Raw genomic sequence first — 55,280 nt, 5'->3', positions numbered from 1 at the left:
CGTCAGGCGAATCTGCCCGCCCGCCTGCGGCGCTGCTTCATGGACAACGACCTCATGGCCGCGTTCCGCTGCAACGCGCGCTGCCTCAAGGCCAGCGGGCCCCGCGCCGACAATCACAATTTTCTTACGCTGCGCCGCCTTGGGCACGACATGCGGCATCGTCAGTTCGCGACCCGTGGCAGCGTTGTGGATGCAATAGGCCGCGCCGCCCTGATAGATGCGGTCGAGGCAGTAATTCGCGCCGACGCATGGACGAATATCCTCCTCGCGCTTCTCGATGATCTTGCGCACGATATGCGGGTCGGTCATGTGCGCGCGGGTCATGCCTACCATGTCGATCTTGCCGGATGCGATCGCGTGCCGCGCGGTCGCGACGTCCGGGATCTTGGCGGCATGAAAGGTCGGAAAATTCGTCGCCACCCTGATCTCGCCGGCAAAATCCAGATGCGGCGAGTTCGCCATGCCCTGAATCGGGATGACGTCCGTCAAACCCGGGTCTGTATCGATGTGCCCGCGAATGACGTTGAGGTAGTCGACCAGCCCGCTGTCGCGCAGCCGCCGCGAAATATCGAGCCCCTCCTCCTTGCTGGTCCCGCCCGCCAGCCGCTCGTCGGCCGTGTAGCGCACACCGAGGATGAAATCGTCGCCGACACGCGCGCGGATCGCCTTCAGCACGTCGAAGCAGAACCGCATCCGGTTATCGAGCGAACCGCCATAGGGCTCGTCCAGTTCATTCGTCAGCGGCGAAGAGAACTGGTCAATCAGATGGCCATAGGCTTCCAGCTCGACGCCATCCATGCCGCCCGCCTTCATCCGCTCCGCCGCGTCGGCGAAGTCGCTGATGATGCGCTCGATGTCCCAGTCTTCCAGCTTCTTCGGAAACGCGCGATGCGCAGCTTCGCGGTGATGCGAAGGCGCAACGACGGGCAGCCAGTCGCCCTTGTCCCAGCGGGTCCGCCGCCCAAGATGCGTCAGCTGGATCATGATCGCCGCGCCCTCTTCGTGCACGGCATCGGTCATCTGCCGGACCCACGGAACGATCTCGTCCTTGTAGGCGAGCAGATTGTTGAACACCGGCGGGCTGTCGCGCGACACCGCCGCCGAGCCGGCCGTCATGGTCATCGCCACGCCACCCCTGGCCCGCTCCACCGTATAGGCGCGATAAAGATCCTTCGGCATCCCATCCTCGGGATAGGCCGGCTCATGCGAAGTGACGATGATGCGGTTTCTCAGCGTCAGATGCTTGAGCTGGAACGGCTGAAGAAGCGGATCGCTGGACATTGTCGACCTCCCGGCGTGCAGACCATGACGCAACGGTAAGTCAAAATGTTCATACGTGTCAATTTTGAAAACACATATGTCCATTAGATCGACATTGATGCGCAGACACATTGTGTGGGGCTCTCGCCCTTGCTAGAAATCAGCATGGCACAGGAAACGACCGACACCGGCTGGCGCGGCTCGCCTGATTTATGGCTGCAGGCCGCCTATGAGGCGCTCGTCGAAAGCGGCGTCGACGCGGTCCGCATCCTGCCGCTCGCTAAGCAGCTGAAACTGTCACGGACGAGCTTCTACTGGTTCTTCAAGGATCGCGACGCGCTGCTCGACGCGCTGGTGGCTCGTTGGCAGCGCGACAACACCGGCAGCATCATTAGCCGCTCGGAGGCCTACGCCGAGACGCTGGCCGAGGCGATGCTCAACGTGTTCGACTGCTGGCTCGACAGCAACCTGTTCGACTCGCGCTTTGAATTTGCCGTGCGCAGCTGGGCCCTCCAGTCGGATGCCCTTCTGCAGAAGGTTCAGGAGGCCGACGAGTTGCGCATCGCGGCGCTCGCCCGCATGTTCGCCCGGTTCGGAAATTCCGGTCCGATCTCAGACGCGCGCGCGCGCACCACCTATCTCGTCCAGATCGGCTACATTTCGATGCAATCGCGCGAAGACATCGCGCTTCGCATGCAGCGCATCCCGCATTATGTCGAAATTTTCACCGGCGCCGCCCCCCTCCAACGCGAGCTCGACCGCTTCCACGCCAGACATGACTACACGAGCCAGGGTTCATAACGCCAAAGCACATATCAGCTTCCAACCGCATCACCCGCGGTCAAAAAGCGCCATGAAAAACACCCAGCCAGGAACCATTGCATTGTTTTCGTTCTGCGTATGCGACGCAGTCGGGCTGCACACGGATTTGACGTAGGCGGCCTGAGGCAGAGACACGCCAATATAGCGTTCGGTAAATTCGCTGTTGATGCAAAACTGCTTTTTCTTGTCGCCTGCGTGTGCAAATTTCCGGGCACGATCTTCGTCCGGATCGAAAACCCATACCGGCACATTGCTGATGTCAGCACCCGTCTGCTCAAAGAAAGGTGTCATCGGCGGGACATGATCCGCATAGACGACGATCACGGCTTCGGGATTGTCCTTACGAACCCAATCCACAAACGAAACCGTGTCCGAGACGGTACGTTCCGCTCTCAGCTGATAGCCATGCGCCCCCAGGTCACCGTCGACCTCCTCATATGGCCCATGCATATGAACGGTAATCAAGTGCACAAAATAGGGGTCGGAGCCGAGCTGCTTCAATAACCCCTTTGCGGCATCGAACAGATGGCGGTCCCTCGGAAAATAATTCTCCTCGTCCGAAATATTCAGATCGCGGACATCATAAAACTCGTCGAACCCAAGAAGCGGCGCGACCGTGCGGCGAAACCACATGCTCGAGTGAAAATTGTGAGCGGCAAGGGTCGTGTGACCCAGCGACTTGTAGAGGCTGGCGAGTGTGTATGTGTTTTCGGAAAAGAAATCCCGATACTCCTGATAAAGTATTCCACTGACGCTTGGGTGCCGAACCGGAAGGCCAACCATCCACTCCATTGTCGAGTTCGGCGTCCCGCCACCGGAAACGGGAGATACACTTCTAAAAGTGGCCGTAGCTGCGCGAGTCAGAGGCTCGAAAGTCGACTTGAAATTCTTGTCGTCGTACCAGCATGACTCGCACAGAATGAAGATCACCTGCTTGGGACGATCCTCATCCAGTCCGGTCATATCCTGAACGAACTCCGCACGCTGCGCGGCGGTCGGTTCCGGCGGGAAATTTCGCAGCGACGTCTGCAAGAGATGCACAAAAATCCCATTGTGCATGAAGTTCTGCGCCATCGCCCAGCTGCGATATTCAAAGCCGGCCCACTTCAGCCCGTCCCCCAGCTTTGCGCGATAATGATCGTGGAAGGCAGAAAAAACAACGCAAACGGTGACAAGCAAGGCAAGCCGAAGTGCAAGCTCCTGTTTTCGCCGGCGTCGAAACAAGAACACAAAAGAAATCGCCACAAGCGCAATCAGAGCCGCAATGAGAGCGACATCAAGAACGCCCAAATACTTAACAACAACAGAAGAATTTTCTGTATTCGTAAGATCATTAAATATTAATGGCTCACCCAGATAGCCACGCTTGATCTCTGAAATATAATATACAACGAGCGACGTGACCGCGAGCGCGACCAGCGACTGAATTCTTGAAAAGATAGATCTAAAGAAAGAATAGCCAAAAAACCCAAAAATCATATGCACAGCGACATATCCAAAAATATAATCTGGATACGTCTTTGATATTTTAAAATCTATACCAAGTCTTGATACCAGCGCAACTATAGCAAAAGCCACCAATATAGATGGAAGCTCTCGCATTATTGCAACATGAAATCTATCTATACGCATGATAACAGGCCGATTCACTAAACAATACGTTAGCCTGCTACGCATCACTCTCGGATCAGTCAAGTTACTATTACGGCTATCGACGCCAACCCGGCGCCCTGACGCCTAGGCCCGGGATGCAAAGAAGTACTTCCTATACTTAAGTATGTTTTCAGGTGAGTTTGACAGCGAGCGAGACGCGAGATGACCGGGAGCTTTCGGAAATCGGCGCAAGTCTCCTCAAAGATCATCCGCCAATAAAATTGCCGCGATTACCGGATCGCCACCTGTGATCGAAAGCCTGCGTCTCCTGCGCGGGCGCGACGAAGCTCAAGCGCGCTGCTGCCACCAAGTGTTCACAGAAAGATTGTGGTTGAATAAAACCATAAATTGACTTCGCGGCCCCTGTCGGCGCAATATGTAGTGGTTACGGTCTTTCGTGCCTTCGGGTTCGAAAGCTAAGAGGGAAGTCGGTGCCCGTCAGGAAATCCGACGCTGCCCCCGCAACTGTAAGCAGTGAGTTCCTGTCGATGTTCGCCACTGGTGCCGAGGCACTGGGAAGGCTGACCGGAGCGGTGCACTGTGAGCCAGGAGACCTGCCGTGACTTAATGTTTCGAACCTCGGGCGGGGTGTCCCGGTGGTGCGCATTGGCTCAAGCGGCATTGCATGCCGTGACTCATGCGTTCTGCCCTCCCCGTCCGTCAACGACACGGGGATATGATGTCGGCGACCGCTACTTTCCAGCCTGTGACAACGGGCCTTTTCACGCTTCCCAGCCAACCGGGCGATCCGAACATTGCGGAGCCTGCGTATCAGATTGTCCGGCGAAACGGGACCGTGACCCCTTTCGATGGCGGCAAGATCAGCGTGGCTCTGACGAAGGCATTTCTCGCTGTTGAAGGGTCGGCCGCAGCGGGATCGCGCCGGGTTCATGATGCTGTCGCCGAATTGACGTCGCAGGTGGTGTCGGCGCTGATGCGGCGCTCGGGCGAAAGCCGTCTGTTTCATATCGAAGATGTGCAGGATCAGGTCGAACTTGCGCTGATGCGCGGTGAACATCACAAGGTCGCGCGCGCCTACGTGCTTTATCGCGAGGAGCGCAACCGCGAGCGTGCGGCAGAACAGAAGCGCGAGACCGCCGCTCCTTCATCGCTTCACATGCTTGCGGAAGACGGCACCCGTCGCCCGCTTGATGAAGCGCGCCTGGCGCAGATCATCGAGGAAGCCTGCAGCGGGCTTGAAGCGGTGGCGGCCGATGCCATTCTGTCCGAAACGATGCGTAATCTCTACGATGGCATCACGCAGGACGAACTTGCCCTTGCACCGATCATGGCAGCGCGCACGCTGATCGAGCAGGAGCCGAACTACGCCTATGTCGCTGCACGCCTGCTGCTGGATCGTCTGCGCCGCGAAGCGCTGACCCATGTCGAAGGCTATCCCGAGCAGGCGACACAGAGCGACATGCTCACCCGCTACGCAACCTACTTCCCGGCATTCATCCGCACGGGTGTCGATGCCGGCCTGATTGACGCCGAACTCGCCCGCTTCGATCTTGAGCGCATTGGCGCGGCCCTGAAGCCCGAGCGCGACCTCAACTTCCAGTATCTCGGGCTGCAGACGCTCTATGATCGCTATTTCCTGCACACGAAGGGCAAGCGTTTCGAACTGCCGCAGGCCTTCTTCATGCGCGTTGCGATGGGGCTGGCGATCCGTGAGGTCGACCGCGAGGCGCGCGCCATCGAGTTCTACGATCTCCTGTCGTCTTTCGACTTCATGGCGTCGACCCCGACATTGTTCAACGCTGGCACGACACGGCCACAGCTGTCATCTTGCTTCCTGACCACGATCGGCGACGACCTCGACGCAATTTTCAAGGGCATCAAGGACAATGCGCTGCTGGCCAAATATTCTGGTGGGCTTGGCAATGACTGGACGCCGGTGCGCGGGTTGGGTGCGCACATCAAGGGCACCAACGGCGAAAGCCAGGGCGTCGTGCCATTCCTGAAAGTCGCCAACGACACCGCCATCGCGGTCAATCAGGGCGGCAAGCGCAAGGGCGCCGTCTGCGCCTATCTGGAAACCTGGCATGTCGACATCGAGGAATTCCTCGACCTGCGCAAGAACACGGGCGACGACCGCCGCCGTACCCATGACATGAACACGGCGAACTGGGTTCCGGACTTGTTCATGGAGCGTGTCGCGCTCGATAGCGACTGGACGCTGTTCTCGCCGGATGAGACACCCGACCTGCACGATCTTTACGGGCAGGAATTCTGTGCAGCCTATGAAGCGTACGAAGAAAAGGCCGCGCGCGGCGAATTGAGAGTGCACCGCACAGTCCGCGCACTCGATCTGTGGCGCAAGATGCTGACGATGCTGTTCGAGACCGGGCATCCGTGGATCACTTTCAAGGATCCCTGCAACATCCGCTCGCCACAGGGCCATGTCGGCGTGGTGCACTCGTCAAACCTTTGCACGGAAATCACCCTCAACACCTCAAAGGATGAGGTCGCGGTCTGCAATCTCGGCTCCGTCAACCTTCTCAACCATCTCGATGAGAATGGACTCGACCTGTCACGGCTGGAGCGCACGGTACGCATTGCCATGCGCATGCTCGACAATGTCGTCGACATCAATTTCTATACGATCCCTGAAGCGCGCACATCCAATCTGCGCCATCGCCCGGTCGGACTGGGGCTCATGGGCTTCCAGGATGCCTTGCAGAAATTGCGCATCCCCTACGCCTCTGAAGCGGCGGTGGAATTTGCCGACCGCTCGATGGAAGCGATCAGCTACAACGCGATCTCGGCCTCAGTGGATCTCGCCGCCGAGCGTGGGTGCTATGAAAGCTTCGACGGCTCGCTGTGGTCGAGAGGCATCCTGCCCGTCGACTCCATCCGTCTCCTCAAAGAAGCGCGTCCCAGCGTCAGCATGGACGAAAGCAGTACGCTCGACTGGGAGAGTTTGCGCAAGCGGGTGCGCAAGGTCGGCATGCGCAACTCGAACACCATGGCCATCGCTCCAACCGCGACCATCTCGAACATCTGCGGCGTCTCGCAGTCGATCGAACCGGCCTACCAGAACCTGTTCGTCAAATCGAACATGTCGGGCGACTTCACCGTCGTGAATGCGCAACTCGTTCACGACCTCAAGGCGCGCGGGCTGTGGGATGAGGTGATGGTCTCGGACCTAAAATATTTCGACGGCTCCATCGGTCAGATCGACCGTATCCCCGACGATCTCAAGGCGCTTTACGCCACCGCGTTCGAACTTGATTCCGCATGGCTGATCGAGGCGGCTTCGCGTCGTCAGAAATGGATCGATCAGGCGCAGTCGCTGAACCTTTACATCGCCAACCCCAGCGGAAAGAAGCTCGACGAACTCTACCGCCTCGCATGGCGCAAGGGGCTCAAGACGACCTATTACCTGCGCTCGCGGTCGGCAACGCATGTCGAGAAGTCGACGCTCAAAGGCACGGACGGAAAGCTCAATGCGGTTTCAGCCGTGCAGGCATCCGCTCCCATCAACATTGACGTCAATGCCGCGTGGGGCAAGGCCTGCGCCATTGACGATCCAGAATGCGAAGCCTGCCAGTAAGGGGGGCTGAAGGAGAAACGAACATGCTCAACTGGTCTGAACCACAAAATTCCAGCGCAGCTCCACAGGGTGGCGAAGCTGACGCCACAGGTCTGGGAGAGATCGAGCGCGGCGGCGCGCGCGTCTCCGTCGACGACAAGCGCATGATCAATGCCCGCGCCGACGTGAACCAGCTTCTGCCGCTCAAATACCGCTGGGCGTGGGAAAAATACCTCGCAGGCTGCAACAATCACTGGATGCCGACGGAAGTGTCGATGCAGGCCGACATTGCGTTGTGGAAATCGAAGGACGGCCTCACCGAAGACGAACGCCGGATGCTCAAGCGCAATCTGGGCTTCTTCGCCGCGTCGGAATCGCTGGTGGCCAACAACATCGTTCTGGCGATCTACCGCCACCTCACCAACCCCGAATGCCGCCAATATCTGCTGCGGCAGGCATTCGAGGAGGCGATCCACACGCACACCTTCCAATACATCGTTGAAAGCCTTGGCCTCGATGAAGGCGAGTTGTTCAACATGTACCGCGAGGTGCCGTCGATCACCGACAAGGCCGCCTGGGCACTGAAGCACACGCAGAACCTGGACGATCCGGACTTCAGGACCGGCACGCTCGAAGCCGATCAGGCGTTCCTGCGCGACCTCGTCGCCTTCTATGTCATCTTCGAGGGCATGTGGTTCTACACCGGTTTCGCACAGATCCTGTCTCTGGGCCGACGCAACAAGATGGTCGGCATCGCCGAGCAGTATCAGTACATCCTGCGCGATGAATCGATCCATCTCAACTTCGGCATCGACGTGATCAACCAGATCAAGATCGAGAACCCGCATCTGTGGACCGACGATTTCCAGAACGAGATTCGCGCCATGATTACCGAGGCGGCCGAGCTGGAGGCAGCCTATGGTCGTGACACAATGCCCCGTGGCTTCCTTGGGCTCAATGCGGCGCTGTGCGAGCAGTACATGCACTTCATCGCCAACCGCCGCTGCGCCCAGCTTGGATTGCAGCCGGTCTTTGCCGAGGTCGAAAATCCGTTCCCCTGGATGTCGGAGGCAATGGATCTGAAGAAGGAAAAGAACTTCTTCGAGACCCGCGTCATCGAATATCAGAATGGCGGGGCGCTGAACTGGGAATGACAAGACGCGAGGGGCGACCTTGGTCGCCCCTCGCGCTACCTATGCACCACATGTCTTGATCCCGAAACCGGTGCCCACTTTCGGGAGACATGCTTGTTCTTGCGCATGTCTTGGTCCGAAACCGCTTCCCACTTTCGCGAGACATGCGCTAGCCTTCCGAGCGAGCCAGCGCGATCGACTGCTTCACTGCTTCCTTGTCCATGGCGCCGGCATAAATGCGTTTGCCAATGACGAAGGCCGGAGTGCCATTGAAGCCGAACATGTTGGCCTGATCCGTGTTGCGCTCGATGATCCCGTCGACCCGCGCAATATCTTTTTCAAACGCCGCCAGCATTGCCTTGGGATCAAGACCTGCTGCCGCGAGCGCGGCGTCGACATCCTTGTTCGAAAGCCGGGCTGGCGTTGCCATGACAGCGTTGAGTGCCCGCTCATAATCTTCGCCGGCAGCCAGAACGAGGCTTGAGGCATGGAGCGAACCACCGCCGAAGATCGGCCAGTCTTTCATGACCAGCCGAACATTTCCGTCTTCACGGATGACATCCAGCAAATCCTTGTGGCCACGCTTGCAGTAGGGACATTGGTAATCGAAATATTCGGCAATCGTAACGTCGCCGGACGGGTTTCCCAAAGCCGGAATTTCAGGGTCGAAAAAAACTTCTTCCATCGTCAGCTGGCGCTGCGCATGGGCCATCGGCGCAAAACCGCCCAGCGCCGCTGCTGCGAGCGTACCGGTCAGCAAGTCTCGTCTGTTCAACATTTCAGGTCTCCATTCTCAATCTGTATCGGAAGTCAGCGCTTCGATCCGCGCCTGCAGTGTTTCGCGGGAAATCTCACCCAGATGCGCATGCCGCAGCACGCCGCCGGCATCGATGAACAAGGTGGCGGGCAGACCCGGCGCACCGTAGTGCTGGCGAAGCTGGCCGAACGAATCCAGCAACACGTGGTCGAGCATGATCCCATTGCGCTCGAGATAGTCGCCGACCGCGCCGCGCCCCTCGCCCTGATTGGCGAAAATGAAAACCGTACCGGGCGTGGATCGCGCGACATCGGCCATCATCGGCATCTCACGCCGGCATGGCGGGCACCATGTCGCCCACAGGTTGACGACCATCGGCTTGCCGCGAACCTCCTCCAGCGCGAGGGGTTCGCCGGCAAGCGTCTCGAATGCCAGTTGCGGCAGCGGCACGGAACGGGTGCCGCCCGTAAGCTGCGCGGTCATGTTCCAGACCACCAGTCCCAGCACCACCGGCAGCAAAGCCCAGCCGCGCAGACGCGCGCCCTTGAGCATCAGGAAGCTGAGCATGACGGCCAGGATGCCGGCAGGCGCATAGAAACCGCCATCCCAGATGGCGATGATCCGCAGCGGCTCGGCAAGGAAATTGTCCAGGTGCTGCAAGACATGACCAGCGCGTGCAGCCCCTATCCCTGCCACAAGCGCTATCCAGGACCATGAGTTGAAACGCGGATCGATTTTCCTGGCCAACCCGCCGGTCACCACGAGAAAGATGAACATGCCGAGGATGACAGCAAAGCGGTCTGCCGCCAGCACCAGCGGCCCAAGCGAAACTGCGTTCACGCTACAGGCCCCTCGCACGATTGGTGGACTGCATCATGTCCGCACTTTTCACATTGCCCGTCAGGCGCGTACCGGTCAATTCACGCGCGCCAGCATCGAAGAAGAGCATCGTCGGCGGCCCCGCGACACGCAGGGTTTTCATGAGCTGCGCACGTTCACCGTCAAAATCGGTCACATCCACCTTCAGGAGTTGCATTTTGCCGAGGGCCAACTGGACGCCGTTGTCGGAAAACACCGAGCGCTCGATTGACCGGCAGGTGACGCACCAGTCAGCGGTGAAATAGACAAGCGAAGGCCGCTCCGTGGCTGCAAGCTGCGACTGTAGTTCTTCTGCCGAATTGATCGTTGCAAACCGCAGCTCGGACGCAGCCGACGGAGCGCCACCGGAGTTTGCCAGGGCCGCCAGCGGCTTGAACGGATCGGTCGATCCGGCTGCCGCACCTACGGCAAGCGCTGCCCCCCAGATGAAAGCCATTGACGCAAGCGTGCGGGCAAGGACGTGCAGCCGGCTTGTGCGAAACTCGGACCAGAACAGAAAACTCGCCACGCCAAACAGCAGCCCGGCATAGAGCACCAGATCGAGGCTGGATGGCATCAGCGGCGTCGCCAGCCAGATCGCGGTTCCAAGAAAGACAACCGCAAAGCCTGATTTGACCTTCTCCATCCACGCGCCCGCACGTGGCAACAGCCTGCCGCCAATCGTCCCCATCACCAGCAGCGGCACGCCTTTTCCCAGCCCCAGCGCAAACAGCGCCGCTGCGCCGAGCACGGTGTCGCCGGTGCGTGCGATGTAGAGCAGCGCGCCTGCCAAGGGTGCGGTCACGCAAGGCCCGACGATCAACGCAGATGAGAAGCCCAGAGCCGACGCCGCGCCGAGCGAACCGCCGCTCTTTGCCGTTCTGGAGGCAATCCAGCTTGTCATGGACGATGGCAGCTGCAATTCGAACAGACCGAACATGGACAGCGCCAGCGCGACGAACACGGCCGCGATGAAGCCGGTCATCCATGTCGATTGCAGGTACATCTGGAGGTTCTGCCCCGACCAGCCCGCTGCCGCCCCAACCAGAGCGAAAGCCGTGGCCAGACCAAGAACATACGCTGCCGTCAGCATGAAGCCGCGTCCGGGCGTCAGCGCCTCGCCTTCCCTTGCAAGCGCGCTGGCGACAATCGGATACATCGGGAAAACACAGGGCGTGAAGGCAAGCAGGATACCGAAAAGCAGGAACATTCCCAGCGTTGCGGTCACCCCGCTGCGGCCAAGAAGCGTTTCGACAAGATTTTCCTCGGGCGCAAGTTCAAAGCCGCCCGCGGCTGGCGAGGCTGGAGTGGACCAGTTTACCCCCGTCGCGGGCTGCGCCGACGGGTTGCTCATCGCAAGCGTTACCGGATCAATCAGCCGTCGTTCCGGCGCATAGCAGATGCCGTTTACCTGACATCCTTGATAGGTGATCTCGATCTGTCCGCCGCTCGCGCCGGCAATCGTCGCCGAGGTGCGATTATAGTAGACCTCAGACGGTCCGAAATTCGGATCATCCTCCATCGTGCCTGCCAGCGTTTCCATTTGCACAGGCGTCCCATCGGCGAAGCGGGCGCGCAGGCTGTCGCGGTAAAGATAATAGCCCTCGGCGATGGTCCAGTCGGCGACCAGCGAGGTTCCCGCCCCGTGACCCAGCGAAAGACTAAAGGCTTCATCTGGCTGCAACGGCTCGCTGAAGGGTGCGGAAGCATATGCGCCTGCCGGCAGGCAAAGCGTCAGCAGAAACCCGAAGATCGCGTTCTTCAATGCGCACTCCTTGATGTTCGCCCGAACTGAAATCTGGCTGGGACGACGGATGAGTGAGGCAGCTTAAGGCAGCCTTAAGGTAGGCAATGTCGATACCGGGCAGACATAACCGGAAGGAACTCGTATGGCCCGCCTTCAAGACCCTGTTTCTGATCTCATCCCATCGACCGGAACCGCGCGCATTGCACGGCGCAGCGTGCTCCTCGGCATCGGTGCTCTTGCCCTTTCGGGCTGCGTTTCGACTGCCAAACAGGCAGCGCCGGTCGCGCAACCCGTCACTCCGCCCAAGCGCGTCACACCGCTGATGTACCAGGCAATGCCCGACGAGCGCTTTCCGATCCCGGCTGTCGAAATCGCCCGGCTGGACGAGCGCTACTGGCGCACGGAGGTTGATTATCCCACCAGCGAGCGGCCCGGCACGCTTATTGTCGATACGCCGAACAAATATCTCTACCACGTCAAGCCGAACGGTCGTGCGGTGCGCTATGGTATCGGGGTTGGACGTGACGGCTTTTCGTGGGCGGGGCGTGCCATTGTTGCCTATCGCCGCGAGTGGCCACGCTGGACACCGCCGGATGCCATGGTCGCGCGGCAGCCGGAGCTTGAACCCTACAGCATCGCCAATGGCGGCATGGGTCCGGGGCTGAAGAATCCACTTGGCGCGCGTGCGCTCTACATTCACCAGAATGGCAAGGACACGCTTTATCGCGTTCATGGTTCGCCCGAAGCGTCAAGCATCGGCAAGGCCGTGTCGTCCGGTTGTATCCGCATGGTCAACCAGGACATCGTCCACCTGCATAGCGAAGTGCGCGATGGCAGCCCTATCGTCGTCATTCCCGATCCGTCGATGGAGCACCTTCTGGTGGCCTGACGCCATGGAATAGGCATGATCAGATGCTCTGCAGCAGGCTTGTTCCGGGGCCAGACCAATGCGCATACTTGTAGTTGAAGACGATCCGCTGCTGCTCGACGGCCTTACCGCCGGGCTCGGGCTTGCATCGTTCACAGTCGATGCCGTGTCGACCTGCGAAGATGCTTATGCAGCGCTTGAGGCCAACGAGTATCGCGCAGTGGTGCTCGACCTGATGCTGCCAGACGGGTCCGGTCTCGACATTCTCGCCTCCTTGCGGAAACGGCAGAACACCACTCCGGTCGTGCTCCTGACGGCCCGCGATCAGATCGAGGATCGGATCGCGGGCCTTGATGCAGGCGCGGATGATTATGTCGGCAAGCCTTTCGACCTTGATGAGCTGGCCGCACGCGTGCGCGCTGCCGCTCGCCGCGGCGCGGGACTTGCCTGCGCAATACTGGAATGGAACGGCGTCGTGATGGATACCGCCCAGCAGACCGTCGCCAAAGACGGCCTTTCGGTTTCCGTCACCCGCCGCGAATTTGGTGTCCTGCGCAAACTGCTGGAACATCCCGGCTCGACCGTCTCCAAGGCGGCGCTCGAGGATGCGCTGTATGGCTGGCAGGAAGAAGTGGAAAGCAACGCGGTCGAGGTGCACGTCCACAATCTGCGCAACAAGCTGGGCTCCAGCTTCATCAAGACCGTTCGCGGTCTCGGCTATCGCCTTTCGGAGGAATGCCGATGACGTCGATACGCTCGCGCCTGCTGACCATCCTCATCGCCTCGACCGGTCTGATCTGGCTCTTCGCGGTGGCGTGGATCTATATCAGCACGCAGGCCGAGGTCGAGCGGGTGCTGGATGCGCGCCTGACCGAAGCTGCCCGGATGGTCAATTCGCTGCTGGCCGAACGCAAGGTCGAAATGGCGCTCGCGACCGACACCGCCGGCGATGCGCCGGTCCAGTTTCAGTTCGGGGATGCTTCCTACGAAAGACAATTGTCGTGCCAGATCTGGTCGCTGGACGGCAAGCTCATCGGCAGATCCGAGCATGCGCCCAGCGGACAGTTGACCCAATCAGAAAGCGGCTTTTCGCAAAGCGTCATCAATGGCGAGACGTGGCGCGTCTATTCCATTGAAAATGCCAGCCTTGGCGTCCGGGTCATGGTGGGCGACAGCATTGCCGTGCGCGACCGTCTGGTAGGCGACGTGGTCAAGGGCCTGGCAATCCCCGCCATCCTGATCCTGCCTTTTCTTGCAGGCGCGATCTGGATCAGCGTGCGGCGCGGGATGCGTCCGCTCAACGATATGGCAACAGCGTTGTCCTCTCGCGCAGCAAATGATCTGCAACCGCTGCCCCAACAAAGCCTGCCCGATGAAATCGTGCCGGCCGTCCACGCCCTCAACGGGCTTTTCCAGCGCGTGCAGGAAGCGCGCGAACGTGAAAAGAACTTCACCACCTTCGCCGCACACGAATTGAAAACGCCTCTGGCCGGGTTGAAAACCCAGGCTCAGGTGGCGCTGGCAAGTCAGGACGGAGATGTGCACGAAAACGCCCTTCGCCAGATTGCCGCTGGCGTTGACCGGACATCGCGACTGGTCCGGCAATTGCTCGACCTGTCGTCGGTCGAGGCCTCGGACCGGGCGCCCAACGCATCGAGCATCCGTATTGCCGACATAGTCAGGCGGATTGCTGCGGACATGCCGTCCGAAAACGCCCGGATTTCGATTGGCGGCGATCTCGAAGCTTCCCAAAGTACCGACGCGGTTCTCCTCACGCTCGCCATACGCAATCTGATCGAAAACGCACTGCTCCACTCGCAAGGCACGGTTCAGGTCGGGATCGCGCAGGATGCGCATCATCTGCGCGTATCTGTCGAAGATGATGGGCCCGGCATCAGCGAAGATGAGCTGCCGCGCGTGACCGAACGCTTCTTCCGCGGAAGATCGAAATCGCCCACCGGAAGCGGGCTAGGCCTTGCCATCGTGAAGGAAGCGGCATCCCGGCTGGATGGCAGGCTGATCTTCGAAAACCGGTTGCCGTCCGGCTTGCGAGCCACACTTGAACTGCCGGCGAGCCCGTCGCGATGAACCGCCGTTCCTTGCTGTCCGGGCTGATCGCTGCGGCGGCGATGTCGGGCAAAAGCCATGCGGCGCGGGGCGTAAGCCTGCACGAGATAGCGTTCGACCCGGCGCTTCCGGTGCTCGGCAATCCTCAGGGCGATGTGACGATTGTCGAGTTTTTCGACTATGCCTGCCCGTCCTGCAAGGCGATCCATCCGCAGCTGAAGCAGATGGTGGCGACAGACGGCAATATTCGCCTTGTCATGAAGGACTGGCCGATCAACGGCGAGATCGTGCTTTACGCGGCGCGCATGGTTCTGGCAGCGTCGAGCCTTGGCTTCTACGAAAAGGCGCATGTGGCTGTGATGAACATCACGACACGGGCGCTGACACACCGCAATATCGACGGCGCATTGCGGGATGCGGGCGTCGCACCTGCGGCAGTTCGCGATGCGCTCGATCTGAACATGGCCGCGATCGACGCTCTACTGGAGCGCAATCGTGCTCATGCGGCGCGCCTGCAACTGATCGGCACGCCGTCTTTCCTGATCGGAAGCCGCCTGTATCGCGGCTCCCTCACCCCCGAGCAGATCAGTTCGGCTGTGGCTGCGGCCAGACACCGTTAGACAACAGTGCCGAAGCCTCATACTGGCTGAGGAACACCTTGCCGGTGAGATCTTCCAGAAAACTGGAGCGCTTCAGGCGATCCATGACTGGCCCCTTCACCTCCGACAGATGCAGCGTGATCCCGGCATCGTTGAGGCGATGATTGATCTCCTCAAGGCTTTCAAGCGCTGACGCGTCAATCGCATTGACAGCCGAACACATCAGGACAACGTGCTTGACGTTCGGCCTTTCCGCGACAAGCGCGGCGATCCGGTCCTCAAGATAACGCGTATTGGCAAAATAGAGGCTTTCATCGACGCGCACGGAGAGGAGCTGCGGCGACGTCATCACCTGATGCCGCTCAATGTTTCGAAAATGCTCCGTGCCCGGCACCTGCCCCACCACGGCCATGTGCGGGCGTGAGGTACGATAGAGATGGAGCACGAGCGACAGCAGGACGCCGATGACCACGCCTGCCTCGACACCAAGGAACAATGTGCCAAGGATCGTCGCCGCCATCGCAGAGAAATCGGCTCTGGAATACGCCCAGACGCGCCGGATTGCTTTGAGATCCACCAGCGAAAGCACCGCAACAATGATCGTCGCGGCCAGCGTCGCCTGCGGCAGGCTGGCGAGCAGCGGTGTCAGGAACAACGTTGCGAGCGCAATTCCGACCGCTGTGTAGATGCCCGCAGCCGGTGTCTCGGCACCCGCATCGAAATTGACCACGGACCGGGCAAAGCCTCCCGTCACCGGATATCCTGCCGAAATGCCGGCGGCGATATTGGCCGCCCCGAGGCCGATCAATTCCTGGTCGGGAACAATTCGCTGCCGCCTCTTTGACGCAAGGGTCTGCGCCACCGACACGGATTCCACGAAACCGATCAGGCTGATCAGCAAGGCCGGGCCTGCCAGGGCACGGACCATGTCGAAATCGATCGCAGGCAAGCCGGGCACGGGAAAGCCTTGCGGGATTGCCCCGACCAGCGCCACGCCCTCCTTGCCCAGATCGAGCACGGATGCAGCCAGAATCGTCGCCGCCACCGCCACCACGGGGCCAGCCTTGGTGATGACGTCGGCCATCCGGCTGCCAAGTCCAAGCCCCATCAACAGCGCCTTGAGCTTGAGCCGCACAAAATAAAGGAAAGCCAGCACGCCAAGACCAATGACCAGTGTCGGCATGTTGATGGCGTTCAGATTGGTCAGAACACCACGCGCAATCTCTGGCAGCGTATTGCCCGCGGCCTGAATGCCCAGCAGATGCTTCAGCTGACCGGCAGCGATCAGCAGACCGGATGCGGTGATGAAACCCGAGATGACCGGATGGCTCAGGAAGTTGGCGACGAAGCCGAGCTTGAACAGGCCCATTGCGATCAGCATCAGCCCCGACATCAAGGCGAGCAACGTGGCGGCAACCAGATATGCGTTCGTACCTTGCGCGGCAATCTCGCCGACAGCCGTCGCGGTCATCAGCGAGACGACAGCGACCGGCCCCACGGCAAGCGTGCGGCTGCTGCCGAAGATGGCATAGGCGACCAGCGGCAGGACCGACGCATAGAGCCCGACTTCAGCCGGCAGGCCAGCCAACATTGCATAGGCCAGCGACTGCGGGATCAGCATGATCGTCACGATCAGCGCCGCGATCATGTCGTTCGTGAAGGTCGAGCGCTGGTAGCGCCGACCCCAGTCGAGGATCGGCAGGGTACGTGCCAGCCGTGTCATCATGGATACTCCAAAGTTTCAGGCGAACGCCTATGCCCGTTTTTCTGCCAGCAGCCGTGCGCCCCACATGCCCGCAATCATTGATGGCACGAAGGCAAGAGCACCGGTCGTGCCAAGTCCGATGGCGGTCAGCGCAGGACCGGGGCAAAAGCCACCGAGCCCCCAGCCAATGCCAAAGATGGCCGGCCCGACGATGACTCTGGCGTCAATATCCTTGCGGGTCGGCAGATGGAAGGTTTTTCCTGCGATCGGCGCATCACGACGCAAGACGAGGCGGAACCCGACAAAGGCAACCACGACCGCGCCACCCATCACGAAGATCAGCGAGGGATCCCAGGTGCCGAAGAGGTCAAGAAAATTGAGGATCTTGGCCGGATCGGCCATGCCGGACACGACCAGCCCCGCACCAAAGAGCAGGCCCAGAACCAGATTGACAAGAAACGACATCCGATCAGCCTCCAATAACGTGACGAACGACAAAAACGGTGATGAAGGCCGTCGCCATGAAAGTGGCGGTTGCCACCATCGAACGCGTCGACAGGCGTGAAAGACCGCAGACGCCGTGCCCCGACGTGCAGCCATTGCCCCAGACCGAGCCAAATCCCACAAGCAGGCCGGCAACGATCATCAGCGGCACATTGGCGGAGACCGTCTGCGCGACGGGAGCACCATTCATCACCGCAATCAGCAATGGAGCCGCAACGATGCCGGCGACAAAGCCAAGGCGCGACAGAAAGGCCCCGTCGCGGTAAGGCGGCAGCAGGCGCCCCGCAATCCCCGAAATGCCGGCAATGCGCCCTTCCCACATCATCAGCAGCACCGCCGAAAGGCCGATCATTGCGCCGCCGACAAGCGACGCGAGCGGAGTAAATTCAGTCATTGATCCTGTCCTTGCCCGACATTCTGCGGCTTGCAGAACATCACGTACATCTGTTCGATGAAGTCTTTCACCCGCCCGTCCGCCAGGCGATAGAACATGTTTTTCGATTCCTTGCGTCCGACAATCAGCCCCGCGTCCCTGAGCTCTGCAATCTGCTGCGAAAGTCCGGGTTGGCGAATGCCAAGTGTGTCTTCAAGTTCACGAACCGAACGCTCGCCCTCAACGAGCGCGCAGGCGATCATCAGCCGCGAAGGGTGAGCAAACTTCTTGATGAAGTCCGCCGCCTCTGCCGCGTTGGCCACCAGATCGGCTGTTCTGGGCTCAAGCTCGGTGTTCATCGGTCGTCCCACGCCACGCCTTCCAGCGCGTCCAGAGGAAATTTGAGATAGCGTTTGCCATTGGCTTCAGGCTCCGGCAGGCGCCCGCCATTCATGTTGACCTGCAACGCATGGAGGATCAGCTTCGGCATGGCCAATGTCTTGTCGCGCGCGGAGCGCACCGCCACGAACTCGGCTTCAGTGGCGCATTTCGACATGTGGCTGTTCTGCGCCTTCTGCTCTGCAACGGTCGATTCCCACAGCGGCTCGCGTCCGCCCGGCTGATAGTCATGACCGGTGAAAATGCGCGTCTCGTCCGGCAGGGACAGAATTTCCATGATGGAGCGATAAAGACGACTGGCACTGCCGCCCGGAAAGTCCGCCCGTGCGGTGCCGGAATCCGGCATGAACAGCGTATCATGCACGAAGGCGGCATCTCCGATGACATAGGTGATCGAAGCAAGCGTATGCCCCGGCGAGAACAGGACGCGCGCTGGAATGTTGCCGACGGAGAACGTGTCACCCTCGGCGAAAAGCCGGTCCCATTGCGAACCGTCGGCGCGAAATTCCGGCCAGTGGTAGATTCCCTTCCAGAGCTGCTGAACCTCGGTCACCTTCTCGCCGATTGCCGTTGGCGCTCCCGTGACAGATTTCAGATAGGTCGCTGCGGAGAAGTGATCGGCATGCGGATGCGTGTCGAGGATCCATTCGACCTCGAGCCCCTCCTGCTTCACATAGGCGAGGATTTCGTCCGCGCTGGCGGTCGTCGTCGTGCCCGACTTTTCGTCGAAGTCGAGAACAGCATCGATGATCGCACATTTTTTCGTCTGTGGATCGCTGACGACATATTGAATCGAGAATGTCCGCTTTTCAAAAAAGCCCTTCACGATCGGCTTGGCAGTGCTCATGAGATGTCCCTCTCGTTTGACAAATATGGCCGTCAGTTATTGGAGTTGGCATCAAGCCAGCGAACTGCGCCGGCAAGATCGAGACCCAGCGACTGACCAAGGGAAAGAATGTCGTCACGGCTCATCCGGCCGTCGAGAGCTTCGCCGATGGCATAGAGGCTGGCGGATCTGGTTCCGGTCTTGCAATGCGCCAGAACAGGCCCATCGGCAGCCGACATCGCGGCCTGAAACGCCCGGACTTCGTCGAGCGAATATTGCCCCGGAGCAACAGGAATATGGCTGTAGCCCAGCCCAAGATCGGCAGCCGCAGCTGCATTTTCCGCAGCACTTGGCTGCCCCGGCTCCTCGCCATCCGGGCGATTATTGATGATTGCTGTCACCCCCGCCGCCTTTGCCTTCGCAAGATCGGCCGCCGTGACCTGTGTGGACACATGAAGTTTGGCTGAAACCTGTTTCATCTCTCGAACCTCGATATGCATTCTGTTGAGATGCACATAATAACGATTGCAAAATTATGCAACTATTTTTTCGAAATCGTTGAGCATGGATCGAAAAGGGATTTTACGCGCCCATAAATCGTCTTAGTTCGTCCCTACGTTTGATTACATCGCCACGCGGGACGCGCAGTTTCCAGCAATTGGGAGCAGCACATAGCCGGAGCTGAACAGGACCAATAATAGTTTTCAGGACTTATATTAATTATACAATGGAGACTCCCGATGCTAAACGATACAATTACACATATTGCTATCGCCACGGTCATTTCTCTACAACTCGCCGGCAACGCGGCAGCAGAAAATACCTCCCCGACAACACCACAAGCAGCCCACGAGTCGACTAGCATCACAGCCCTGCTGAATGATGGCTGGGGCGAAGCCACCCTGGCTGGCGTGGTGCGCGACAATGACAAGATGACCGTTCGCGTGCGCTTCACAAAGGCAGAAGAAGCGAGCGGATCGAGAATAATCTACGGCACACTTTCCAGTAATATCTGGGAATCTGAGATTTATGTTGTGTCCGGAGAGAAGAAATACCTGCTTCTGACGGACAGCAAAGGCAAGCCCTTGGCGTCCAGCAACCTCCAGCTGGATGATAGAGGCCCACAGGCAGGCGCATGGCACGGCACCTTCCCCGCGCCGCAAGCCGGTGCCAGCGCAACGCTGCAACTCCCTGGAATGGAGCCGCTCGGCCCATTCACCGTGCCAGAATAAGCCGCCATGGCACAAAGACTAAATCCCCAAAGCGGTCCGATCCTTGCTGTCCTAGCGACACTGTTCATGCCCCTGCCAGCCGGGAGCGCGGAACAGGACAGCGACAGCATTCGCGACCTCGTCCCGACTGTCCTCGAATTGAAGGCAACGATCCAGGACATGAGATCCGACGTGCACGACATCTCGGAAGCAGCACGGGAAACCATCGAACGCAGCGGCGACATCAAACTGCGGGAAACTAAGGACAATTTTGTCCTCTCACTCGCCAGCGACATACTCTTTGCGTTCGATAGTTTTGAATTGTCCGCCGAAGCGCGCGACGCCCTCAACGACGTTGCGAAAATCGTCTCCACGTCGAGTGCCGGACAGATCACCGTTCTGGGACACACCGATTCCAAGGGAACCGACAGCTACAATATGGAGCTTTCACAACGCCGCGCCCGCTCAGTCGCCGATTTTCTGACTGCGCAGGGAATATCGAAAACCCGCCTTGTCGTCGAAGGGCGTGGCGAGGCCGAACCCATTGCGGACAACACGCGCAATGGGCGCGACTTTCCAGAAGGGCGGGCTCAAAACCGCCGGGTGGAATTTGTCGTGCCAAAGTCTCTGCTGCGCAATTAGACTATCGTGGCGATGTCGTACAAAGTGTCGCTACCGGATTCATCCAGTTGACGAGATCGTCACGCAAGTGACGAGCTAACTACAGGAGTCTTTTCCATGGCCATCAGCCGCAAACAGGAAGAACGTGCACTGACCAAACCGGAGCGGGAACTTGTCTCCAAAAGCCGGCATCCCGCGGTGCAGGAACTGGCAGACAAGGAGCTGTCGAGCCTGAGCAAACTGGTTCGCGAGCGACGTGACAAGGCGCGCGACGAGGTGCAACGCCGCCGGCGCGAAATCCGCGGCAAAGCTGCTCCGAAGGGAACCGAAGCCGCCACGTCCGCCGACGGCAACAAGGCAAAGCTGGAGGTTCTGGCCGCCGCCATGCAGCGCCTCAATGCCGAGCGCACGAGGCGCGAGCAGATGGCGGCACAGCTGTCGCAAGCCGAATTGTCGCGCCACGCTCTCGAACTCAAGCGCAAGTCGCACGATGATGACGGCGCACCGTTCAACACCCGGCACGCACATCGCGGGATGCGCAAGGTAACATCCGATCGCGCGAAGGACCTCGTCAGACCGATGGAACTCGGACGCCTGCGCAAAGCCTCCTCCGTCTCTCAGGCGAAAAGGGACAGTCGCTGACCCCGCCATGACCCGCCCTCACCGCCGGCGCACACAAAGCCGCCGACGGTGAGCGATTATTTGGACCGGTCCGAGCTTCGTCTCCCGGCCCCTTGTCAGGGTGCAGACTGGTTTTCAGGTGTAGTGCCGAGCGACGCCGCCGGCCTTCCTTGCCGCGCCTGTTTACGCCGGCCGCCATATTCACCCCGCCCACCTCACTGCCTCACGGGCCGGTTGATGAAGTAATCCTCCGGAATCAAGACCGGTTTTTTCGCGCCCAATTAGCGGCTGCAAGTGATTTGCTGCGCGATCTTCAGCACATTCAAGACATCATGAACGACGAATTGCGTCTGTTCTGCCGAATTTCTTGTCCATTGATCACTGTATTTTTGAGTGCCAATTAGAACAAGACTACACGCTCAGATCGGCAACAGTCACGGCGCAGCTATCAGCCTGCTGAGCAAGGAATTTCACGCCGAACATCGAGCTAATATATTGAGATCACAACTGATTTCTCAAAATAGCATGGCATCTTGTCGCTACGAAATAGCAACTTTTCGCAACCCAAGTCCGGTTAATTATAAAATTGACTCACTAAACAAGAACTATGATGCATGCCATCAATTACAGTGGTGATATCTATTTAGAAATTTGCGCATGTTTTTTCGCTAGACTCCTCACACTTACTTTGCATACTCCCGATCAGCTTGCGGGTATTAGTGATGGGGAGAATATCTATGGCCAAGGGGAGACTCAGTGCTGACATGAAGGATGTTGAACGTCCTTCTCATCGTGCAGAAGCTGGTCGATGGCTTAGATTGAAACGTGAAGCTGCCGGACTTACTCAGCGAGAACTCGCAGAGAAAGTCGGCGCTCTTTACTATACTTATATCTCACAAGTAGAGCTCGGTCAGGGAAAGATCATTCCTGAACGCTGGTCAGCTTGGGCAGAGGCATTGGATGTCCATCCGCGCATTTTCTCGATGAAGATGCTGCAGTCCTACGAGCCCTATGCCTACAAGATGATTTTCGGCGACGAAGAGATCTGAAAACAAATTCAAATCGATCGCATTCGCAGATTCACTGGCGTGCATGCAAAACCAGTGGGCATTGCAGTCAAGACGGGGATTCTTCTTGCCTGCAATTATTGACGTCAAGCCAATACACTATGGAGAAATGGTAATGGCACTTTCATTCGATGCTAACTACTATCTGAGCGCGCGACCGGACGTGTTCCACGCGTTCGTCGCGACCGCTGGCGCAACCGGCAAGACATGGGCTGAATTCGCCGAAGAGCACTACAACACCTTCGGGCGCTTTGAAGGTGCCAACCCGAACGCAACCTTCAACACCGACGAATACCTCGCCGCCAACCCGGACGTAGCTGCCGCTGGCGTCAACCCGTTCACGCACTACCTGCATTTCGGTGCCGCCGAAGGCCGCGCGCCAAGCGATTCATTCCCAAGCTTCGCTTCGTTCGACTCTGCAGCCTATCTCGCCGCTAACCCGGACCTCGGCGCTGCCGGCATCGACACCGCTGAAGAGGCATACGCCCACTTCGTGATCTTCGGCCAGTTCGAAGACCGTCCAGGCGCGCCAGCTGTTGACAATGGCCTGCCGGGTGTCGAAATCAATCTCACGGTTGGTCCGGATGACCGCACCGGCACCAAGGGCAATGATACATTCAACGCTCTGCCAATTGATGCCAACGGAAATGTTGCTTCGACCCTCACCGCATTCGACAAACTCGACGGCGGCGCAGGCATCGATACGCTGAATATCTACACGACTGCTACGGAAAACGCCGTTTTCCCTGCGAATGCCACGATCAAGAACATCGAGATCGTCAACATCCACAACAGCGGTGCAGCTGCTGCTTTGGGTGATGCGTCCAAGTATGAGGGCGTTACCGCGCTGAACCAGATCGGTGCAAACGCCGCTGCTGTAACCAATCTGGCGGCTACGACTACTGCCGGCTTCAACAGTACGACGAGCAATTTGTCGGTGCAGGCTGCCGCCACTGCAGCTACCTCAACTGTCGCGCTGACGAACGTAGCGGAAGCCGCTTCGCTAACTGTGTGGGCTGCCCCTGGTGGCGTGTTGAACTCGGTGAAAGTGTCCGGCACGCGCGTTGACGCAACGCCAGATACGCCCATCAACAACCTCGGTCTGGTCGTAGCTGCAGGCAAGAACGTTGAGTCCTTGGCGCTTGATGTGGCTGTCAACAGCACGCTCACCTTGAGCAACGAAGCCGGCTCCACCAAGGCTCTCTCGACTGTCGACGCCTCGGCCTCCACTGGCTCGCTGACCTATGTTGGTGCTGCGGCTGTCGCCAACATCAAGACCGGTGCTGGTAATGACGCGGTAACGCTGGCAACGGCGATGACTGCGACGTCCAAGGCTGCTTCGGTGTCGACCGGCGCAGGTAACGATACCATACACGTAAATGCAACCGCAGCAGCTGCTGGCGCGACGGTTGCTGTCGATGCCGGCGAGGGCAACGACACCATCAACCTTTCCATCGATGCTAACGCTAATTATGACGTCAAGGCCGGTGCTGGTGATGACACCGTCGTGATCACCGGGACAGTCAAGACCACCGACAAGATCGATGGTGGCGACGGCATTGACACCGTATCGCTTGCCAGCAAGGCAGCCTATGTTGCCGACGACTACATTGTCGTAAACAAGGTTCTGACGAACTTCGAAACCCTGAAGTTGACGGGTGCCACCGCAATCGTAAATCTTGACGCCTCCAAGCTCGCTGCGAACTACACCACGATCGATCTGAACACCGGATCGAGTGTCGTGAATGTCGGAACGCAGGCGCTGGTTGCCAATGGTAATCTGACCGCAACCGCCAGCGGTACCGATGTTGGTGCTACTCCTAAGGTCTACGCAGGCTCCTTGAACATCACCGAGAAGGCAACAGGCACGATCACGGCGAATGCCGCTACGGTGGACCTCACCGTTGACGCTTCTGCTGCTGCGGCCGTTACTGCGACCTTGGCAGGCTTCGCCCAGTCGGCCAGCGTCAATCTGGTCCAGGCTCTGAAGGCGGATGGGACTGGTTATGTGGGCACTGCTGGGTTCAGCCTCACAACTGCTGCCGGTACACAGGCTGATCTCACCACCCTGACGCTGTCAGGCAATGGTATCGGAACGATTGACAACGCAGCCGGCAAGCTGATCACCATCGACGCCTCCGGGCTCAACAGCGTGACGTTCGATGGCAAGGCGGCTGCCGGGTTGAACTACACGTCCAGCAACGCAGCGGCGGAGACGATCAAGCTGGGTGCTGGCATTGACCTCATCAAGCTCACTGCGTCCACCGTGGGTGCAACTGATACCGTTGAAGGCCTGAACCTGGTCCTCAACGCTGCAGGGACCGCACTGGATGCTACATCGGACAACATCGATCTAGCCGCGGTTGCGACTTTCAAGAAGTTCACCACGAGCCACACCGACCTCGAGCTGGCGCTGAAGGACGCTGCGGCTTTGGGTGACAATGATCTCGTCTTCCAGATGGGTGGCAACACCTACATCTATCAGGATCTTGGTGGCGGCAATCTCGTGGAGACCTCCGATACCCTGGTCAAGCTGACAGGTCTCGTTGATCTCGACGCCCTGATCGTCGCGCTTGCTTAACGCGGCCTCGTAGGTTTTCCAAAGCTTGATCCCCGAATTCCGCCCATAGGGGCTGGGTTCGGGGAGAAAGTGCAAGAACCCTCAAGACCTTCCGAATTAAAAATTTCGATCTCGGGTCGCCGATAATCGAAGGAAGAAACCCCCTGTGCAAACCGGGGGTTTCTTTTTGCCAATAAGTAGAGGCAAACATGGAGGGGAAACGCATGACCAACTGGAACTCCGGCTACGTCACCGATCTCGGCTATACTTTCGGCTTCTATCGCGAGCTGACGCCGCATATTCAGAATTTCAGCGCCCTCACCAAAGGAGTGCATCCGCAGGGCGGGACGGAACCCCTCGCCTATTGCGAACTTGGCTGCGGGCAGGGTTTTTCGACCAACCTTCTTGCCGCCGCCAATCCGCACATCGAATTTTACGCCACCGACTTCAACCCGGCACAGATTGCCGGTGCGCGCCGTCTGGCTGCTGCAAGTGGCACGTCCAACGTCAAGTTCTTCGACGACAGCTTTGCCCAGTTCGAGGCGCGGGCCGATCTGCCGCAATTCGACGTCATTGCGCTGCATGGCATCTATAGCTGGATCGCCAAGGCGCATCGCGACACCATCGTCCGCTTCATCGACGCGCGGCTCAAGCCCGGCGGCCTCGTCTACATTTCCTATAATTGCCTGCCCGGCTGGGCCGGTCCGTCGCCGCTGCGCCAGCTGCTGCATCTCGTCGGCACCGCCACCCCCGGTACCATGACACACAAGATCGAGACCGGCCTTGCCTTCATCGACCGCATGAAGGCCGCGAATGCGCGCTATTTCGCTACCGTCCCCGGCATCGCCGAACGCATCGAGCGGCTGCGCGGCCAAAGCCGCAACTATCTCGCCCACGAATATATGAACGCCGACTGGACGTTGTTCTATCATTCCGACGTAGCGCAGGAACTTGCCGCCGCGCGGCTCAGCTTCCTCGGCTCCGCCCATCTGTCCGATCACGTCGACGCTATCAACCTGACAGCCGATCAGCAGGCGATCCTCGCCGAGACAGTCAATCCCGGCCTGCGCGAAACCCTGCGCGATTACATGATCAACCAGCAATTCCGTCGCGACATCTTTGCGCGCGGCACGGTTGCGCTGACGCAGGGAGAGGCGCGCGAAATCTGGCTCGACAGCCGCTTTGCGCTGTCTGCCCCGCGCGACACCATCACCATGAAAGTCACCGGCGCGCTTGGCGAAGCCGATCTGCAGGCAGACGTCTACATTCCGATGCTCGACGCCTTCGCCGCGCCGGTTGCCGCCGGGCGTTCGGCCGCGCTCAGCGTGCGTCAGCTTCTGGCCGACAATCCCGCTGTCGCCGCGCTCGGCTGGGCGCGCGTGCAGCAAGCGCTGATGGTGCTGGTCGGTGCCGGCCATCTGCAACCCTGCCCCGGCGATGCCAAAGGCGAGAACAAACGGCGCGACAGCGTCCGGCGTTTCAACCAGGTCGTGATGGAAAAGGCGCGTCACAGCGCCGATCTTGGATTTCTGGCATCGCCCGTCACCGGCGGCGGCCTTGCGGTCGACCGGTTCTCGCAGCTGTTCCTGCTGGCGCTGGCAAACAAGGAAAGCGATCCCGCCGACTTCGTCTGGCGCATTCTCGACGGACAAGGCCAGCGCATCGTCAAGGACGGGGCCGCGCTGCAGGACGCTGACGCCAACATCGCCGAATTGCGGGCTCGCTACGCCGCATTCGAAAAACAGCTGCCGACATTCCGCAGCCTTGGCATCTATTGAAAGCCCAACGACGACCAGCAAAAAGCGTTCAGCTGTCGCGTGTCAGCTGCGCAGGGAACCAAACCGCAGGATCAGCGTTGAGCAGACTTCCACAAAGCTTCGAACGAGCGCCGCACCGCAGTGTAGCGCGCTTCCATTGGGGAGGAATGCCGTGCACAAGCTTAGTCTGCCCGTCACAGTCGCCGTCGGCCTTTCCGGGTCACGCGATCTTTGCACCATTGAAGATCTGCTGGATTTTCTCGACGAATGGCCGCCGGCGCGCCGCGGCCCGATCCGCGAGGAGGTCCGGCGCATGTGTCTGGCGGTCTATGCCAGCGAGGCCAGCAGTGATGACGCACGCGACGCATTCGTAGCCTACGCGCGACTGCTCAACGTTTTGGAGGCGACTTTCGACCCGGTTCCGGGCCATGATCTCACCGCCGCCGACAGGGCTCATCGCAAGCTCCACAAAGCGCCTGTTCATGGCGGATCTCGCGCTGGCGTCGGATCTCGGCGCTAACCGCAGCCGGGCACGCGCGCCCGAAACAACGCCGCGCTGAAAACAGCACGATCCCGCACCTCAGAAGGTCAACACCAAGACCGCGCCGAGACAGTGTTGGGCAACCCAAAGGTCACCCAAAAATAAATTAGCAAAAACAATGATTTACAGGGAAAATGGTGGGTCCGGAGGGACTCGAACCCCCAACCAAGCGGTTATGAGCCGCCGGCTCTAACCATTGAGCTACAGACCCCACTGGCCTTGACCTAATTGGTTTTTCGCGACGGCACAAGGGTGCTGCCGCAATCCTCACATATTCCATGCGTAACAGGCGTTCAGGGACGAACACGCTTTGGAGAACTTCCATGAAGTTGAAACACGCATCGTTGTTGCTGCTTGGTGCAGCGCTGGCATTTCCGACAATTGCTGCCGCACAGGAGCAGCGTCCTACGCCCCGGATCCTGGTGACCGGACAGGGCGAAACCTCGATCGCGCCGGACATGGCCGTGGTCACCCTTGCGGTGATGCGTGAAGCTGAAACAGCACGCCAGGCGCTCGACCAGAACAACGACGCCATGGGGAACGTCATCGCGGCAATGAAGGAGCACGGCATCGAGCCGCGCGACCTGCAGACCGCCGGGCTCCAGATCAATCCGCGCTACGTCTATCCCAAGGACAATGATGGCGAGCAGCAGCCGCGCATTGTGGCTTATCAGGTCTCCAACACCCTGACGATCCGCGTCCGGAACATCGCCAAGGTCGGCGAGATCATCGACCAATCAGTCTCGCTGGGCGTCAATCAGGGCGGCAGCATCTCATTCGTCCACGACGATCCGAGCGCCGCGATGACGCAGGCGCGGATACGTGCGGTGGAAGACGCGATGGCGCGTGCTGGCACGCTCGCCAAAGCCGCAGGCGTCAGCCTTGGATCGGTACTGGAAATGTCGGAGCAGTCCTACGCCCCGCCGCCAATGCCGATCGGCGCGAAGGCCCTGCGCATGGAAGCGGCAGCGGCTGATGCCGTGCCGGTCGAAGCCGGCGAAAACACCTATCGCGTACAGGTCAACGTCACGTTCGAAATCGGCAAGGCTGCCGAGTAGCAGCCCTATGGGGAAATGAGACAGCCGGTTCGACAGGCTGGCGTCGACAGATCATGCGCTTCGCGAGGTCGAAGCGTTGACCGATCTGTCCTTCTATCTACGAGCGGGTGGCGGGAATTTATTGCGCCGATATGGCCTTCCGCCATTCGCCCCCCTCGACCCCTCGACGCGTCACAGAACCGCCGCGGGCGCTTTAACGATGCCGAAGTTGCCCAGGACCATACAGGACCACCTGCCACGCATGTCCTCTCCGGATTGTAGCGGGTCGCCCGGCAACCAACAGACGCGCAAAACAAAACCCCGCCAGAATGACGGGGTTTGTCAGAAGATTGTGGCGGCGCGATTGCTCGCGCCATTTATCAGATCTCATGCGCCGGCAGACCGGCGCTCGCAGTTCTTAGACTGCGGTCAGGTTCACTGCCTTAGGACCCTTGCCCATACGGTCCGGCTCGACCTCGAAGGTGACCTTCTGACCGTCGACCAGCGTACGCAGGCCCGAACGCTCAACTGCGGAGATGTGGACGAAAACGTCCTTCGCGCCGTCGTCAGGCGTGATGAATCCGAAGCCTTTGGTTGCATTGAAGAATTTTACGGTGCCGGTCTGGGCCATAAGGGAAAGCTCCTGTTCCCGTTTGTAAGCTGCTGCGCTTTGCGCAGGGTCGTGATCGTCGAGAGTTTACGTCGGGGAAAGGTCGTATGCAACGGTCCAGTCTCCGGGTCAGCAAATGCCCGAACAGTCCTTACATCGCATGGAATTGTGACAAGCACAAGGAGAGCATTGGTGCAGCCATACTATTTATTGGTCGACTCTACTCTCGATTTCAGCGCCTAGACCCAAAACGACACCCGTTTACCGTGCCCTGACAGTCACCGGCGCGATGCTTCCGCAACGTTTCGTGCCAAAGATGGCAAGGTAAGCATCGCTCGCCCTGCAGTTTAACTGGCTTTACAAAGAGTATCCGCCCCGCCGGCAAAATCTTTTGCTTGCCGTGCGAAAAAAAATGAAGGAAAGTTCGCGGCGTTCGGGCGCCAACCGGCCCGGAGACTGGAATAGGATGCCCTGGTGAATATCGATAGATCAAGACCAACTCAGATTTGGCAGACCGGGACGACCGCGAAATGAGAGGGTTCTGTCAAGACTCCGGCGCGACGCAAGCCGTTTCTTCTCCCCCAGTGAACGCACGAGACCACGCGGGTGCCGTGCACCCAAGCCGTATGAACAGCGGGAGATAGGAGCTTCCCATGGCCCAGAGCGGAACAGTCAAGTTTTTCAATCATGCAAAAGGGTTCGGCTTCATCACGCCGGACGACGGGCAGAAAGATGTGTTCGTGCACATCTCTGCGGTGCAGGCTTCAGGAATGAATGACCTGGAAGACGGCCAGAAGGTAAGCTTCGAGACCGAGCCGGACAAGCGCGGCAAGGGCCCCAAGGCGGTGAACCTGTCCCTGCTCTAAAGCATGTCTCCCGAAAGTCGAAACCGGTTTCGGGAAAAAGACATGCGTAAAAAACAGGGAACTAAAGCGTGTGCGGCGACGCTGAAGATCGCGACACGCTCAGGCCGATCAACGCACCAAACCAGCCTCAAGGCGCGTCATGGACGCGCCTTTTTTGATGCGGTGCCGCTTGCCGGTCTAAACCAGAAACGGATTGCTGCGACGCTCGTCGCCAAAGCGTCCGCCGGGGCCGTGGCCGCAGATGAAACCAATGTCATCGCCGAGCGGCAGCAGCTTTTCCTTGATCGAACGGATCAGCGCGTCATGGTCGCCGCCCGGCAAGTCGGTTCGTCCGATCGACCCCTGAAACAACACGTCGCCGACATGCGCGAACCCGGCCTTGCGATTGTAGAACACGACATGGCCTGGCGCATGCCCCGGACAATGAAGTATCTCGAACTCATGGCCGGCAAAGGACACCGTGTCGCCTTCCGCCAGATAGCGGTCGGGCGTGCAGTTGCGCACATCGCCGGTTAGTCCGAAGCGCGCTGCCTGATTTTCCAGATTGGCCAGCAAGGGTGCATCGGCCTCGTGCGGTCCGATGATGTCGACACCCAGCGCTTCCTTCAGCTCCATCGCGCCGCCCGCATGGTCGATATGACCATGGGTGATCCAGATCGCTTCCACCGTGATGCCGTTTTCCTTCAGCGCCGTAAGGATCTGAGGCACGTCGCCGCCCGGATCGACCACGACCCCGCGCTTTTCCGCATCATCGAAAAGAATCGTGCAGTTCTGCTGAAACGGCGTCACGGGAATGACCCCGGCTCTCAATTCACCCATCATTGTCTCCTGTGCTGAAGACAGCCTAGCGCATCTCTTCCGAAAGTGGGACCGGTTTCGGGCGTGATGCACTGATACCGAATAGCGCATGTCTCCCGAAAGTGAGAATCGGTTTCGGGACAAAGACATGCGTAAAAACAAGGAGCTAAAGCGCAACGAGCGAATCTGAAAGATTGCGACGCGCTTTGGCAGCGCGTGCATCGGGCACCAAACGCCAATCCGGCTTACACCCTCCCCGCACCTTGAGCGCACGAGAACACAAGAACCGGCCACGGGCGACGGCATCCCATCGCCCGCGCCGCTTGCATGACCCTGCACCAGTCCGCCTGACGCATGCCTCCCGAAAAGGGGGGAACCGGTGTCGGGATGAAGACATGCGTCAAAGCAAGGCGCTGAACCGCTCGCGGCGAAGCTGAAAGATCACAACGCGCTTTAGCGGTTCTTCATCACCGCACCGACGATGGCCGTGAGAATGGCGCCGCCGCCGACACCGCCCAGTGCATCGCCAAGCAGGCCACCAAGCCCACCTGCTGAAGCGGCGTCGATCCCTGCTCCACCGCCAAGCAGCATCCCGAGAAGCTGGCCGCCCGCGACGCCGCCAATGGCGCCGCTGAGGATCTTCGGCAGCTGTCCCATAGCTGCCTGCTTGACCGCCGCACCAACGGCCTGACCGCCAATGACACCGGCAATGACCTGAGTAATGATGGGTAGAAGTGCGTCCACGATCCCGTCCCTCCTGAAAAGCCGACTCAGATGTCGGCTCGCAGATGGGACGCCTCAATTGTGACAATGTCAAAAAAAAGAACCCGCACGCTGGCGTACGGGCTCTTTTCTTCTGCCTGGAGGACAGACTTTACTCGGCTGCAGCGCGCTTGGGCTGAACCTCGGCGGTGTAATCGTCCATCAGGGTCTTGGTGATCTGACCCGGCGTGAAGGTGTATTTGCCGATCTCGGCGACGGGCGTCACTTCTGCCGCCGTGCCGCACAGGAACGCTTCTTCGAAGCCTTCCAGCTCTTCCGGCATGATCGCGCGTTCGATCACTTCGATGCCGCGACGCTTGGCAAGACCGATCACGGTGCGGCGGGTGATGCCGTCGAGGAAGCAGTCGGGCGTCGGGGTCAGCAGCTTGCCTTCCTTGACGAAGAAGATGTTCGCGCCGGTCGCTTCGGCAACCTGGCCGCGCCAGTCGAGCATCATCGCGTCAGCATAGCCCTTGGCTTCCGCCGCATGCTTGGAGAGCGTGCAGATCATGTAGAGGCCGGCTGCCTTCGACTTGGACGGCGCAGTGCGCGGGTCGGGGCGGCAATATTCTGCGATGTCGAGGCGAATGCCCTTGAGGCGCTGCTCGGGGTCGAAATAGCTCGGCCACTGCCAGATCGCGATGGCGACGTTGATGCGGTTGGCCTGCGCCGACACACCCATGCTGTCCGAACCGCGCCAGGCGATCGGGCGGACATAGGCGTCGGTGAAGCCCTGCTTCTTCAGCAGCTCGCGGCTGGCATCCTCGATCTCGGCAACCGAATACGGAATGGTGAAGCCAAGAATGCGCGCCGACTCATGCAGCCGCTCGGTGTGCTCGGTCAGCTTGAAAATCTCGCCGCCATAGGCACGCTCGCCTTCGAACACCGCGCTCGCATAGTGAAGACCGTGGGTCAGCACATGAATCTTGGCGTCGCCCCATTTGACGAACTCGCCATTCATCCAGATGTATCCATCGAGCTGATCGAAAGGAACGGATGCCATAATATACTCCATAAGGGCCATCGCCCGGTTTTTGTTGGACGCGCGGCGGGCTCTTCGCTAACGGATGGGCTGAACCGCATTTCCACGCCGAATACGGGCGATTTGAAGGAAATTCCAGACAAATCGTCCGGGTCTTTCTTTTCGTTCGCGTTCAGCCTGAAACATTGTCAAAAATTACCACCACCCCTATTTTATGTCAACAAGGCTGACATAAAATTGAAAACAGGAGTCCAATCCGGCATGACCAAACCGAAGCATCAGCCCAGCGAGCCGATCAGAACCCCTCTGACGCCCCATGAAGGCATCGACTTCGGCATCATCGAGCTTCTCTTCTTTGCCTATCGCGACTTCACGTCGGACCCGGATCAGATCCTCACCGAGTACGGTTTCGGGCGAGCGCACCACAGGATCGTGCACTTCGTCAACCGGCGGCCGGGATTGACCGTGGCAGAACTTCTCGACGTGTTGAAGATCACCAAGCAAAGTCTGGCTCGTGTTCTCAAACAGTTGATCGACTCCGACTATATTGTTCAGGTGAAGGGGCCGCGCGATCGTCGCCAGCGGGAACTCTATCCGACGGCGAAGGGGCGCGAGCTTGCGCTGGCGCTCGCTGCGCCACAATCGCGCCGCATAGCACGGGCACTCGCTGAAACGACCTCGCATGAACGTGATACTGTCGAGCAGTTTCTCCAGGGCATGGTCAACCCGGAATTGCGGACACAGATCGGCAGCCGGTCGCGCCTTTCGGAAGATCCCTGTGGTGACCCGGATGGCAACGCAGGTTAAACTGCAGCAGCCTTGAGACCGACGATGACAGGGGAGATTCCATGACGAACGATGCGCGGATACCCGGCGACGACGCCCACCACCTGCTCGTTGTCGACGATGACACCCGCATCCGCACCTTGCTCAAGCAGTTTCTGTCGGAGAACGGCTACCGTGTCACGGTGGCCGGCAACGCGGCGGAAGCGCGGCGAAAGCTTGCCGGGCTTGATTTTGACCTGATCATTCTCGACGTGATGATGCCGGGCGAAACCGGCGTCCAGCTCACCCACGCGCTGCGTGAGGACAAGGATGTTCCGATCCTGATGCTGACCGCGCTGTCGGAAACCGACAGCCGCGTCGCCGGGCTGGAAGCTGGAGCGGACGACTACCTGCCCAAGCCGTTCGATCCGCGCGAATTGCTGCTGCGCCTCAACAACATCCTGCGTCGCGGCGGCACCCAGCAGACCCCGAAGGTCGAGCAGATCGTCTTTGGCCCCTACACCTTCCAGATCGCGCGGCGCGAACTGAAGAAGGCTGGCGAGCTGATGAAGCTGACCGACCGCGAGCAGGAGATCCTGGCGATCTTCGCCGAGCGCGCCGGCGACACGATCCCTCGCCACGAGCTTGTCGGCGCCGACACGGAAGTTGGCGAGCGGACCATCGACGTGCAGATCAACCGTCTGCGTCGCAAGATCGAACGTGATCCGTCCAACCCCATCTGGCTGCAAACCGTTCGCGGTGTTGGATACCGGCTCAGCGTCGAATAGACTGCCGGGGCAACGGGAAACAGCGGATGGCGGGTTCCGAACTATCGGCGCAAAGCGCCCATCGCGTCGAAAAACCACCTCGGCGCCGGGATGCGGTCACGCGCTTCTTCGGCAGGTTCTGGCGCATCATCGCGCGCTACCTGCCCAAGCGTCTCTATGCCCGCTCGCTGATCATCGTCATTGCCCCGATGATCCTGCTGCAATCGGTCGTCGCCTTCGTCTTCATGGAGCGCCACTGGCAGACGGTGACCGAACGCCTGTCGACCGCCGTGACACGCGACATCGCCGCGATCATCGACATGATCGAAACCTACCCGTCCGATGATGGCTACGCCAATGTCATCCGCATCGCGCAGGAGCGGCTGCACCTCAAGATCGATATTCTGCCGCCCGATCCCCTGCCCCCGCCCGGCCCGAAACCGTTCTTCTCCATTCTCGACCAGTCGCTCAGCCAGCAGATCAACCGGCAGATCAACCGTCCATTCTGGATCGACACAGTCGGCGCATCGAACATCATCGAGATCCGCGTGCGGCTCGACGAAAAGGTGCTGCGCGTCTTCGCCCGGCGCAGCCAGGCCTACGCCTCCAACACGCACATCTTCCTGATGTGGATGGTCGGCACCTCGCTGGTGCTGCTCGCCATCGCCGTCGCCTTCCTGCGCAACCAGATCAAGCCAATCCTGCAGCTTGCGGAAGCCGCTGAAAGCTTTGGCAAGGGGCGCCCGATGCCGACCGACTTCCGCCCACGCGGTGCAGAAGAGGTGCGGCGCGCCGGTGCGGCCTTCATCCAGATGCGCGAGCGCATCGAGCGCCAGATCGAGCAACGCACCGCGATGCTCACCGGCGTCAGCCATGATCTGCGCACCATTCTGACGCGCTTCAAGCTCCAGCTAGCTCTGGACAATTCCAAATCAGGCCGCGACGCGCTCAATCAGGACATCGACGACATGCAGTCGATGCTGGAAGGCTATCTCGCCTTCGCGCGCGGCGAAGCCGGCGAGGACACCGGCACGTTCGACCTTGCCATCTATCTTTCAAAGATCGAGGAAGAAGCGCGGTTGCGTAACCGCACGCTGACCGTCGTCCTGTCTGGTGCGCCCGAAGTCCATGTCCGCCCGAACGCCTTCTCGCGCCTGCTTGCAAACGTCACCGGCAACGCCTTCCGCTACGCAAAAACGGTCAAGGTCACCGCCAGCCACGCGCGCGGCTCGCTGCTGGTGATCGTCGATGACGATGGCCCCGGCGTTCCGCCCGAAAAGCGCGAGGACGTGTTCAAGCCATTCGTGCGGCTGGATGAAGCGCGCAATCAGGATGCCAGCGGAACCGGCCTCGGGCTCGCCATCGCGCGGGACATCGCCCGCAGCCATGGTGGAGATATTTCACTGGAAGACAGCCCCCTCGGCGGCCTGCGGGTGATCGTGCGGATTCCAGCCTGAGCGGAATCCGTTTCGGGACAAAGACATGCGCGACTGCAAACGCGCTTCAGGCCAGCGGGCCGGGGCTAGGGCTGGAATTGGCAAGCACGAAATCTGCACGCATGGCGACAGTTCCATGTGCGACTTCGATCAGTTCATGACCGAGCCGCCGATAGCCCTCGATCAGCGCGTCATACTCCCGGCAGGCATCCTCAAAGCTTTTGCCGCGCTCCCCATCGTCGCAATAAATCGCCCGCCATGGCGGCAGCACGAATACTCTTCGCGCATAGCGATACGCCTGCACCGCCCACTTCAGCTCATCGGGGACCGCAAATCCTTGCATCTCAAGAAATGAGGTGAGGTCCACCAACCCGCGATCGAAGAAGACCGGACCGTCGGCGACCATGGTCGCATTGTAGAGATGGAATGTTCCTGACGCTGCAAGATCGACAAATCGTTGCGCGTCTGTCCACGGCAAACCATTGCCGCCAATGTGAAGCTGTTCGCGCACAATCTGCCGGCCTGCTTCGGGACGAACGAGATGACCACGCCGCGCCAGTTCGCGCAGCAATGTGGATTTACCTCCACCGGAGCAGCCGGTCAGGATAAACGCCAGACCGCTTGCCGCCAGCAAGGGATTGCCTGGCTGATAGGCCGTCTCGTCATCCATTGGCATGACTCGCGACGTCGTTTTCGAAACTCAGAACAGCTTGCCGCCGTTGGGCACTGGCTTGTCGATGGCAGCCAGCACCACTTCGCCGTCTTCGTCCGGAAAGCCGAGAGTCAGCACTTCGGACATGAACTTGCCGATCTGGCGCGGCGGGAAATTCACCACCGCCATCACCTGCCGCCCGACGAGCGTTTCCGGCGTGTAGTGGCGGGTGATCTGCGCGGAAGTCTTCTTGACGCCGATCTGCGGACCGAAATCGATCTGCAGCTTGTAGGCCGGCTTGCGTGCTTCGGGATAATCCTCAGCGGCAATGATCGTGCCGGCGCGGATGTCCACGGCATCGAAATCGGGAAAGGTGATTTCGGGACGCAGCCCGTTGTCGTCGCTCATGCCCGCCTCAGCAGCTGCCCTGCGTTTCAAACAGCACATTGGCGAGCGCATCGCGTGCGCTCGAACCCGACCACACGACGAACTGGAACGCCTGGAAATAGCATTCGCACGCTTCCAGCGCGGAAGACAGCAGCACTTCAACCTGCTGGCTCGTTGGCTCGGCGCCGCCAGCCAGGAGCAGCGATTGGCGGAACATGATCGCGCCTTCGCGCTCCCACAGGTCGAAATGCCCGAACAGCATCTGCTCGTTGATCAGCGACAAAAGCCGCATGACCTCAAGCGCGCGGTTTTCCGGCACCTTGATATCGAAGGCGCAGGCAAGGTGCAGCGCCTCGAAATCTTCCATCCATGAAAACGAGACGTGATAATCCGTCCACGTCCCCGCAACGGAAATGGCGATTTCATCATCGCCGACACGCTCGAACGACCAGTCATTCATGTTAGCGACGTGTTCGATCACATCCACAGGATGAAGATCGCGCGCCACGTCCAGTTCAAGCAGATCCATCAAACGTCTCTTCCCGTCGAATCCAAGTGTAAGCGTCCGCGAAAGCCCCCAACGGCGTGCGCAGTGCAAGAAATCGGCTACTGAGGAAGGCAGGTTGGCGAGCTACACAAACAAGGCTCTGCCGAACCGAACCACCCGACACTTCTCGACGCGCTAAAAGCAGCGCTTCGAATCATGCAGTAAATTCAGTGTATTGCAGCAGAGTCGCGTGAACAGCCCCTTTTTGGCGAATGGGGCGATTGCGATGTGGATAGAATAGAAACGTTGGATTCAAAGTGGAGTCTAAGCGACTCTCGCGCCAACGTTTTTTCACGTTGGCGCCATGTGGAAAAGTTTACGGAAAATTTACCGTGTCGCGCCGTTTTCCGGCTCGGAAGCGTTGTTTTCCGGCGATTCGGACGCCGCGAGGCCAAGCTTTGCCTCAAGTTCAGCGACTCGCGCCGCCAGTTTCTTGTTCTCGGCACGCGCCTTCAACGCGATCTCGCGCATCGCATCGAACTCTTCGCGCTGGACAATGTCCATCGAGTTCAGGATGCGCTCCGCCTGGCCGCGAAACGCGGTCTCGACTTCACGACGAACGCCCTGCGCCGCACCTGCGGCATCGGTCATCAACTTGGCGAATTCGTCCAGAATACGGTTTGGTCCGGTCGACATGGTTGGCCTCGCATTGGTACTGCACAGGTGCAAGTAGTGGCCTGCACACAGGAATGCAAGGCAGCCTACACCACTTCGACCACGCTTGACCTGCGAAAATGCGGCGCGCATATGGTCGTCTGACGAAACAGCCAATGGGCCGCCCCGTGACCGAATTTCTCCTGCCGCTGACCGTCCTGACCTTCCCCCAGATCGACCCGGTGCTGCTTCAGATCGGCCCGCTTGCGGTCCACTGGTATGGGCTGGGCTATGTTGTCGGCATTCTGTTCGCCTGGTGGTATGCGCGCCGCCTCGTCACCAATGACCGCCTCTGGGGTCCGGGCGGCAGCGCGATCAGCCCGGTCGACATCGATGATTTCCTCATCTGGGCGGCCGCGGGCGTCGTTCTGGGCGGACGTCTCGGTTACATCCTGTTCTACGACTTCGCGCGCTACATCGAGAACCCGGCCTCTATCTTCGCGGTCTGGCAGGGCGGCATGTCGTTTCACGGCGGCCTCACCGGCGTCACGCTGGCGATGATCCTGTTTGCGCGCCGTCGCGGTTTCAGCATCTGGAGCCTGTTCGACATCATCGCGGCGGGCGTGCCTGTCGGCTTCGGCCTCGTGCGCGTCACCAATTTCATCAATTCCGAACTCTGGGGCCGCCCCACCGACGTTGCCTGGTCCTTCGTCTTTCCCAATGGCGGCCCGGACCCGCGCCATCCGAGCCAGCTCTACGAAGCGCTGCTGGAGGGGCTTGCGCTCTTCATCGTGCTGCGCCTCCTCACCCATTCAGCCTTGAAGCTGAAGCAGCCCGGCTTCGTCGCTGGCGCCATGGTCGCCTGGTATGGCGCATCGCGCATCTTCGTCGAGTTCTTCCGCGAGCCGGATGCACATATCGGCTATCTCGCCGGCGGCTGGCTCACCATGGGCATGATCCTGTCGGTGCCGATGGTGCTGCTGGGCGTCTGGGCGATGCTGCGCGCACAAAAGGCGGCAGCGGCCTGAATGTCTGATCTCAAGGAACGACTGAAGCGTCTCATCGCCAGCGACGGCGCGATCTCGGTGGCCGACTACATGGCAATCTGCCTGTTCGATCCCGAATCCGGCTACTACACCACGAGCGAGCCCTTCGGCGTCAGCGGCGATTTCGTTACTGCGCCCGAAATCAGCCAGATGTTCGGCGAGCTGATCGCGGTCTGGGCGCTGTCGGCATGGCACCAATCCGGCAAGCCGGTCCCGTCGATGCTGGCGGAAATCGGGCCCGGCAACGGCACGCTGATGGCCGACATTCTGCGCACCCTGAACCAGCTCGACCCGACCTTCGTCATCCTCTCGCGCATCGGCATGATTGAGGCGAGCCCGCGCCTTGCCGAAAAGCAGCGCCAGAAACTTGGCACCGGCAAGGCCAAACCGACCTGGTTCCCGGACGTCTCCAAGCTCCCGAAAGTGCCGCTGATCCTCATCGGCAACGAAATTTTCGACGCGCTGCCGTTCCGCCAGTTCGTCAAAACCGACAGCGGCTGGCGCGAACGCATGGTCAGCCTCGATGACAAGGGCGAATTGTGCTTCTCCGTCGGGCTTGGCGGCCTCGACGAAAACATCCTGCCCGCCAGCGCCAAGACCGCCGAAGAAAGCGCGATCTTTGAGGTTGCCCCTTCCCGTGAAGCGTTGATGGACCTTGTCGCCGCGCACATCGCCAAACATGGCGGCGCTGCCCTCTTTGCCGATTACGGCCATCTGCAATCGGGCGTCGGCGACACATTTCAGGCCATGCGCGCCCATGCCTATGACGACCTGTTCGCCAATCCGGGTATGGCCGACCTGACCTCGCATGTCGATTTCGAGGCGCTTGCAGGCGTTGCACGGCGGCACGGTCTCGACGTCACCCTGTCCACCCAGGCCGAATTTCTGGTGGGCATGGGGCTTCTGGAGCGCGCTGGCGCGATGGGTGCGCCGCTCGACCAGCAAGGCCGCCAAGCCATTCAACGAGATGTTGATCGCTTGGCCGGCGCAGATCAAATGGGCAATCTTTTCAAGGTGATGATGATCGCTCCCAAGGGGGTCTCGCTACCGCCCTTCGGAACAATGGATTGACTTTTGCCCCTCGCCTGCTCCACGATCCGCGCGCAAATCGGGCGCTTCGTCATCGCGCCGCCTCACTTTTGACCGGCGACCACGAGGGACACGAAATAGCATGAACGACAGCGTTCAGCCGGACCCGATCCGGTCAGGTGCCCTTGATCTGCCTGGCATCCGGCATGGTTTCTTCACCAGAAACGGCGGCGTTTCGACCGGCATCTATCGCGGCCTGAACGTCGGTGTCGGCTCGCAGGACATTGCTGGCAATGTTGCCGAGAATCGTCGCCGCGTGGCCTCCTGGCTGGGCGTCACGCCGCAAAATCTCCTGACCCTCTATCAGATTCATTCCGCCGATGCGCTGGTGGTGAGCGAGCCATTTTCCGGCGAGCGCCCCCGCGCCGACGCCATGGTCACCGACCGCCCCGGCATCGCTCTTGGCGCACTTGCCGCCGACTGTGGACCGATCCTTTACGCCGACGCCCAAGCCGGCGTCATCGGCGCGGCCCATGCCGGCTGGAAAGGCGCGCTCACCGGCGTTTTGGAAGCCACCATCGAGGCGATGGAACAGCTTGGCGCGGAGCGCTCGCGCATCGTCGCCACCCTCGGCCCGTCGATCAGTGCGGCCAATTATGAAGTCGGTCCCGAATTCGTCGAGCGCTTCGTCGCTTCGGATGCGACCAACGCAGACTATTTCACCCCTTCGTCGAATGTCGATCATGCAATGTTCGACCTGAACCGCTATACTGTCGACCGCTTGAAGCGCGCTGGCATACAGGCCGACATGCTGGGCCGCTGCACCTATTCCGACGAAGACGATTTCTATTCATACCGCCGCACGACACACCGGCAGGAACCGGACTATGGACGCCAGATTTCGGCGATCGTTCTGGAGGACATCTGATGGCGCTGCACTTCGACCGAACCGAATTTGACGCACGGCGCGACCGCCTCGTCATCGAAATGGCTGCCCGCAAGCTCGACGCCATGCTGCTGTTCTCGCAGGAGAGCATGTACTGGCTCACCGGCTACGACACCTTCGGCTTCTGCTTCTTCCAGTGCCTTGCGGTGAAGGCCGACGGCTCGATGGTGCTGATGACCCGCTCCGCCGATCTGCGGCAGGCGCGCCAGACCTCGATTCTCGACAACATCGTCGTGTGGACCGACCGCGACGGGGCCAATCCCGCTTCCGAATTGCGCAACCTGCTCAATGAGCTCGATCTGCTCGGCTGCCGCATCGGCATCGAGTACGACACCCACGGCCTGACCGGGAAGAACACTCGGCTGCTCGATGAGGAAATGCGCACCTTCGCCACCACCGAGGACGCGTCCGACATCATCTCTCGCCTGCGCCTGTTCAAGAGCGCCGCGGAAATCGCCAAGGCGACCAAAGCGGCCGCGCTGACGGATGCGGCGCTTGAAGCCGCCCTTCCGCTCATCAAGCAGGGTGGCGATGAAGGCGCGATCCTTGCCGCGATGCAGGGCGCGATCTTTGCCGGCGGCGGCGACTACCCTGCCAACGAGTTCATCATCGGCTCCGGTGCCGACGCACTCCTGTGCCGCAACAAGTCCGGTCGCCGCAAGCTCAACAAGAATGACCAGCTCACGCTCGAATGGGCCGGCGTCTTCAACCATTATCACGCACCGATGATGCGCACGATCCTGACCGGCAAGGCCTCGCGCCGCCATCAGGAACTGTTCGAAGCCGCCCGCGATGCCTTGCTCGCCGCTGAAAAGGCGATGGTTCCGGGCCGCACCTTCGGCGATGTCTTCGACGCCCATGCCAAGGTGATGGAAGCGCACGGCCTCACCCGCCATCGTCTCAACGCCTGTGGCTATTCGGTCGGCGCGCGCTTCTCGCCGTCATGGATGGACGCGCAGATGTTCTACGCCGGCAACCCGGAGCCGATCGCGCCCGACATGACGCTGTTTGCGCATATGATCATCATGGATTCCGACAGCGAGACGGCCATGACGCTCGGTCGCACGTACCTGACGACCGACAGCGCCCCAAAAGCCCTCTCGCGCCACGACCTCGACCTCATCGTCCAGTGACGAGCGACTGCCCATGCCTTACAACCACAGATCAAGGCAATTTGCCTTGAATCTGACCTCACACCGAATGCTCGCTCTCGTGGCGGCTGCGGCGCTTGCTGGCTGCACCAGCGCGCAGGACGTGCTGGAGCCTTCCGCACTGCTCGGCGACGCGAGCAATCCGCTCCCGCAGGCGATGTTCTCAACCGACTCGGACGAGCAGGTCGCAGCCGCCCGGCTGGACGCGCGCGTGCGCTTCACGCCCGTCATCGGCGCAACCGAGCAGGCATCCGCACCACTGGCGCGCCGTGTCGCAGAGCGCGCCGCCTTGCGTGGGATCACGCTGACCGAACCGGAAGACGGCTCGGCGACCCATGTGCTGAGAGGCTATTTTTCCGCGATCTCGGAGCGTGACGGTACGACTGTCATCTATGTCTGGGATGTGATGGATGCGACCGGAGCGCGAGTCCACCGCATTCAGGGGCAGGCGATTTCGCCGGTCAGCCAGCCGCAGGGCTGGGACGGTGTCGATGCCCGCACGATGGAAGCAATCGCCGATCAGACCGTCGAACAACTGGCGGCATGGCTGCTGGTTCGTCAGGGCTGAACCGCAACATGAATGCGACACATTTGTCGCTGTTTGACAAATGCCAGCGGTTTGTCGCCGTTCGCACTTGCAATATGAGCCAACGCCGCTAAAAGCCAGCACATATCCTTCGCCGGGGAAATTCCATGAAACTTTTTGCAGGTAACTCCAACAGGGTACTGGCAGAGGCTGTTGCCCGTTACCTAAACATTCCGCTTGGCAAAGCCACTGTTCGCAGGTTTGCCGATCAGGAAATATTCGTCGAGATTCAGGAGAATGTGCGCGGGGAAGACGTGTTCATCCTCCAGTCCACCTCCTACCCGGCGAATGACCATCTGATGGAACTGCTGATCATGATCGACGCCTTCCGTCGTTCGTCTGCACGTCGCATCACTGCGGTCATCCCGTATTTCGGCTATGCCCGCCAGGACCGCCGCGCGTCCGGTCGCACACCGATTTCTGCCAAGCTGGTGTCCAATCTCATCACCCAGGCTGGCGCCGACCGCGTCCTGACGCTCGACCTTCATGCCGGGCAGATCCAGGGCTTCTTCGACATTCCGACCGACAACCTCTTCGCGGTTCCCGTGCTCGCACGTGACGTGAAGAAGAACTACGAACTGCCGAACGTCATGGTCGTCTCGCCTGACGTTGGCGGCGTGGTCCGCGCGCGTTCGCTCGCCAAGCGTCTCGATGCGCTGCTGGCAATCGTCGACAAGCGCCGCGAAAAGCCGGGTGAATCCGAAGTGATGAACATCATCGGTGACGTGCGCGGCAAGGACTGCCTGCTCATCGACGACATCGTCGATTCCGGCGGAACGCTCTGCAACGCGGCAGATGCGCTTCTGGCCAATGGCGCAACCAGCGTCACCGCCTACATCACCCACGGCGTGCTGTCGGGCGGCGCGGTCAACCGCATCGCGTCCTCGGCGCTTAAAGAGCTGGTCACCACCGACTCGATCCAGCCGACATCCGCTGTTGCTGCTGCCCCGAACATCCGTATCGTCACGATTGCGGACCTGATCGGTGAAGCGATTTCGCGCACCGCAAGCGAGCAGTCGGTCTCCAGCCTGTTCGACTGATCAGCCCAGCGCTGAAATCACGATCCCCATGATCGCCGCCATTGCAAGGACGGCGATCATGTTCAGCCGCAGGACGCTGAGCGCGACCACCGCGGCGGCGGCGATCAGCAAAGACGCGATGTCCAGGCTTGCCATCTGCGGCACTGGAATTTCCAGCGGCCCCGCCATCAGCGTCTCAACCCGCCCAAACAGCACATGCATTCCAAACCACAGCGCAAGGTTGGCGATGATGCCGACCACCGCCGCCGTGACGGATCCGAGTGCCGCTGAAAGCCATTTCACCTCGCGCAGTTTCTCCAGATAGGGCGCGCCGGCAAAGATGAACAGGAAGCTGGGCACGAAGGTGAACCACAGCGCCACAAGTGCTCCGCCGAGCCCGCCCAGCACCGGGTCGAGCCCGGACAGACGCGCGCCGCCGAGAAAGCCGACGAACACCAGAACGAGGATCAGCGGTCCCGGCGTCGTTTCGGCAAGGCCGAGCCCCGTCAGCATTTCGTCGGGCTGCAACCAGCCATGGATTTCGACCGCCTGCTGCGCGACCCAGGCCAGCACCGCATAGGCGCCCCCGAATGTCACCGCCGCCATGATGGAGAAGAACCCGCCCTCCTGCGTGAACACATGGTCTGCGCCCAGTGTCAGAAAGAGCAGCGCCAGCGGCCTAAGCCAGATGCCGAGCCAGAGCGCCAAGGTCGTGAACAAATGCGCCAGCGGCGGCGCATCGATGCTTGCTGCGCTTTCAACCCGATGCGCCCGGTTGCCGCCGAGCAGGTATCCCAGCATCCCGACCGCCATCGCTGCAACGATCACGACCGGAAACGGCACCTTCAAAAGCATGATCGCAAGCAGTGAGAGAACTGCCGTCCCCACCTCTGCCGGGCTGTGCAGCGCGCGCTTTGACACTTTCAGCAGCGCCTCCAGCACCACGGCCAGCACCGCCGCTTTCAGGCCGAACAGCAGCCCCTGCACCAAAGTGACCTCACCGGCCAGCAGATAGACGATCGACAGCGCCACCAGCACCAGCGCGCCCGGCATCAGGAACAGCAGCCCCGCGATCAGTCCGCCCCGCGTGCCATGCAGCAGCCAGCCCGAATAGGTCGCAAGCTGCATCGCCTCCGGTCCGGGCAGAAGCATGCAATAGTTGAGCGCATGGAGAAACCGCGCCTCGTCGAGCCAGCGCTTTTCGTCCACCAGCACGCGGTGCATCAGCGCGATCTGCCCCGCCGGGCCGCCAAACGAGATCAGCCCGATCCGCGCGAACACAGCGGTCATCTCGCCAAGGCCAGGTCTTCCTGCTTCCTGCACCGCACCCTCCACACCGTCCCGTCGGGCTCACCACATGCCGGTGACATGCTGATGACAGCTGTCGCTACAGCGCGAGTCGACGCTCGATACCGATGTTCTCCAGAAATGTCTCGTCGTGGCTGATCACCAGCAGCGCGCCGCCAAACTCCCGCAACCCTGCCTCCACCTCGGCAACAGACTCAAGATCAAGATGGTTTGTCGGCTCGTCCAGCATCAGCATTTCAGGTGGGCTTTTTCCCGCCGCCACGCAGGCAAGCCCTGCACGCAACCTTTCCCCTCCCGAAAGGGTCGACACCATTTGCAACGCAGCATCCGCGCGAAACGCATAGCGCGCCAAAGCGCTCCGGCATTCATTGTCGCTCGCCCCCGCATTGATGCGGCGATAATTGTCGAGGATCGATGCATCCTCCTGCAACAGGCTGACCTGCTGGTCGAAATAGGCAATGCGCGCATGCACCTGCAGCGTTCCGCCCAGAGGCGGCAGCAGCCCCGCCAGCGTTTTGAGAAGCGTCGACTTGCCCGCCCCGTTGCGCCCGCTCACTGCCACGCGCTCCGGCCCGGCAATGGTCAGGTCGACAAGGTTCAGCACGCCTCCATTCGCGTGACCGATGGCAAGCGCGCGTGCTTCCACCAGCACCTTGCCGGCTGGAACCTGCGCCCCGCTCATCCCCGCCGTGAACGGCGTCCGGCGCTCGACTGCATCGCTGCTGCGCTCCAGCGCCTCACGTGCGTCCGCTTCCAGCCGCTCCGCCAGCCGGTCGACCCGCCCGGTCGTGGCTTCCGCCCGCTCCTTGCGGGCATCCAGCAATATCTTTGGGTCGGAACTTCCCGCCCGGCTTTCGCGGCCTGCTGACGCACGCCTTGCCTGCCGCTCCCTCGCCTCCTGCGCCGCGCGTTCCTTCTGCCGCATCATCCGCTCGGCGCTCTCCAGCGCCTTTTCCGCGCCCGCGCGTTCCGCATCGCGCTGCGCCTGATAGGCGTCGAAATTGCCGCCATAGATCCGCGTCCCGCGCGATGACAGTTCGATGATCCGGTCCATCCGCGCCAGCAATTCCCGGTCATGGCTGACGATCACCGCCCCGCCCCGCCAGCGGTCGAGAAAATCGTAAAGCGCCTGCCGCCCGTCGCGGTCGAGATTGTTGGAAGGCTCGTCAAGCAGGATCAGGTCGGGCTCGTGGAATGCGAGTGCGGCCAGCGCCGCGCGTGTGCGCTGCCCCCCGCTCAGCGTCACCAGAAGCCGGTCAAATGCCACGCCCTCCAGCCCGACATCCGTCAGCGCTTTTTCGAAACGCGCTTGAAGGGTCCAGTCGGCCTCAGCCAGATCGTCATCATCTGCCACGCCTGCCTCGATCCGGGTCAGCCGGGCAAGTTGCGCCTCAACGTCGAACAGCCCTGCCACGGTTTCGTCGTCGCGCACATGCGCCATCTGGCGCAAGAGCGCGATCTTGCCCGACCTGCGCACGGTGCCTGTGGTCGGCTGTGCCACGCCCGCCAGCAGCGAAATCAGCGACGACTTGCCGACGCCGTTGCACCCGACAAGGCCGGTTATCTCGGCCCCGAAGGCAAGATCGATATTTTCGAAAAGCAGACGTCCGTCAGGAAGCTGAAATGAAAGTCCGTGAGCAGAGAGAAACGACATGGGACACCGCGAACAGGGATGCAGAAAGGGCGAAATTAGCGCGCTTTGCATCGTTCATCGGGGTCACTCCTGTGCTGGTTTCGGTCCCTCTATAGCCTCTGGCGGCTGCGATGCAAACATCTGCGTGCGCCCGCCCTGCCGCAGATAGGTGCGCGGCGCGACGCCCAGCATGCGTCGAAACATCGTCGTGAATGCCGGCGCGCTTTCATAACCCAGCCCCAGCGCCACTTCCGTCACGGTCTTGCCCCGCGCCAGAAGCGGCAGCGCCGCCAGCAACACCGCCTGCCGTCGCCAGACGGACAGGCTCAGGCCGGTCTCGCGCTGAAACGCGCGGGTGAAACTGCGCCGGCTCATCCCCGCACGATCCGCCCATTCGTCAATCGGCGCTTCCGCGTTGGGCTTTGCAATGAACGCCCTGCACAATTTCATCAACCGTGGATCGGCCGGAAACGGCAGCGCGAACGGGCGCGGCTCCAGCCGCGCCATTTCCAGCAGCATCAACTGCATCACGGCATGCGCGCGCGCGTCCGCATCCATCGTTCGTGTCTGCACCGCCTCGATCACCAGGCTGCGCATCAATCCGTTGACAGCCAGCACCCGCAGATCGTCCGGCAGACCGGCGCTTGCATCCGGCGCAACATAGACGGAGCGCATCTGCACCATGCCGAGCATTTCAACCGCATGTTCCACCCCCGTGGGTATCCACATCGCATGATCGGGCGGCACCATCCAGCGGCCCTGCCCGGTGGAAATCATCACCGTGCCGCGAAACGGAAACAGCATTTGCGCGCGCCCGTGACGGTGCGCCGGAATGCGCGTCCCGTCGGCATAGTCGGTCGCCAGCGCGATGACATCGCCCTTGGCGCTGTCGATCCATTCCAGCCTTGTCGCCAGCGTTGCGTTGATATCGCTCGTCATCGGTGCAGTTTGGCCCAATCGCGAAAGAAATCGACCAAACCACAAAGGACGACTACATACAATGCGCGTATGCAAGCGTGGTAGACTGGGAGCATCTCGCGCCGAATGCGCTGCTTCCACGCTTCTGCACAATTTCCGGCTTCACCCGCATCTCCGCTTCCGGTGAAGCCGCTTGAAAGGATTGCTGTCTTGACCGACATGACTGCTGGTGCGTCGCGCCCTTCCGTACAGACGACCGTGTTTCCGGTGATCCTGGCGGTCAGCCTGTGCCATATGATCAACGACGTGATGCAGTCGCTTTTGGCGGCGATCTATCCGATGCTGAAGGAAGACTACGCGCTCGACTTCTGGCAGATCGGTCTGCTGACCCTGACATTCCAGATCACCGCATCGCTGTTGCAGCCTGCCATCGGGCTCTACACGGACAGGCGTCCGATGCCGCAATCGCTGCCCATCGGCATGGCCTCCAGCCTGATCGGCCTGCTGATGCTTGCCTACGCCTCCTCCTACACGCTGCTTTTGTGCGGCGCGGCGCTGATCGGCATCGGCTCGGCAATCTTCCACCCTGAATCCTCGCGCGTGGCGCGGCTTGCCTCTGGCGGACGCTATGGCCTTGCGCAATCGCTGTTTCAGGTCGGCGGCAATTTCGGCAGCGCCATCGGCCCGCTCCTGGCCGCGTTCATCGTCGTGCCACGCGGGCAGGCAAGCGTCGCCTGGTTCTGCGTCCTCGCCCTGCTGGGCATCATCATCCTGCATCAGGTCGGCAACTGGTATAGTCGCTTCACGGCGGCAAATGCCGGACGCGGCCCGGTCGACCTCACGCTGCCCCTGCCGCGCAACCGCGTCGTCGTCGCGCTCGTGGTGCTTGCATTGCTGGTGTTCACCAAGAACATCTACACCGCCAGCGTCTCCAGCTATTACACCTTCTTCCTGATCGAAAAATTCGACCTCGACGTCCAGTCGGCGCAGATGATGCTGTTCCTGTTCCTCGGCGCGATGGCGCTCGGCACGGTGCTGGGCGGCCCGCTCGGCGACCGCATCGGCTCCAAGGCCGTCATCTGGTTCTCGATCCTCGGCGTCTTGCCGTTCACGCTCGCCCTGCCCTATGCCGATTTGTTCTGGAGCGGCGTGCTGTCTTTCATCATCGGCGTAATCCTGGCTTCCGCATTTCCGGCGATCGTCGTCTTTGCACAGGAACTGGTGCCGGGCCGCGTCGGCATGATTGCCGGCGTGTTCTTCGGCTTTGCGTTCGGCATGGGCGGAATTGCGGCCGCGGTGCTCGGCGTCCTTGCCGACCGCAACGGCATCGAGTGGGTCTACCAGGTCTGTTCCTACCTGCCGTTCCTGGGCCTCCTGACGATTCTGCTGCCCAATATGCGGGATCTGCGGCGCTAGCACCCGGCAGTGCGGAAAACATGCAACAACCGGGCCTCAAAGCGATCATTTCCGTCGTTTTGCGGGCCCGTAGCTGCCTTGCGCCGCTAAGTCACTTCCGCTATAGGAGCGCCACCCGCGTAGACACCCTTGGAGGCAATGCGGTGGGGAGCGGCTTCCGCCTGGAACGCCGCTTTCGACGTTTGGGGACCACGGTTCTCAGGCGCTCCAAATACAAACGAAAGGAAATGCCATGAGCTACGAACTCAAGGCCGAGCTTCGCAACCGGGTCGGTAAGGGGTCCGCCCGTGAACTGCGTCGCAACGGTATGGTCCCTGCAGTAATCTACGGCGACAAGCAGGCTCCGCTGTCGATCGCCCTGAACTACAAGGACGTCTACTACAAGATTCACGGCGGCGGTTTCAAAACCACCATCGCCACGATCGTCGTTGACGGCAAGAAGATCCAGGTTCTCCCCAAGGACTACCAGCTGGATCCGGTTCGCGACTTCCCGATCCACGTTGACCTGCTGCGCGTTTCCAAGAACACGCAGGTGACCGTGCAGATCCCGGTTCGCTTCCTCAACGAAGAGAAGTCGGCTGGCATCAAGCGCGGCGGCGTGCTGAACATCGTGCGTCACGAGATCGAAGCCATCGTTGCTGCCAACTCGATTCCGGATGCCATCGAAGTCGACCTGGAAGGCACCGAAATCGGTGACACCATTCACGTCTCCGCAGTCAAGCTGCCGGAAGGCGTCGAGCCGACCATCACCGACCGCGACTTCACCATCGCGACCATCGCTGCTCCTGCTGGCCTCAAGTCTGAAGAAGGCGAAGAAGCCGCCGAAGAAGCAAGCGAGTAATCGCCTTTCGGCCGGGAGCGTCGTTCCATGCTGCTACTTGTCGGCCTCGGCAATCCCGGCCCCAAATATGAGAACAACCGGCACAATGTCGGTTTTCTGGCGGTGGACGCTATCGCCCGCCGCCGCTCCTTCTCTCCCTGGTCGAAGAAGTTCCAGGGCCTCATCGCCGAGGGTCGCCTCAATGACGAGAAGGTGCTGCTGCTCAAGCCCCAGACCTTCATGAACCTTTCCGGTCAGTCTGTCGGCGAAGCCATGCGCTTCCACAAGATCCCCGCCTCTGATGTCGTCGTGCTCTACGACGAGCTCGACCTTGCCCCTGGCAAGGTACGCGTCAAGGTCGGCGGCAGTGCCGGCGGCCATAACGGCATCCGTTCCATGGACGCGCATTGCGGCAAGGACTACCGCCGCGTGCGCATCGGCATCGGCCATCCGGGCGTCAAGGAAATGGTCATGCCGCATGTGCTTGGCGACTTTTCCAAGGCCGATCAGGTCTGGCTCGACCCGCTGCTCGACTCCATCGCGTCCGACGCCGACTATCTCGTGCGCGGCGATGACAATGGCTTCATGAACAAGGTCACGCTTGCCGTTCGCGGCACCGAACCGGAAGCACCCGCACCGAAGAAATCAGCGCCAAAAGCACAAAGCCATATCCGCCAGGCCCGTCCGCAGGCGCCCGCCATCAAAGCGCCCGAGAGTGGGCCGATGGCCGACATGCTGCGCAAGCTGTTCGGCAACAAGGGGTGACGACGCCCGACGCGGATGGAACGAAATCCGCCCGGACGCGTCTTCGCAGGACCATGCCGGACCCCCGCCCCCTGACACCCGGCAACGAGCCGGAATCGATCGAAGACGTGCTCGGACGCGTCGAAGAGGCTGCTGGTGAAGAACACCACACCTCGGTGGAGGACATTGTCGACAAGATCGGCGACGATGCCTTTGCGCCGCTGATGCTGGTGCCCGCGCTGCTGATGGTCTCGCCCGCCACCGCAATCTTTGGCTTTGGCACCATCTGCGCCATCATCATTGTCACCATCGCGCTCCAGATGCTGATCGGGCGCAAGCAATTGTGGCTGCCGCAATTCATCCTGCGCCAGAAGATGCAGTCCCGCCATGTCGAGCGCTCGGTCGACTTCCTGACCCGCCCCGCACGCGCCATCGACGCGATGACCCGCCCGCGCCTGTCTTTCCTTGTCGATGCACCGGCGGACCGTCTGTGGGCGGCGCTCATCATCGCTCTGTCGCTGCTCGTCCCGTTCTTCGAACTGGTGCCGATGTCGGCAACGATCATCGGCGGGTCGATCACGCTCTTTGGCCTTGCCGTTCTGGCGCGCGACGGATTGCTGGCAATTTTCGGCCTGACCATCCTTGGAGCCGCCGCCTACCTGCTGTGGAACGTCGCGACTTGATGCCAAGGGGTTGACGATCCGGTCCCCGTTGCGCATAGCCCTAGGCAAATTTCGGTCTCCCGATAGGATCACACCATGGGTTTCAAATGCGGCATCGTTGGTTTGCCCAACGTTGGTAAATCGACGCTTTTCAACGCGCTGACGAGGACCGCGGCCGCGCAGGCCGCCAACTACCCGTTCTGCACCATCGAGCCGAACACCGGCGAGGTGGCGGTTCCAGACCCGCGCATGCAGGCGATTGCCAACATCGCCGGATCCAAGGAACTGATCCCGACGCGCATCTCCTTTGTCGACATTGCCGGCCTCGTGCGCGGCGCGTCCAAGGGCGAAGGCCTCGGCAACCAGTTCCTCGCCAATATTCGCGAAGTCGACGCCATCGTCCACGTCCTGCGCTGCTTCGAAGATGATGACATCACCCATGTCGAAGGCCGCATCGATCCGGTCGCCGACGCCGAGACGGTCGAAACAGAGCTGATGCTCTCCGACCTTGAGAGCCTTGAGCGCCGCGTCATCCAGACCCGCAAGCGCGCCGGTGCCAAGGACAAGGAATCGCTGGCGGTGCTGCCGGTCATGGAGCAGGCTCTCGCCTTGCTGCAGGACGGCAAGCCGGTCCGCATCATGCTCAAGGACATCGCCCTCGACGATCTCAAGATCCTGCAAGGGCTTAACCTGCTGACCTCCAAGCCGGTGCTCTACGTCTGCAACGTGGCCGAAGCTGAAGCCTCGACCGGCAACGAACACACCAAGGCTGTCGCCGACATGGCGACGTCGCAGGGCGCGCGCTCCGTCATCATCTCGGCGGCCATCGAGGCGGAAGTCGCCCAGCTTCCCGACGAGGAAGCCAAGGAATTCCTCGACGAGATGGGTCTGGAAGAGGCCGGCCTCGACCGCCTCATCCGCGCTGGCTACGAACTGCTCGACCTCATCACCTATTTCACCGCCGGGCCGAAGGAAACGCGCGCCTGGACCGTCGAGAAAGGTGCCAAGGCTCCGCAGGCCGCCGGCGTCATCCACACCGACTTCGAACGCGGTTTCATCCGAGCGCAGACCATCGCCTACAATGACTATGTCACGCTGGGCGGTGAAGTCGGCGCCAAGGAAGCCGGCAAGGCGCGCGACGAAGGCAAGGAATATGTCGTCCAGGACGGCGACGTTCTCCTGTTCAAGTTCAACGTCTGATCCGATTGGCCGTGGCGCTGGAGCAATTTCAGCGAAACTGCGCAGAAACAAAAGGTAGAGCTATTCCGCCACTCTGGCAAAAGCGGAACAGCCCTACCGTCACGGGCCATCAGCCCTGTTGCATATGCCTGTGCCCGGTCTAATCTGCCCGGCAAATGATCGAACAGGATTTGCAATGAACGAGAAGAAATGGGCTTACGAGGACTTCGCCATCGGCGCGGTCATCGATCTGGGCACGAAGCACGTCACCGCCGAGGAAATCATCGAATTTGCCAGCGAGTTCGATGCGCAGCCCATGCATCTCGACGAGGAAGCCGGCAAGGCCAGCATTCTTGGCGGCCTGTCCGCCTCCGGCTGGCACACCTGCTGCATATTCATGCGCATGATGTGCGACGCGTTCCTGCTCGACTCCACCTCTCAGGGCTCCCCTGGCATGGATTATGTGCGGTGGAAGAAGCCGATCCTCGCAGGCGACACGCTCTACGGCACCAGCACGATCACCGCCATGCGCGAGTCGGCCTCCCGTCCCGGCCTTGGCTTCGTCACCGTGCGCCATGAGCTGAAGAACCAGCATGGCGTCGTCGTCACCGAGCTTCAGAACGTCGGCATGTTCCTCAAGCGCAACGTGGGAGCTGCGGCATGAGCCTCGACACCTATCTTCGCCTTGGCGAAACCATCACGCTGGGTTCGCACACTTTCACGCCCGAAGCGATCAAGGCTTTTGCCGCCAAATACGATCCCCAGCGCTTCCACATGGACGAAGAGGAGGCAAAGTCGAGCGTCTTCGGCAGCCTGTGCGCGTCCGGCTGGCACACTGCCGCCACGTGGATGAAGTACAATCTGGCCGCGCGCGAGGATGCTGGCGAAATGCCCTGGACCGGCGAAGGCGAAGCGCCGGAGTTCGGTCCCTCGCCCGGTTTTCAGAACCTGAAATGGCTCAAGCCCGTCTATGCCGGCGAGACCATCACCTTCACGCGCCGCGCGGTGTCGCATCGCGCGCTCACCTCGCGCCCCGGCTGGCGCATCGTCACGCTCATCTGCGAAGCCTTTGACTCGCGCAACGACAAGGTGATCGAGTTCGAAAGCGTCGTGCTGGTCAAGGCAGGCCGGTAACCGCCCTGCCCGGCAAGTTTGGTCAGTGGTCGGCTTCGGCCACTGACACGGCTCTCAGATGCTGTTGCTTGCCCACGACCCGCGCTTTTGCCGGATCCGCCTTCTGCTCGTAAAGCTTGCGGTCGGCGGCTGCGACCACGGCGGCTGCGCCGAGTTCGCTCTGCGGCGCCCATTCGGCCACCCCGATCGCCGCAGCCAGCGCCAGCTCGCCATCGCCGACCCTGAACCTATAGGCGTCGATCCGCTGCCGGATGGTCTGGAGCACCCGCTGTGCATCGCGCTCGCCGGTCGCAGGCAGGATCAGGCAGAACTCGTCCCCGCCAATGCGTGTCACGACATCCGAACGCCTTGCGCATGACTTCATGATCCGCGCCACCTCGACCAGCGCCCGGTCGCCCGCCGCGTGACCGTGGGTGTCGTTGAGTTGCTTGAAGCCGTTCATGTCGGCCATCATCACCGCATAGGGCTCGCCCGCTGCGCTGGCATGCCGGTGCACTTCCGCCAGCCGCCGCGTGAAGGCCCGACGATTGCCAAGTCCGGTCAGGTCGTCGGTTTCCGACAATCTGGCAAGCTCGTCCTGCAACTTCTCGATCAGCATCACCGCAAAACCGAGGTTCCAGATGCTTGCCGTGAAGATCGTGCACATCAGAGCATAGGAAGCAAGCGTGTAGAAGCGGTCATATGGCAGCGCGCCCGTCATCACCCCGGCATTGCCGCCGATGACCGCCAGCTGCCCGAAGAGCGCGATCAGAAAGCCGCCGCCCGCCACCGCCCCGCCGATGCCCAGTGGCCGCATGCGCAGCAACGTGACGCTGCACAGCAGCATCACCGACGCCTGGCCGCCGGCATAGACCATGCTGCGCGCCCGGTCATTGTCGTGGAACAGCACCATCAGGCAGAGCGCGACCGCCGTCACCGCCACCGCGTGCGCCTGTCCGCCGCCCCGCTCCGAAAAGCGCCGCAACCCGACCCAGAACTGCATGAAGCTGTAGACGATGATGCTGTTGCCAATCACCGCCGGAGCCAGCGAGCCGGCATTGCCTTGGATGGCAAGCACGATGCCGCCGACGAGCGACAGCAGACAGGCCGCCAGCCAGTATCGCGGCGCGATCTGCTTCTTGTAGCGCAGCGTAAACGCGCCCCAGACGATTGCAACGGTCAGGGATGTGAGGAATATGACGACGTAGAGTGTCATGAAGTCAAGATTCGGCATGCCCGTTTCCTACCCGTTCCGCCCGCTCTTTCCCGCTCAATATTTGCTCCGCCAAAACAAAGGATGAATCGGCGCCGAGAAATTGCAATTATTCCGCGCGCCGCTGCCTTGCTTGCAAGCAGCTTACAGGTTCACCCCAAGCAATGGATATCCAAATGGTCTGGTACATTCTCGCCGCGCTCGCCCTGTTGTTGTTTCAGGCGCTTCTCACCGGTACGCTGCTGACGAAACAGGTCGGCTCTACCGATCAGATCGGCACGCGCGACGACCTGCCTGAGCCGAGCGTGGAACTGGGTCGTGCACGCCGCGCTTTGGCGAATTTTCAGGAAACGCTGCCGATCTTCCTGACGGTCGCGCTGCTGCTGGTCATCAAGGGCGTCGATGGGACGCTGGTGCATGTCGGCGGCCTGCTCTACATCGCCGGCCGCATCGCCCATCACTATTGCTACATGAAGGCGCTGTCGCCGTGGCGGTCCTACGCCTATGGCGTCGCGATGATCGGCATCCTGCTTCTCGTCATTGCGCTCGTACCCGCCCTCATCTGAGGGGCACGAGCGCCCGCCGGATCAATCGCCGTCGAACGAAATCAGCGTGTGCACCGGCACGCCGAGCGCCTCGATCTTGGCGCGCCCGCCAAGGTCCGGCAGGTCGATGACGAAGCAGGCCGCTTCGATCACCGCGCCCATCTGCTTCAGAAGCTTCACAGCGGCTTCAGCGGTGCCCCCGGTGGCGATCAGGTCGTCGATCAGGATCACCCGCTCGCCGGGCGCTATCGCGTCCTTGTGCATC

The 55,280-nt window shown here is 60.7% G+C and carries 57 protein-coding genes, 1 tRNA gene and 1 riboswitch (2 of these 59 running past the window's edge); of the genes, 33 read left to right on the top strand and 25 right to left on the bottom strand.

The window, feature by feature from the left end:
• Positions 1–1,281, bottom strand: the 5' portion of a protein-coding gene (locus BMZ42_RS08435; RefSeq protein WP_091520971.1) for an NADH:flavin oxidoreductase. The gene continues 756 nt to the left of window position 1, outside the view; the window shows 1,281 of its 2,037 coding nt (coding positions 1–1,281); the start codon lies at positions 1,279–1,281; the stop codon falls past the left edge of the window.
• A 144-nt stretch (positions 1,282–1,425) separates the two neighbouring features.
• On the opposite strand from BMZ42_RS08435, the gene BMZ42_RS08430 reads away from it, so the two are divergent.
• Complete coding sequence (locus BMZ42_RS08430) at positions 1,426–2,061, top strand: TetR/AcrR family transcriptional regulator (RefSeq protein WP_091520968.1); 636 nt, start codon at positions 1,426–1,428, stop codon at positions 2,059–2,061.
• 30 nt (positions 2,062–2,091) lie between these two features.
• Here the strand turns inward: BMZ42_RS08430 and BMZ42_RS08425 are convergent, their stop codons facing one another.
• On the bottom strand, positions 2,092–3,684 hold the full coding sequence (locus BMZ42_RS08425; RefSeq protein WP_175556671.1) for an LTA synthase family protein: 1,593 nt from the start codon (positions 3,682–3,684) through the stop codon (positions 2,092–2,094).
• A 422-nt stretch (positions 3,685–4,106) separates the two neighbouring features.
• Positions 4,107–4,311: riboswitch (cobalamin riboswitch) on the top strand.
• Positions 4,312–4,414: 103 nt separating this feature from the next.
• Between BMZ42_RS08425 and BMZ42_RS08420 the strand changes: the two genes are divergently transcribed.
• Entirely contained in the window at positions 4,415–7,291 is a 2,877-nt protein-coding gene (locus BMZ42_RS08420) for a ribonucleoside-diphosphate reductase subunit alpha (protein WP_091521134.1), read from the top strand.
• A gap of 23 nt (positions 7,292–7,314) precedes the next feature.
• Positions 7,315–8,424: a ribonucleotide-diphosphate reductase subunit beta gene (locus tag BMZ42_RS08415; RefSeq protein WP_091520964.1), complete on the top strand. Its 1,110-nt coding sequence runs from the start codon at positions 7,315–7,317 to the stop codon at positions 8,422–8,424.
• Between the two features lie 148 nt (positions 8,425–8,572).
• On the opposite strand, the gene BMZ42_RS08410 is transcribed toward BMZ42_RS08415, so the two are convergent.
• Genes BMZ42_RS08410 through dsbD form a run of 3 tightly spaced genes read right to left on the bottom strand, consistent with a single transcriptional unit; the run spans position 8,573 to position 11,783 of the window.
• A complete protein-coding gene (locus BMZ42_RS08410; protein WP_091520961.1) occupies positions 8,573–9,181 on the bottom strand; it encodes a DsbA family protein in 609 nt (202 codons plus the stop codon).
• A 15-nt stretch (positions 9,182–9,196) separates the two neighbouring features.
• On the bottom strand, positions 9,197–10,000 hold the full coding sequence (locus BMZ42_RS08405; protein ID WP_091520959.1) for a TlpA disulfide reductase family protein: 804 nt from the start codon (positions 9,998–10,000) through the stop codon (positions 9,197–9,199).
• Between the two features lies 1 nt (position 10,001).
• Positions 10,002–11,783: a protein-disulfide reductase DsbD gene (gene dsbD / locus BMZ42_RS08400; RefSeq protein ID WP_244523204.1), complete on the bottom strand. Its 1,782-nt coding sequence runs from the start codon at positions 11,781–11,783 to the stop codon at positions 10,002–10,004.
• A 124-nt stretch (positions 11,784–11,907) separates the two neighbouring features.
• Here dsbD and BMZ42_RS08395 point away from each other — a divergent pair, with 124 nt between their 5' ends.
• The 4 genes from BMZ42_RS08395 to BMZ42_RS08380 are packed head-to-tail and all read left to right on the top strand — an operon-like array spanning position 11,908 to position 15,320.
• Positions 11,908–12,654 carry a L,D-transpeptidase gene (locus BMZ42_RS08395; RefSeq protein ID WP_091520957.1) on the top strand — a complete coding sequence of 249 codons (747 nt, stop codon included), beginning with the start codon at positions 11,908–11,910 and terminating at the stop codon, positions 12,652–12,654.
• A gap of 58 nt (positions 12,655–12,712) precedes the next feature.
• A complete protein-coding gene (locus BMZ42_RS08390) occupies positions 12,713–13,378 on the top strand; it encodes a response regulator (protein ID WP_091520955.1) in 666 nt (221 codons plus the stop codon).
• A complete protein-coding gene (locus BMZ42_RS08385; RefSeq protein ID WP_091520952.1) occupies positions 13,375–14,721 on the top strand; it encodes an ATP-binding protein in 1,347 nt (448 codons plus the stop codon). The genes BMZ42_RS08390 and BMZ42_RS08385 overlap by 4 nt, the downstream gene beginning before the upstream one ends.
• On the top strand, positions 14,718–15,320 hold the full coding sequence (locus BMZ42_RS08380) for a DsbA family protein (RefSeq protein WP_091520951.1): 603 nt from the start codon (positions 14,718–14,720) through the stop codon (positions 15,318–15,320). The genes BMZ42_RS08385 and BMZ42_RS08380 overlap by 4 nt, the downstream gene beginning before the upstream one ends.
• Here BMZ42_RS08380 and BMZ42_RS08375 read toward each other — a convergent pair.
• Genes BMZ42_RS08375 through BMZ42_RS08350 form a run of 6 tightly spaced genes read right to left on the bottom strand, consistent with a single transcriptional unit; the run spans position 15,286 to position 19,585 of the window.
• The gene (locus BMZ42_RS08375; RefSeq protein WP_091521129.1) at positions 15,286–17,022 is read right to left on the bottom strand and encodes a SulP family inorganic anion transporter; all 1,737 of its coding nucleotides are present in this window, start codon (positions 17,020–17,022) and stop codon (positions 15,286–15,288) included. The genes BMZ42_RS08380 and BMZ42_RS08375 overlap by 35 nt on opposite strands.
• Positions 17,023–17,052: 30 nt before the next feature.
• A complete protein-coding gene (locus BMZ42_RS08370; RefSeq protein ID WP_091520948.1) occupies positions 17,053–17,469 on the bottom strand; it encodes a YeeE/YedE family protein in 417 nt (138 codons plus the stop codon).
• Positions 17,470–17,473: 4 nt separating this feature from the next.
• Positions 17,474–17,902, bottom strand: coding sequence for a YeeE/YedE family protein (locus tag BMZ42_RS08365; protein WP_091520946.1), 429 nt, complete (start codon positions 17,900–17,902; stop codon positions 17,474–17,476).
• Positions 17,899–18,240 carry an ArsR/SmtB family transcription factor gene (locus BMZ42_RS08360; protein ID WP_091520944.1) on the bottom strand — a complete coding sequence of 114 codons (342 nt, stop codon included), beginning with the start codon at positions 18,238–18,240 and terminating at the stop codon, positions 17,899–17,901. The genes BMZ42_RS08365 and BMZ42_RS08360 overlap by 4 nt, the downstream gene beginning before the upstream one ends.
• Entirely contained in the window at positions 18,237–19,127 is an 891-nt protein-coding gene (locus BMZ42_RS08355; RefSeq protein WP_091520941.1) for an MBL fold metallo-hydrolase, read from the bottom strand. Before BMZ42_RS08355 ends, BMZ42_RS08360 begins: the two co-directional genes overlap by 4 nt.
• A gap of 32 nt (positions 19,128–19,159) precedes the next feature.
• Positions 19,160–19,585, bottom strand: coding sequence for a protein tyrosine phosphatase family protein (locus BMZ42_RS08350; protein ID WP_091521127.1), 426 nt, complete (start codon positions 19,583–19,585; stop codon positions 19,160–19,162).
• Between the two features lie 261 nt (positions 19,586–19,846).
• On the opposite strand from BMZ42_RS08350, the gene BMZ42_RS08345 reads away from it, so the two are divergent.
• From BMZ42_RS08345 to BMZ42_RS17975, 7 genes are all read left to right on the top strand, one after another.
• Complete coding sequence (locus BMZ42_RS08345; RefSeq protein WP_091520938.1) at positions 19,847–20,338, top strand: hypothetical protein; 492 nt, start codon at positions 19,847–19,849, stop codon at positions 20,336–20,338.
• Positions 20,339–20,344: 6 nt separating this feature from the next.
• Positions 20,345–20,959 (top strand): OmpA family protein, encoded by a 615-nt coding sequence (locus BMZ42_RS08340; RefSeq protein ID WP_210185212.1) that lies wholly within the window; start codon positions 20,345–20,347, stop codon positions 20,957–20,959.
• Between the two features lie 96 nt (positions 20,960–21,055).
• Entirely contained in the window at positions 21,056–21,580 is a 525-nt protein-coding gene (locus BMZ42_RS08335; protein WP_091520933.1) for a hypothetical protein, read from the top strand.
• 716 nt (positions 21,581–22,296) lie between these two features.
• Complete coding sequence (locus BMZ42_RS08330; protein ID WP_091520931.1) at positions 22,297–22,608, top strand: helix-turn-helix domain-containing protein; 312 nt, start codon at positions 22,297–22,299, stop codon at positions 22,606–22,608.
• A gap of 133 nt (positions 22,609–22,741) precedes the next feature.
• Complete coding sequence (locus tag BMZ42_RS08325; RefSeq protein WP_091520928.1) at positions 22,742–25,207, top strand: beta strand repeat-containing protein; 2,466 nt, start codon at positions 22,742–22,744, stop codon at positions 25,205–25,207.
• Positions 25,208–25,410: 203 nt separating this feature from the next.
• Positions 25,411–26,964 carry a methyltransferase regulatory domain-containing protein gene (locus BMZ42_RS08320; RefSeq protein ID WP_175556670.1) on the top strand — a complete coding sequence of 518 codons (1,554 nt, stop codon included), beginning with the start codon at positions 25,411–25,413 and terminating at the stop codon, positions 26,962–26,964.
• A gap of 151 nt (positions 26,965–27,115) precedes the next feature.
• Positions 27,116–27,463, top strand: a complete 348-nt coding sequence (locus tag BMZ42_RS17975; protein WP_175556669.1) for a DUF982 domain-containing protein — start codon at positions 27,116–27,118, stop codon at positions 27,461–27,463.
• A 156-nt stretch (positions 27,464–27,619) separates the two neighbouring features.
• Here the strand turns inward: BMZ42_RS17975 and BMZ42_RS08310 are convergent.
• A tRNA-Ile gene (locus BMZ42_RS08310) sits at positions 27,620–27,695 on the bottom strand.
• Between the two features lie 112 nt (positions 27,696–27,807).
• On the opposite strand from BMZ42_RS08310, the gene BMZ42_RS08305 reads away from it, so the two are divergent.
• The gene (locus BMZ42_RS08305; RefSeq protein WP_091520921.1) at positions 27,808–28,542 is read left to right on the top strand and encodes an SIMPL domain-containing protein; all 735 of its coding nucleotides are present in this window, start codon (positions 27,808–27,810) and stop codon (positions 28,540–28,542) included.
• Positions 28,543–28,939: 397 nt separating this feature from the next.
• On the opposite strand, the gene BMZ42_RS08300 is transcribed toward BMZ42_RS08305, so the two are convergent.
• On the bottom strand, positions 28,940–29,152 hold the full coding sequence (locus BMZ42_RS08300) for a cold-shock protein (protein ID WP_091520919.1): 213 nt from the start codon (positions 29,150–29,152) through the stop codon (positions 28,940–28,942).
• Between the two features lie 632 nt (positions 29,153–29,784).
• Between BMZ42_RS08300 and BMZ42_RS08295 the strand changes: the two genes are divergently transcribed.
• Entirely contained in the window at positions 29,785–29,997 is a 213-nt protein-coding gene (locus tag BMZ42_RS08295; RefSeq protein ID WP_091520917.1) for a cold-shock protein, read from the top strand.
• 177 nt (positions 29,998–30,174) lie between these two features.
• Here the strand turns inward: BMZ42_RS08295 and BMZ42_RS08290 are convergent, their stop codons facing one another.
• The 3 genes from BMZ42_RS08290 to BMZ42_RS08280 all read right to left on the bottom strand — a co-directional run bounded on the left by BMZ42_RS08290 (position 30,175) and on the right by BMZ42_RS08280 (position 32,560).
• On the bottom strand, positions 30,175–30,816 hold the full coding sequence (locus tag BMZ42_RS08290; protein WP_091521124.1) for an MBL fold metallo-hydrolase: 642 nt from the start codon (positions 30,814–30,816) through the stop codon (positions 30,175–30,177).
• Between the two features lie 432 nt (positions 30,817–31,248).
• Positions 31,249–31,539, bottom strand: a complete 291-nt coding sequence (locus BMZ42_RS08285) for a hypothetical protein (protein ID WP_091520914.1) — start codon at positions 31,537–31,539, stop codon at positions 31,249–31,251.
• Between the two features lie 130 nt (positions 31,540–31,669).
• Positions 31,670–32,560, bottom strand: a complete 891-nt coding sequence (locus BMZ42_RS08280; protein WP_091520912.1) for a branched-chain amino acid aminotransferase — start codon at positions 32,558–32,560, stop codon at positions 31,670–31,672.
• 240 nt (positions 32,561–32,800) lie between these two features.
• On the opposite strand from BMZ42_RS08280, the gene BMZ42_RS08275 reads away from it, so the two are divergent.
• Genes BMZ42_RS08275 through BMZ42_RS08265 form a run of 3 tightly spaced genes read left to right on the top strand, consistent with a single transcriptional unit; the run spans position 32,801 to position 35,528 of the window.
• Positions 32,801–33,346 carry a MarR family winged helix-turn-helix transcriptional regulator gene (locus tag BMZ42_RS08275; RefSeq protein WP_091520910.1) on the top strand — a complete coding sequence of 182 codons (546 nt, stop codon included), beginning with the start codon at positions 32,801–32,803 and terminating at the stop codon, positions 33,344–33,346.
• A gap of 41 nt (positions 33,347–33,387) precedes the next feature.
• Positions 33,388–34,092 carry a response regulator gene (locus BMZ42_RS08270; protein ID WP_091520908.1) on the top strand — a complete coding sequence of 235 codons (705 nt, stop codon included), beginning with the start codon at positions 33,388–33,390 and terminating at the stop codon, positions 34,090–34,092.
• Between the two features lie 26 nt (positions 34,093–34,118).
• A complete protein-coding gene (locus BMZ42_RS08265) occupies positions 34,119–35,528 on the top strand; it encodes an ATP-binding protein (RefSeq protein ID WP_091520905.1) in 1,410 nt (469 codons plus the stop codon).
• Positions 35,529–35,574: 46 nt separating this feature from the next.
• Here the strand turns inward: BMZ42_RS08265 and BMZ42_RS08260 are convergent, their stop codons facing one another.
• The 4 genes from BMZ42_RS08260 to BMZ42_RS08245 form a co-directional block, all read right to left on the bottom strand.
• Positions 35,575–36,177 carry an AAA family ATPase gene (locus BMZ42_RS08260; RefSeq protein WP_175556668.1) on the bottom strand — a complete coding sequence of 201 codons (603 nt, stop codon included), beginning with the start codon at positions 36,175–36,177 and terminating at the stop codon, positions 35,575–35,577.
• Positions 36,178–36,207: 30 nt separating this feature from the next.
• Entirely contained in the window at positions 36,208–36,567 is a 360-nt protein-coding gene (locus BMZ42_RS08255; protein ID WP_091520900.1) for a tRNA-binding protein, read from the bottom strand.
• Positions 36,568–36,574: 7 nt separating this feature from the next.
• On the bottom strand, positions 36,575–37,075 hold the full coding sequence (locus BMZ42_RS08250; RefSeq protein ID WP_091520898.1) for a type III secretion system chaperone family protein: 501 nt from the start codon (positions 37,073–37,075) through the stop codon (positions 36,575–36,577).
• Positions 37,076–37,420: 345 nt separating this feature from the next.
• Positions 37,421–37,729 carry an accessory factor UbiK family protein gene (locus BMZ42_RS08245; protein WP_091520896.1) on the bottom strand — a complete coding sequence of 103 codons (309 nt, stop codon included), beginning with the start codon at positions 37,727–37,729 and terminating at the stop codon, positions 37,421–37,423.
• A gap of 146 nt (positions 37,730–37,875) precedes the next feature.
• Between BMZ42_RS08245 and lgt the strand changes: the two genes are divergently transcribed.
• The 6 genes from lgt to BMZ42_RS08215 all read left to right on the top strand — a co-directional run bounded on the left by lgt (position 37,876) and on the right by BMZ42_RS08215 (position 43,485).
• Positions 37,876–38,715, top strand: a complete 840-nt coding sequence (gene lgt, locus BMZ42_RS08240; RefSeq protein ID WP_091521121.1) for a prolipoprotein diacylglyceryl transferase — start codon at positions 37,876–37,878, stop codon at positions 38,713–38,715.
• The gene (locus BMZ42_RS08235) at positions 38,716–39,804 is read left to right on the top strand and encodes a class I SAM-dependent methyltransferase (RefSeq protein ID WP_091520894.1); all 1,089 of its coding nucleotides are present in this window, start codon (positions 38,716–38,718) and stop codon (positions 39,802–39,804) included.
• 100 nt (positions 39,805–39,904) lie between these two features.
• Positions 39,905–40,690 carry a peptidoglycan editing factor PgeF gene (gene pgeF, locus BMZ42_RS08230; protein WP_091520891.1) on the top strand — a complete coding sequence of 262 codons (786 nt, stop codon included), beginning with the start codon at positions 39,905–39,907 and terminating at the stop codon, positions 40,688–40,690.
• Positions 40,690–41,841: a M24 family metallopeptidase gene (locus BMZ42_RS08225; protein WP_091520889.1), complete on the top strand. Its 1,152-nt coding sequence runs from the start codon at positions 40,690–40,692 to the stop codon at positions 41,839–41,841. The genes pgeF and BMZ42_RS08225 overlap by 1 nt, the downstream gene beginning before the upstream one ends.
• Before the next feature lie 46 nt (positions 41,842–41,887).
• Entirely contained in the window at positions 41,888–42,427 is a 540-nt protein-coding gene (locus BMZ42_RS08220) for a hypothetical protein (protein WP_244523203.1), read from the top strand.
• Positions 42,428–42,552: 125 nt separating this feature from the next.
• Positions 42,553–43,485, top strand: coding sequence for a ribose-phosphate pyrophosphokinase (locus BMZ42_RS08215; RefSeq protein ID WP_091520884.1), 933 nt, complete (start codon positions 42,553–42,555; stop codon positions 43,483–43,485).
• Here BMZ42_RS08215 and chrA read toward each other — a convergent pair whose 3' ends face one another.
• The 3 genes from chrA to BMZ42_RS08200 form a co-directional block, all read right to left on the bottom strand.
• Entirely contained in the window at positions 43,486–44,754 is a 1,269-nt protein-coding gene (gene chrA, locus BMZ42_RS08210; protein WP_091520882.1) for a chromate efflux transporter, read from the bottom strand.
• 97 nt (positions 44,755–44,851) lie between these two features.
• A complete protein-coding gene (locus BMZ42_RS08205; RefSeq protein WP_091520879.1) occupies positions 44,852–46,426 on the bottom strand; it encodes an ABC-F family ATP-binding cassette domain-containing protein in 1,575 nt (524 codons plus the stop codon).
• A gap of 63 nt (positions 46,427–46,489) precedes the next feature.
• Positions 46,490–47,344 (bottom strand): AraC family transcriptional regulator, encoded by an 855-nt coding sequence (locus tag BMZ42_RS08200; protein ID WP_091520877.1) that lies wholly within the window; start codon positions 47,342–47,344, stop codon positions 46,490–46,492.
• 198 nt (positions 47,345–47,542) lie between these two features.
• On the opposite strand from BMZ42_RS08200, the gene BMZ42_RS08195 reads away from it, so the two are divergent.
• The 7 genes from BMZ42_RS08195 (at position 47,543) to BMZ42_RS08165 (ending at position 53,278) form a co-directional block, all read left to right on the top strand.
• On the top strand, positions 47,543–48,739 hold the full coding sequence (locus BMZ42_RS08195; protein WP_091521118.1) for an MFS transporter: 1,197 nt from the start codon (positions 47,543–47,545) through the stop codon (positions 48,737–48,739).
• A 232-nt stretch (positions 48,740–48,971) separates the two neighbouring features.
• Positions 48,972–49,580 carry a 50S ribosomal protein L25/general stress protein Ctc gene (locus BMZ42_RS08190; RefSeq protein WP_091520874.1) on the top strand — a complete coding sequence of 203 codons (609 nt, stop codon included), beginning with the start codon at positions 48,972–48,974 and terminating at the stop codon, positions 49,578–49,580.
• A 27-nt stretch (positions 49,581–49,607) separates the two neighbouring features.
• A complete protein-coding gene (pth, locus tag BMZ42_RS08185) occupies positions 49,608–50,324 on the top strand; it encodes an aminoacyl-tRNA hydrolase (protein ID WP_091520872.1) in 717 nt (238 codons plus the stop codon).
• Between the two features lie 53 nt (positions 50,325–50,377).
• Positions 50,378–50,986: an exopolysaccharide biosynthesis protein gene (locus tag BMZ42_RS08180; RefSeq protein ID WP_091520870.1), complete on the top strand. Its 609-nt coding sequence runs from the start codon at positions 50,378–50,380 to the stop codon at positions 50,984–50,986.
• Positions 50,987–51,061: 75 nt separating this feature from the next.
• On the top strand, positions 51,062–52,165 hold the full coding sequence (gene ychF / locus BMZ42_RS08175) for a redox-regulated ATPase YchF (RefSeq protein WP_091520867.1): 1,104 nt from the start codon (positions 51,062–51,064) through the stop codon (positions 52,163–52,165).
• 175 nt (positions 52,166–52,340) lie between these two features.
• Entirely contained in the window at positions 52,341–52,808 is a 468-nt protein-coding gene (locus BMZ42_RS08170) for a MaoC family dehydratase (RefSeq protein WP_091520864.1), read from the top strand.
• Positions 52,805–53,278, top strand: coding sequence for a MaoC family dehydratase (locus BMZ42_RS08165; protein WP_091520862.1), 474 nt, complete (start codon positions 52,805–52,807; stop codon positions 53,276–53,278). Before BMZ42_RS08170 ends, BMZ42_RS08165 begins: the two co-directional genes overlap by 4 nt.
• Positions 53,279–53,300: 22 nt before the next feature.
• On the opposite strand, the gene BMZ42_RS08160 is transcribed toward BMZ42_RS08165, so the two are convergent.
• Positions 53,301–54,491, bottom strand: coding sequence for a GGDEF domain-containing protein (locus tag BMZ42_RS08160; RefSeq protein WP_091520859.1), 1,191 nt, complete (start codon positions 54,489–54,491; stop codon positions 53,301–53,303).
• 155 nt (positions 54,492–54,646) lie between these two features.
• On the opposite strand from BMZ42_RS08160, the gene BMZ42_RS08155 reads away from it, so the two are divergent.
• Entirely contained in the window at positions 54,647–55,036 is a 390-nt protein-coding gene (locus BMZ42_RS08155) for an MAPEG family protein (RefSeq protein WP_175556667.1), read from the top strand.
• Positions 55,037–55,057: 21 nt separating this feature from the next.
• On the opposite strand, the gene BMZ42_RS08150 is transcribed toward BMZ42_RS08155, so the two are convergent.
• Positions 55,058–55,280, bottom strand: the 3' portion of a protein-coding gene (locus BMZ42_RS08150; RefSeq protein WP_091521116.1) for an adenine phosphoribosyltransferase. The gene runs 323 nt beyond the window's last position; 223 of the gene's 546 nt are visible here — the last part of the coding sequence; its start codon lies beyond the right edge, outside the window — the gene reads right to left on this strand; it ends in the stop codon at positions 55,058–55,060.

It is taken from the genome of Aquamicrobium aerolatum DSM 21857 (assembly GCF_900113935.1).
Lineage (GTDB): Bacteria > Pseudomonadota > Alphaproteobacteria > Rhizobiales > Rhizobiaceae > Aerobium > Aerobium aerolatum.
The sequence above is the reverse complement of the archived record's forward strand: the minus strand, read 5'-3'. Positions and strand labels throughout refer to the sequence as shown.

What these genes read in the sequence shown, in the direction of transcription:
- BMZ42_RS08430 (WP_091520968.1), top strand. Translation starts at nt 1,426, where the DNA reads ATGGCACAGGAAACGACCGACACCGGCTGGCGCGGCTCGCCTGATTTA.
- BMZ42_RS08425 (WP_175556671.1), bottom strand. Translation starts at nt 3,684, where the DNA reads ATGCGAGAGCTTCCATCTATATTGGTGGCTTTTGCTATAGTTGCGCTG.
- BMZ42_RS08420 (WP_091521134.1), top strand. Translation starts at nt 4,415, where the DNA reads ATGTCGGCGACCGCTACTTTCCAGCCTGTGACAACGGGCCTTTTCACG.
- BMZ42_RS08415 (WP_091520964.1), top strand. Translation starts at nt 7,315, where the DNA reads ATGCTCAACTGGTCTGAACCACAAAATTCCAGCGCAGCTCCACAGGGT.
- BMZ42_RS08410 (WP_091520961.1), bottom strand. Translation starts at nt 9,181, where the DNA reads ATGTTGAACAGACGAGACTTGCTGACCGGTACGCTCGCAGCAGCGGCG.
- BMZ42_RS08395 (WP_091520957.1), top strand. Translation starts at nt 11,908, where the DNA reads ATGGCCCGCCTTCAAGACCCTGTTTCTGATCTCATCCCATCGACCGGA.
- BMZ42_RS08390 (WP_091520955.1), top strand. Translation starts at nt 12,713, where the DNA reads ATGCGCATACTTGTAGTTGAAGACGATCCGCTGCTGCTCGACGGCCTT.
- BMZ42_RS08385 (WP_091520952.1), top strand. Translation starts at nt 13,375, where the DNA reads ATGACGTCGATACGCTCGCGCCTGCTGACCATCCTCATCGCCTCGACC.
- BMZ42_RS08380 (WP_091520951.1), top strand. Translation starts at nt 14,718, where the DNA reads ATGAACCGCCGTTCCTTGCTGTCCGGGCTGATCGCTGCGGCGGCGATG.
- BMZ42_RS08375 (WP_091521129.1), bottom strand. Translation starts at nt 17,022, where the DNA reads ATGACACGGCTGGCACGTACCCTGCCGATCCTCGACTGGGGTCGGCGC.
- BMZ42_RS08370 (WP_091520948.1), bottom strand. Translation starts at nt 17,469, where the DNA reads ATGTCGTTTCTTGTCAATCTGGTTCTGGGCCTGCTCTTTGGTGCGGGG.
- BMZ42_RS08365 (WP_091520946.1), bottom strand. Translation starts at nt 17,902, where the DNA reads ATGACTGAATTTACTCCGCTCGCGTCGCTTGTCGGCGGCGCAATGATC.
- BMZ42_RS08360 (WP_091520944.1), bottom strand. Translation starts at nt 18,240, where the DNA reads ATGAACACCGAGCTTGAGCCCAGAACAGCCGATCTGGTGGCCAACGCG.
- BMZ42_RS08355 (WP_091520941.1), bottom strand. Translation starts at nt 19,127, where the DNA reads ATGAGCACTGCCAAGCCGATCGTGAAGGGCTTTTTTGAAAAGCGGACA.
- BMZ42_RS08350 (WP_091521127.1), bottom strand. Translation starts at nt 19,585, where the DNA reads ATGAAACAGGTTTCAGCCAAACTTCATGTGTCCACACAGGTCACGGCG.
- BMZ42_RS08345 (WP_091520938.1), top strand. Translation starts at nt 19,847, where the DNA reads ATGCTAAACGATACAATTACACATATTGCTATCGCCACGGTCATTTCT.
- BMZ42_RS08340 (WP_210185212.1), top strand. Translation starts at nt 20,345, where the DNA reads ATGGCACAAAGACTAAATCCCCAAAGCGGTCCGATCCTTGCTGTCCTA.
- BMZ42_RS08335 (WP_091520933.1), top strand. Translation starts at nt 21,056, where the DNA reads ATGGCCATCAGCCGCAAACAGGAAGAACGTGCACTGACCAAACCGGAG.
- BMZ42_RS08330 (WP_091520931.1), top strand. Translation starts at nt 22,297, where the DNA reads ATGGCCAAGGGGAGACTCAGTGCTGACATGAAGGATGTTGAACGTCCT.
- BMZ42_RS08325 (WP_091520928.1), top strand. Translation starts at nt 22,742, where the DNA reads ATGGCACTTTCATTCGATGCTAACTACTATCTGAGCGCGCGACCGGAC.
- BMZ42_RS08320 (WP_175556670.1), top strand. Translation starts at nt 25,411, where the DNA reads ATGACCAACTGGAACTCCGGCTACGTCACCGATCTCGGCTATACTTTC.
- BMZ42_RS08305 (WP_091520921.1), top strand. Translation starts at nt 27,808, where the DNA reads ATGAAGTTGAAACACGCATCGTTGTTGCTGCTTGGTGCAGCGCTGGCA.
- BMZ42_RS08300 (WP_091520919.1), bottom strand. Translation starts at nt 29,152, where the DNA reads ATGGCCCAGACCGGCACCGTAAAATTCTTCAATGCAACCAAAGGCTTC.
- BMZ42_RS08295 (WP_091520917.1), top strand. Translation starts at nt 29,785, where the DNA reads ATGGCCCAGAGCGGAACAGTCAAGTTTTTCAATCATGCAAAAGGGTTC.
- BMZ42_RS08290 (WP_091521124.1), bottom strand. Translation starts at nt 30,816, where the DNA reads ATGGGTGAATTGAGAGCCGGGGTCATTCCCGTGACGCCGTTTCAGCAG.
- BMZ42_RS08280 (WP_091520912.1), bottom strand. Translation starts at nt 32,560, where the DNA reads ATGGCATCCGTTCCTTTCGATCAGCTCGATGGATACATCTGGATGAAT.
- BMZ42_RS08275 (WP_091520910.1), top strand. Translation starts at nt 32,801, where the DNA reads ATGACCAAACCGAAGCATCAGCCCAGCGAGCCGATCAGAACCCCTCTG.
- BMZ42_RS08270 (WP_091520908.1), top strand. Translation starts at nt 33,388, where the DNA reads ATGACGAACGATGCGCGGATACCCGGCGACGACGCCCACCACCTGCTC.
- BMZ42_RS08265 (WP_091520905.1), top strand. Translation starts at nt 34,119, where the DNA reads ATGGCGGGTTCCGAACTATCGGCGCAAAGCGCCCATCGCGTCGAAAAA.
- BMZ42_RS08260 (WP_175556668.1), bottom strand. Translation starts at nt 36,177, where the DNA reads ATGGATGACGAGACGGCCTATCAGCCAGGCAATCCCTTGCTGGCGGCA.
- BMZ42_RS08255 (WP_091520900.1), bottom strand. Translation starts at nt 36,567, where the DNA reads ATGAGCGACGACAACGGGCTGCGTCCCGAAATCACCTTTCCCGATTTC.
- BMZ42_RS08250 (WP_091520898.1), bottom strand. Translation starts at nt 37,075, where the DNA reads ATGGATCTGCTTGAACTGGACGTGGCGCGCGATCTTCATCCTGTGGAT.
- BMZ42_RS08245 (WP_091520896.1), bottom strand. Translation starts at nt 37,729, where the DNA reads ATGTCGACCGGACCAAACCGTATTCTGGACGAATTCGCCAAGTTGATG.
- BMZ42_RS08235 (WP_091520894.1), top strand. Translation starts at nt 38,716, where the DNA reads ATGTCTGATCTCAAGGAACGACTGAAGCGTCTCATCGCCAGCGACGGC.
- pgeF (WP_091520891.1), top strand. Translation starts at nt 39,905, where the DNA reads ATGAACGACAGCGTTCAGCCGGACCCGATCCGGTCAGGTGCCCTTGAT.
- BMZ42_RS08225 (WP_091520889.1), top strand. Translation starts at nt 40,690, where the DNA reads ATGGCGCTGCACTTCGACCGAACCGAATTTGACGCACGGCGCGACCGC.
- BMZ42_RS08215 (WP_091520884.1), top strand. Translation starts at nt 42,553, where the DNA reads ATGAAACTTTTTGCAGGTAACTCCAACAGGGTACTGGCAGAGGCTGTT.
- chrA (WP_091520882.1), bottom strand. Translation starts at nt 44,754, where the DNA reads ATGACCGCTGTGTTCGCGCGGATCGGGCTGATCTCGTTTGGCGGCCCG.
- BMZ42_RS08205 (WP_091520879.1), bottom strand. Translation starts at nt 46,426, where the DNA reads ATGTCGTTTCTCTCTGCTCACGGACTTTCATTTCAGCTTCCTGACGGA.
- BMZ42_RS08200 (WP_091520877.1), bottom strand. Translation starts at nt 47,344, where the DNA reads ATGACGAGCGATATCAACGCAACGCTGGCGACAAGGCTGGAATGGATC.
- BMZ42_RS08195 (WP_091521118.1), top strand. Translation starts at nt 47,543, where the DNA reads ATGACTGCTGGTGCGTCGCGCCCTTCCGTACAGACGACCGTGTTTCCG.
- BMZ42_RS08190 (WP_091520874.1), top strand. Translation starts at nt 48,972, where the DNA reads ATGAGCTACGAACTCAAGGCCGAGCTTCGCAACCGGGTCGGTAAGGGG.
- pth (WP_091520872.1), top strand. Translation starts at nt 49,608, where the DNA reads ATGCTGCTACTTGTCGGCCTCGGCAATCCCGGCCCCAAATATGAGAAC.
- BMZ42_RS08180 (WP_091520870.1), top strand. Translation starts at nt 50,378, where the DNA reads ATGCCGGACCCCCGCCCCCTGACACCCGGCAACGAGCCGGAATCGATC.
- ychF (WP_091520867.1), top strand. Translation starts at nt 51,062, where the DNA reads ATGGGTTTCAAATGCGGCATCGTTGGTTTGCCCAACGTTGGTAAATCG.
- BMZ42_RS08170 (WP_091520864.1), top strand. Translation starts at nt 52,341, where the DNA reads ATGAACGAGAAGAAATGGGCTTACGAGGACTTCGCCATCGGCGCGGTC.
- BMZ42_RS08165 (WP_091520862.1), top strand. Translation starts at nt 52,805, where the DNA reads ATGAGCCTCGACACCTATCTTCGCCTTGGCGAAACCATCACGCTGGGT.
- BMZ42_RS08160 (WP_091520859.1), bottom strand. Translation starts at nt 54,491, where the DNA reads ATGCCGAATCTTGACTTCATGACACTCTACGTCGTCATATTCCTCACA.
- BMZ42_RS08155 (WP_175556667.1), top strand. Translation starts at nt 54,647, where the DNA reads ATGGTCTGGTACATTCTCGCCGCGCTCGCCCTGTTGTTGTTTCAGGCG.